This window comes from Pontibacterium sinense (assembly GCF_015209595.1).
GTDB classification, from domain to species: domain Bacteria; phylum Pseudomonadota; class Gammaproteobacteria; order Pseudomonadales; family Balneatricaceae; genus Pontibacterium; species Pontibacterium sinense.
In genome coordinates this window covers 173,015-230,685 of record NZ_JADEYS010000003.1, presented here as the reverse complement: position 1 = coordinate 230,685, position 57,671 = coordinate 173,015, and the positions used below count along the sequence as shown (strand labels likewise).

At 50.4% G+C, this 57,671-nt stretch carries 53 protein-coding genes and 1 other RNA gene (2 of these 54 running past the window's edge); 13 read left to right on the top strand and 41 right to left on the bottom strand.

All coding sequences use genetic code 11. From position 1 onward, the window contains the following. The 13 genes from murC to rsmI all read right to left on the bottom strand — a co-directional run. Window positions 1–1,337: the 5' portion of a UDP-N-acetylmuramate--L-alanine ligase gene (gene murC / locus IOQ59_RS04760; RefSeq protein WP_193952115.1), read on the bottom strand. Its footprint begins 112 nt before the window's first position; only the first 1,337 of its 1,449 coding nucleotides appear in the window; its start codon is at window positions 1,335–1,337; its stop codon lies off the left edge, out of view. Next, on the bottom strand, window positions 1,334–2,419 hold the full coding sequence (gene murG / locus IOQ59_RS04755) for an undecaprenyldiphospho-muramoylpentapeptide beta-N-acetylglucosaminyltransferase (RefSeq protein WP_193952114.1): 1,086 nt from the start codon (window positions 2,417–2,419) through the stop codon (window positions 1,334–1,336). The genes murC and murG overlap by 4 nt, the downstream gene beginning before the upstream one ends. Continuing rightward, window positions 2,412–3,632, bottom strand: coding sequence for a putative lipid II flippase FtsW (gene ftsW / locus IOQ59_RS04750; RefSeq protein ID WP_193952113.1), 1,221 nt, complete (start codon window positions 3,630–3,632; stop codon window positions 2,412–2,414). Before ftsW ends, murG begins: the two co-directional genes overlap by 8 nt. Beyond that, entirely contained in the window at window positions 3,632–4,978 is a 1,347-nt protein-coding gene (gene murD, locus IOQ59_RS04745; protein ID WP_193952112.1) for a UDP-N-acetylmuramoyl-L-alanine--D-glutamate ligase, read from the bottom strand. The genes ftsW and murD overlap by 1 nt, the downstream gene beginning before the upstream one ends. A gap of 10 nt (window positions 4,979–4,988) precedes the next feature. Further along, window positions 4,989–6,071: a phospho-N-acetylmuramoyl-pentapeptide-transferase gene (gene mraY, locus IOQ59_RS04740; RefSeq protein WP_193952111.1), complete on the bottom strand. Its 1,083-nt coding sequence runs from the start codon at window positions 6,069–6,071 to the stop codon at window positions 4,989–4,991. Continuing rightward, entirely contained in the window at window positions 6,072–7,442 is a 1,371-nt protein-coding gene (locus IOQ59_RS04735; protein ID WP_193952110.1) for a UDP-N-acetylmuramoyl-tripeptide--D-alanyl-D-alanine ligase, read from the bottom strand. Beyond that, window positions 7,439–8,908: a UDP-N-acetylmuramoyl-L-alanyl-D-glutamate--2,6-diaminopimelate ligase gene (locus IOQ59_RS04730; protein WP_193952109.1), complete on the bottom strand. Its 1,470-nt coding sequence runs from the start codon at window positions 8,906–8,908 to the stop codon at window positions 7,439–7,441. Before IOQ59_RS04730 ends, IOQ59_RS04735 begins: the two co-directional genes overlap by 4 nt. After that, complete coding sequence (locus IOQ59_RS04725) at window positions 8,908–10,614, bottom strand: peptidoglycan D,D-transpeptidase FtsI family protein (protein ID WP_193952108.1); 1,707 nt, start codon at window positions 10,612–10,614, stop codon at window positions 8,908–8,910. Before IOQ59_RS04725 ends, IOQ59_RS04730 begins: the two co-directional genes overlap by 1 nt. Then, window positions 10,607–10,954, bottom strand: a complete 348-nt coding sequence (gene ftsL, locus IOQ59_RS04720; protein WP_193952107.1) for a cell division protein FtsL — start codon at window positions 10,952–10,954, stop codon at window positions 10,607–10,609. The genes IOQ59_RS04725 and ftsL overlap by 8 nt, the downstream gene beginning before the upstream one ends. Further along, complete coding sequence (rsmH, locus tag IOQ59_RS04715) at window positions 10,955–11,893, bottom strand: 16S rRNA (cytosine(1402)-N(4))-methyltransferase RsmH (protein ID WP_193952106.1); 939 nt, start codon at window positions 11,891–11,893, stop codon at window positions 10,955–10,957. It abuts the gene before it with no gap. Between the two features lie 19 nt (window positions 11,894–11,912). Beyond that, window positions 11,913–12,365: a division/cell wall cluster transcriptional repressor MraZ gene (gene mraZ / locus IOQ59_RS04710; RefSeq protein ID WP_193952105.1), complete on the bottom strand. Its 453-nt coding sequence runs from the start codon at window positions 12,363–12,365 to the stop codon at window positions 11,913–11,915. A 258-nt stretch (window positions 12,366–12,623) separates the two neighbouring features. Then, window positions 12,624–12,978, bottom strand: an RNA gene (rnpB, locus tag IOQ59_RS04705) — RNase P RNA component class A. An 86-nt stretch (window positions 12,979–13,064) separates the two neighbouring features. Then, a complete protein-coding gene (rsmI, locus tag IOQ59_RS04700) occupies window positions 13,065–13,907 on the bottom strand; it encodes a 16S rRNA (cytidine(1402)-2'-O)-methyltransferase (protein ID WP_193952104.1) in 843 nt (280 codons plus the stop codon). 36 nt (window positions 13,908–13,943) lie between these two features. On the opposite strand from rsmI, the gene IOQ59_RS04695 reads away from it, so the two are divergent. From IOQ59_RS04695 to IOQ59_RS04680, 4 genes are read left to right on the top strand one after another with little or no spacing between them, the layout of a single operon-like run. After that, on the top strand, window positions 13,944–15,788 hold the full coding sequence (locus IOQ59_RS04695) for a penicillin-binding protein activator (protein ID WP_193952103.1): 1,845 nt from the start codon (window positions 13,944–13,946) through the stop codon (window positions 15,786–15,788). 24 nt (window positions 15,789–15,812) lie between these two features. Continuing rightward, the gene (locus IOQ59_RS04690; RefSeq protein ID WP_193952102.1) at window positions 15,813–16,172 is read left to right on the top strand and encodes a YraN family protein; all 360 of its coding nucleotides are present in this window, start codon (window positions 15,813–15,815) and stop codon (window positions 16,170–16,172) included. Window positions 16,173–16,194: 22 nt separating this feature from the next. After that, entirely contained in the window at window positions 16,195–16,788 is a 594-nt protein-coding gene (locus IOQ59_RS04685) for an SIS domain-containing protein (protein ID WP_193952101.1), read from the top strand. Further along, on the top strand, window positions 16,788–17,360 hold the full coding sequence (locus IOQ59_RS04680; RefSeq protein WP_193952100.1) for a BON domain-containing protein: 573 nt from the start codon (window positions 16,788–16,790) through the stop codon (window positions 17,358–17,360). The genes IOQ59_RS04685 and IOQ59_RS04680 overlap by 1 nt, the downstream gene beginning before the upstream one ends. A 59-nt stretch (window positions 17,361–17,419) precedes the next feature. Here IOQ59_RS04680 and IOQ59_RS04675 read toward each other — a convergent pair whose 3' ends face one another. From IOQ59_RS04675 to IOQ59_RS04620, 12 genes are all read right to left on the bottom strand, one after another. Beyond that, the gene (locus IOQ59_RS04675; RefSeq protein ID WP_193952099.1) at window positions 17,420–17,827 is read right to left on the bottom strand and encodes a ClpXP protease specificity-enhancing factor; all 408 of its coding nucleotides are present in this window, start codon (window positions 17,825–17,827) and stop codon (window positions 17,420–17,422) included. Between the two features lie 92 nt (window positions 17,828–17,919). Then, window positions 17,920–18,552: a stringent starvation protein SspA gene (gene sspA, locus IOQ59_RS04670; protein ID WP_193952098.1), complete on the bottom strand. Its 633-nt coding sequence runs from the start codon at window positions 18,550–18,552 to the stop codon at window positions 17,920–17,922. Window positions 18,553–18,645: 93 nt separating this feature from the next. Next, the gene (locus IOQ59_RS04665) at window positions 18,646–19,407 is read right to left on the bottom strand and encodes a cytochrome c1 (protein WP_193952097.1); all 762 of its coding nucleotides are present in this window, start codon (window positions 19,405–19,407) and stop codon (window positions 18,646–18,648) included. Beyond that, complete coding sequence (locus IOQ59_RS04660) at window positions 19,407–20,654, bottom strand: cytochrome b (protein WP_228050684.1); 1,248 nt, start codon at window positions 20,652–20,654, stop codon at window positions 19,407–19,409. Before IOQ59_RS04660 ends, IOQ59_RS04665 begins: the two co-directional genes overlap by 1 nt. After that, entirely contained in the window at window positions 20,654–21,250 is a 597-nt protein-coding gene (gene petA, locus IOQ59_RS04655) for a ubiquinol-cytochrome c reductase iron-sulfur subunit (RefSeq protein ID WP_193952096.1), read from the bottom strand. The genes IOQ59_RS04660 and petA overlap by 1 nt, the downstream gene beginning before the upstream one ends. Before the next feature lie 276 nt (window positions 21,251–21,526). Next, a complete protein-coding gene (gene rpsI / locus IOQ59_RS04650) occupies window positions 21,527–21,916 on the bottom strand; it encodes a 30S ribosomal protein S9 (protein WP_193952095.1) in 390 nt (129 codons plus the stop codon). A gap of 13 nt (window positions 21,917–21,929) precedes the next feature. Further along, entirely contained in the window at window positions 21,930–22,358 is a 429-nt protein-coding gene (gene rplM / locus IOQ59_RS04645) for a 50S ribosomal protein L13 (protein ID WP_193952094.1), read from the bottom strand. 220 nt (window positions 22,359–22,578) lie between these two features. Continuing rightward, window positions 22,579–23,685, bottom strand: a complete 1,107-nt coding sequence (gene zapE / locus IOQ59_RS04640; protein ID WP_193952093.1) for a cell division protein ZapE — start codon at window positions 23,683–23,685, stop codon at window positions 22,579–22,581. An 89-nt stretch (window positions 23,686–23,774) separates the two neighbouring features. Next, complete coding sequence (locus tag IOQ59_RS04635) at window positions 23,775–24,485, bottom strand: LrgB family protein (RefSeq protein WP_193952092.1); 711 nt, start codon at window positions 24,483–24,485, stop codon at window positions 23,775–23,777. Then, window positions 24,482–24,853, bottom strand: a complete 372-nt coding sequence (locus IOQ59_RS04630; protein WP_193952091.1) for a CidA/LrgA family protein — start codon at window positions 24,851–24,853, stop codon at window positions 24,482–24,484. Before IOQ59_RS04630 ends, IOQ59_RS04635 begins: the two co-directional genes overlap by 4 nt. Window positions 24,854–24,889: 36 nt before the next feature. Continuing rightward, window positions 24,890–25,486 (bottom strand): TMEM165/GDT1 family protein, encoded by a 597-nt coding sequence (locus IOQ59_RS04625; RefSeq protein WP_193952090.1) that lies wholly within the window; start codon window positions 25,484–25,486, stop codon window positions 24,890–24,892. Between the two features lie 190 nt (window positions 25,487–25,676). Then, window positions 25,677–26,162 (bottom strand): copper chaperone PCu(A)C, encoded by a 486-nt coding sequence (locus IOQ59_RS04620; RefSeq protein WP_193952089.1) that lies wholly within the window; start codon window positions 26,160–26,162, stop codon window positions 25,677–25,679. A gap of 200 nt (window positions 26,163–26,362) precedes the next feature. Between IOQ59_RS04620 and IOQ59_RS04615 the strand changes: the two genes are divergently transcribed. Then, window positions 26,363–26,599: a hypothetical protein gene (locus IOQ59_RS04615; protein WP_193952088.1), complete on the top strand. Its 237-nt coding sequence runs from the start codon at window positions 26,363–26,365 to the stop codon at window positions 26,597–26,599. 70 nt (window positions 26,600–26,669) lie between these two features. Here the strand turns inward: IOQ59_RS04615 and IOQ59_RS04610 are convergent, their stop codons facing one another. The 4 genes from IOQ59_RS04610 to pdhR form a co-directional block, all read right to left on the bottom strand. After that, window positions 26,670–28,721: an ankyrin repeat domain-containing protein gene (locus IOQ59_RS04610; RefSeq protein ID WP_193952087.1), complete on the bottom strand. Its 2,052-nt coding sequence runs from the start codon at window positions 28,719–28,721 to the stop codon at window positions 26,670–26,672. Window positions 28,722–28,949: 228 nt separating this feature from the next. Next, window positions 28,950–30,896, bottom strand: a complete 1,947-nt coding sequence (gene aceF, locus IOQ59_RS04605) for a dihydrolipoyllysine-residue acetyltransferase (RefSeq protein ID WP_193952086.1) — start codon at window positions 30,894–30,896, stop codon at window positions 28,950–28,952. Between the two features lie 39 nt (window positions 30,897–30,935). After that, entirely contained in the window at window positions 30,936–33,593 is a 2,658-nt protein-coding gene (aceE, locus tag IOQ59_RS04600) for a pyruvate dehydrogenase (acetyl-transferring), homodimeric type (protein ID WP_193952085.1), read from the bottom strand. A gap of 193 nt (window positions 33,594–33,786) precedes the next feature. Continuing rightward, entirely contained in the window at window positions 33,787–34,554 is a 768-nt protein-coding gene (gene pdhR / locus IOQ59_RS04595) for a pyruvate dehydrogenase complex transcriptional repressor PdhR (RefSeq protein WP_193952084.1), read from the bottom strand. A 367-nt stretch (window positions 34,555–34,921) separates the two neighbouring features. On the opposite strand from pdhR, the gene IOQ59_RS04590 reads away from it, so the two are divergent. The 7 genes from IOQ59_RS04590 (at window position 34,922) to IOQ59_RS04560 (ending at window position 43,392) form a co-directional block, all read left to right on the top strand. Then, window positions 34,922–35,992 carry a TRAP transporter substrate-binding protein gene (locus IOQ59_RS04590; RefSeq protein ID WP_193952083.1) on the top strand — a complete coding sequence of 357 codons (1,071 nt, stop codon included), beginning with the start codon at window positions 34,922–34,924 and terminating at the stop codon, window positions 35,990–35,992. A 132-nt stretch (window positions 35,993–36,124) separates the two neighbouring features. Further along, on the top strand, window positions 36,125–36,652 hold the full coding sequence (locus IOQ59_RS04585; protein ID WP_193952082.1) for a TRAP transporter small permease subunit: 528 nt from the start codon (window positions 36,125–36,127) through the stop codon (window positions 36,650–36,652). Beyond that, entirely contained in the window at window positions 36,652–38,037 is a 1,386-nt protein-coding gene (locus IOQ59_RS04580; protein ID WP_193952081.1) for a TRAP transporter large permease, read from the top strand. Before IOQ59_RS04585 ends, IOQ59_RS04580 begins: the two co-directional genes overlap by 1 nt. 122 nt (window positions 38,038–38,159) lie before the next feature. Further along, window positions 38,160–41,033: an FAD-binding and (Fe-S)-binding domain-containing protein gene (locus tag IOQ59_RS04575; RefSeq protein ID WP_193952080.1), complete on the top strand. Its 2,874-nt coding sequence runs from the start codon at window positions 38,160–38,162 to the stop codon at window positions 41,031–41,033. A 22-nt stretch (window positions 41,034–41,055) separates the two neighbouring features. Then, window positions 41,056–41,544, top strand: coding sequence for a universal stress protein (locus IOQ59_RS04570; protein ID WP_193952079.1), 489 nt, complete (start codon window positions 41,056–41,058; stop codon window positions 41,542–41,544). Window positions 41,545–41,569: 25 nt separating this feature from the next. Further along, window positions 41,570–42,463: an AEC family transporter gene (locus tag IOQ59_RS04565; protein ID WP_193952078.1), complete on the top strand. Its 894-nt coding sequence runs from the start codon at window positions 41,570–41,572 to the stop codon at window positions 42,461–42,463. Between the two features lie 26 nt (window positions 42,464–42,489). Continuing rightward, the gene (locus IOQ59_RS04560) at window positions 42,490–43,392 is read left to right on the top strand and encodes an ROK family protein (protein WP_193952077.1); all 903 of its coding nucleotides are present in this window, start codon (window positions 42,490–42,492) and stop codon (window positions 43,390–43,392) included. A gap of 3 nt (window positions 43,393–43,395) precedes the next feature. Here IOQ59_RS04560 and IOQ59_RS04555 read toward each other — a convergent pair whose 3' ends face one another. From IOQ59_RS04555 to gyrA, 12 genes are all read right to left on the bottom strand, one after another. Continuing rightward, window positions 43,396–43,698, bottom strand: a complete 303-nt coding sequence (locus IOQ59_RS04555) for a ComEA family DNA-binding protein (protein WP_193952076.1) — start codon at window positions 43,696–43,698, stop codon at window positions 43,396–43,398. A gap of 83 nt (window positions 43,699–43,781) precedes the next feature. Beyond that, entirely contained in the window at window positions 43,782–44,492 is a 711-nt protein-coding gene (gene pyrF / locus IOQ59_RS04550) for an orotidine-5'-phosphate decarboxylase (protein WP_193952075.1), read from the bottom strand. Between the two features lie 23 nt (window positions 44,493–44,515). Then, entirely contained in the window at window positions 44,516–45,718 is a 1,203-nt protein-coding gene (gene lapB, locus IOQ59_RS04545; RefSeq protein WP_193952074.1) for a lipopolysaccharide assembly protein LapB, read from the bottom strand. Next, window positions 45,708–46,013, bottom strand: a complete 306-nt coding sequence (locus IOQ59_RS04540) for a lipopolysaccharide assembly protein LapA domain-containing protein (protein WP_193952073.1) — start codon at window positions 46,011–46,013, stop codon at window positions 45,708–45,710. The genes lapB and IOQ59_RS04540 overlap by 11 nt, the downstream gene beginning before the upstream one ends. 38 nt (window positions 46,014–46,051) lie before the next feature. Then, window positions 46,052–46,348 (bottom strand): integration host factor subunit beta, encoded by a 297-nt coding sequence (locus IOQ59_RS04535; protein ID WP_193952072.1) that lies wholly within the window; start codon window positions 46,346–46,348, stop codon window positions 46,052–46,054. Between the two features lie 101 nt (window positions 46,349–46,449). Continuing rightward, the gene (gene rpsA / locus IOQ59_RS04530) at window positions 46,450–48,135 is read right to left on the bottom strand and encodes a 30S ribosomal protein S1 (protein WP_193952071.1); all 1,686 of its coding nucleotides are present in this window, start codon (window positions 48,133–48,135) and stop codon (window positions 46,450–46,452) included. 30 nt (window positions 48,136–48,165) lie between these two features. Then, window positions 48,166–48,861, bottom strand: coding sequence for a (d)CMP kinase (gene cmk / locus IOQ59_RS04525; RefSeq protein WP_193952070.1), 696 nt, complete (start codon window positions 48,859–48,861; stop codon window positions 48,166–48,168). Beyond that, entirely contained in the window at window positions 48,861–51,074 is a 2,214-nt protein-coding gene (locus tag IOQ59_RS04520) for a bifunctional prephenate dehydrogenase/3-phosphoshikimate 1-carboxyvinyltransferase (RefSeq protein ID WP_193952069.1), read from the bottom strand. The genes cmk and IOQ59_RS04520 overlap by 1 nt, the downstream gene beginning before the upstream one ends. Then, a complete protein-coding gene (hisC, locus tag IOQ59_RS04515; RefSeq protein ID WP_193952068.1) occupies window positions 51,071–52,174 on the bottom strand; it encodes a histidinol-phosphate transaminase in 1,104 nt (367 codons plus the stop codon). Before hisC ends, IOQ59_RS04520 begins: the two co-directional genes overlap by 4 nt. Window positions 52,175–52,186: 12 nt before the next feature. Then, window positions 52,187–53,278, bottom strand: a complete 1,092-nt coding sequence (gene pheA, locus IOQ59_RS04510) for a prephenate dehydratase (RefSeq protein WP_193952067.1) — start codon at window positions 53,276–53,278, stop codon at window positions 52,187–52,189. A gap of 22 nt (window positions 53,279–53,300) precedes the next feature. Next, a complete protein-coding gene (gene serC / locus IOQ59_RS04505) occupies window positions 53,301–54,386 on the bottom strand; it encodes a 3-phosphoserine/phosphohydroxythreonine transaminase (RefSeq protein ID WP_193952066.1) in 1,086 nt (361 codons plus the stop codon). A 62-nt stretch (window positions 54,387–54,448) separates the two neighbouring features. Continuing rightward, a complete protein-coding gene (gene gyrA / locus IOQ59_RS04500) occupies window positions 54,449–57,079 on the bottom strand; it encodes a DNA gyrase subunit A (protein ID WP_193952065.1) in 2,631 nt (876 codons plus the stop codon). A 271-nt stretch (window positions 57,080–57,350) separates the two neighbouring features. Between gyrA and ubiG the strand changes: the two genes are divergently transcribed. Further along, window positions 57,351–57,671 carry the 5' end (the start) of a bifunctional 2-polyprenyl-6-hydroxyphenol methylase/3-demethylubiquinol 3-O-methyltransferase UbiG gene (ubiG, locus tag IOQ59_RS04495; protein WP_193952064.1) on the top strand. The gene runs 408 nt beyond the window's last position, so the window shows 321 of its 729 coding nt (coding positions 1–321); the start codon lies at window positions 57,351–57,353; its stop codon lies off the right edge, out of view.

Genomic DNA, 57,671 nt, shown 5'->3' with positions numbered 1-57,671 from the left:
CGTAATACCGTGTGCACATCATCTGCACTTTGAACAAACAATGGATCGATACGGCCACGCTGACGAATACTGCGGCACATAGACCGGCTATCGGCCCCCGGAATTGGTTCTTCCCCCGCTGCATACACTTCAAGCAACAGTAGCAAGTCCGAATCAGACAGGACCTTAACAAAGTCTTCGTACAGATCACGGGTACGGGTATAGCGATGGGGTTGGTAAATCATCACTAACCGGCGATCAGGCCAGCCTTCACGTACGGCTTTGATGACCGCTTCAACTTCTGTTGGATGGTGACCGTAGTCATCCACCAGTGTAATCTCACCGCCGTCCACCGGCAGCTCACCCAACACCTGAAAACGACGACCGACGCCCTGGAATTTTTTCAGCGCTTCACAGATCGCTTCGCCGTCGAGACCTTCTTCGGTTGCCACCGCAATCGATGCCAGTGCATTTAATACGTTGTGACGGCCCGGCATGGTCAGCGTCACTTCAAGATCATCATGGTTCCCCGGGCGACTCACGCGGAAATGACTGTACATGCCTTCCTGACGCAAATCGGTCGCGCGATAGTCGGCTTCTTCTGAAAATCCGTAGGTCACAATCGCACGGCTGACATCAGGCATCACTTCCCGTACGACAGGATCATCAACACACATCACCGCCAAACCGTAAAACGGGAGGTTATGCAGGAAGTCGATAAAGGTTTTCTTCAGCTTTCCAAAGTCACCGCCATAAGTTTCCATATGGTCGGCGTCGATGTTCGTAACAATCGCGACCATCGGCTGCAGGTGCAGGAAGGACGCATCACTTTCATCGGCTTCGGCAACCAAGTAACGGCTACCACCCAGTTTCGCATTCGTGCCCGCACTGTTCAGGCGCCCACCGATCACGAACGTTGGATCCAGACCACCTTCTGCCAATACCGACGCAACCAGGCTGGTTGTTGTCGTTTTGCCATGCGTACCGGCAACGGCGATACCGTGACGATAGCGCATCAGCTCCGCCAACATCTCTGCACGGCGCACGACAGGAACACGCTTCTCACGTGCGGCTTTCACTTCCGGGTTCTCTTCATTCACCGCAGTGGAAACCACAACAACATCAGCCGCGTCTACATTCTCTTCACGATGACCGATATAGATACGGGCACCGGCTTCAGCCAATCGGTTGGTTGTCGCCGAGTTTTTGATATCGGACCCGGAAATTTCGTAGCCCTGATTCAACAGGACTTCGGCGATGCCACACATACCTACGCCGCCGATACCCACAAAATGGATACCACGGATTCGGCGCATCTCTGGCACCTCGAACAGGCTTGGGTTGCGGATATCGCTCATCGTTTCATTGCCTCCAGGCATACTTCAGCAACTCGCTGCCCCGCTTCAGGTCGTCCCAACGCGCGAGCTTTAGTTGCCATATCAAGCAGCGTTTCACGCTGATTGAATTGTTCTGTTAACAGTTCTTTCAAATAGTCCGCCGTCAGCGTTGGCTGCGGGACCAGTTTCGCGGCATCAAGCTGCGCCAGATAACGGGCGTTCTCAGTCTGGTGGTCATCCACCGCAAATGGAAACGGAACCAAAATCGCGGCAACACCCGCAATCGCCAGCTCACTGACGGTTAAAGCGCCTGACCTACACAACACCAAATCGGCCCAGCCATAGGCTTCATCCATCTGCTCTATAAACGGCACAACACGCGCATCAATACCGAGCTGTTGATAACGCTCCTGCGTTTCCTCAAAGGTGCGTTTTCCCGTCTGATGCCAGACTTCCGGGCGCTGATCTTCAGGCAGATCGGCCAGCACGTGCGGCAACACATCGTTAATTGCTTTGGCCCCAAGACTGCCGCCTACCACCAGCAGGCGAATTCTACCCGAACGTTGCGGATAGCGCTCTCGCGGATCATTCATTCCCAAAATGGGCCCACGGACCGGATTCCCCACGGTTTCAGTCTCTGTCGCACCTGGAAATGCGTCCTCAAAGGCTTCTAACACCCGCCAAGCCATACGCGAGAGAATCTTATTGGTCATGCCCGCAATGGCATTCTGTTCGTGGATAACCAGTGGTTTACCCAGCAACTTAGCGGCCACCCCGCCTGGACCTGAGGCAAATCCCCCCATCCCCAGAACCACATCGGGTTTTACGTTTCGCAATACCGATAAAGCCTGCCAAATTGCCAGCAACACTTTAAACGGCGCAAGTAACAAACTGAGACGCCCTTTACCCCGCAATCCAGCCACATCGATACAGTGCAACTTGATCCCTGCGTCTGGAATCACACGTGCTTCAATCCCTTTCTGGGTACCCAGCCATTCCACATGCACACCTTGCTTTTGCAATTCATGTGCCGTTGCCAACGCAGGAAAAACATGTCCGCCGGTACCACCCGCCATAATTAACGCAACCGGTTGTTTAGCCATATGCTGGCTCCTGCTCTTTTATATCTTTCTTACTGGATTTATCAGCCGACGGAGAATCTCCTGTCAGCTGTTTTTTCTTAAGCTCAAGATCAATGCGTAATATCACCGCTAACATGGCGCAGCTCACCAACAAACTACTGCCCCCGTAACTCACTAGTGGCAGGGTTAGTCCTTTTGTTGGCAGGGCACCTACGTTTACCCCCACATTAATCAATGCTTGTCCCGCAAAGATCACGGTAAAACCGTAGGTGATATAGGCCATGAAAAACTCGTTTAGTTTCTCGGCCTTACGTCCAATCTGAAACAATCGGTACACCATCACGGTGTAGATCACGATTAGTAACACCACACCGATGAATCCAAGCTCTTCCGCCAATACCGAAAAAACGAAATCCGTATGTGCCTCAGGCAGATAAAACAGTTTCTGTACGCTGTTACCCAAGCCAGTGCCAAACCAATCTCCGCGGCCAAATGCAATTTGTGCCTGCGTTAGCTGATACCCGGCACCATAAGGATCATCCCAAGGGTTGAGATAGGTTTGTAATCGGGCCATTCGGTAGGGTTGCGCACCAATCAACGCAACCAACAACGCCAGGGCTCCCGACACGATCAAGATAAACTGAGAGAAACGCATGCCTCCCAGAAAGATCATCACCATGACCGTGCCCATCAATACAACAGCCGCACCAAAGTCAGGTTCCAAATACAGCAATCCGACAAAAATACCCAATGGCAATGCCGGCTTAGCAATCCCACTCCAACTGGTGCGTACTTCGTTGAGACGGCGCACCAGATAGCCGCCCATATAAATCACCATGCAAAATTTGGCGACCTCGGAAGCCTGCAAATTGATCGGACCTACCGGAATCCAACGGCTACTGCCATTCACTTCACGGCCGATACCCGGCACCAGAACAGCCACCAGCAATACAATCGCGCCCAGCATCCACCAATGGCCTGTTCGCTGCCAGAAATCAATAGGGATACGCCAGACAACACAGGCTCCAATGATGGCTAAAACCATAAAGATGCCCTGACGGATCACGTAAAAATAAGGGGTTCCGTTACGCTCCAATGCCACATCCATCGATGCAGAACTGATCATCACAAACCCCATCAGCATCAGCGCACTGGCACAGAGCACCACCCAGGGATCAAACGGCAGGACCCCGGTGTTGACTTTGTTCTCTGATGGCCAGAATGCGGTCAGCATTAAAGCGCCTCCACCGCAGCGATAAAAGCATCACCACGAACATTGAAGTTCTTAAACATGTCGAAGCTGGCGCACGCTGGCGACAACAGCACAATATCTCCCGCCTGTGCTAGCCCTGCTGCTGTGCGAACCGCATCTTCCATATCAGCCGCATCCTGAGCCTCAATACTGCCAACCGCTGCACGGATCCGCGGCGCATCAGTGCCAATTAATACAACCGCACGCCCATATCGTTGTAACGGTGCTTTAAGGTCATTAAATTCAGCCCCTTTTCCTTCACCACCGGCGATTAACACAATACGTGAATCACCCAGAGTCGGGCCCAGACCGTCCAATGCCGCCACGGTGGCACCCACGTTAGTACCCTTAGAATCATTGAAGAAACTGATTGCACCTTTATCTGCAACCCACTGGCAGCGATGTTTCAGGCCCGTAAATTGTTTCAATGCAGCAAGCATCGCTTCCATCGGGATATCTGCTGCCTGCCCTAGCGCGAGAGCTGCTAGAGCATTAGCCACATTGTGTTGACCACGGACTTTGAGTTCAGAGACGCGTAACAGTTTTTCACGCCCCAGCGCCAGCCATTCACCTTCACCATCAGTCATCACACCAAACAGATTCAGATCTGGCTTACCCAGATGAAAAGCGGTGGTTAGGACGGCTTTTGGCAACAACGGACTGGTCAACGCATCATCACGATTGATCACTGCCTGACGACAGCCTCGGAAAATACGGTGCTTCGCCTGATAGTAGGCGGTCATATCCGGGTAACGATCCTGATGATCCGGACTGATGTTCAATACGGTCGCGACTTTAGCACGCAGATCATGGCAGGTTTCCAACTGAAAACTCGACAGCTCCAGTACATACAGTGCCTGCTCTCCCTGAGCGAGCATATCCAGGACCGGCAACCCCAAATTGCCACCGACCCCGACATCGATGCCCGCAGCCGCAGCCATATCGCCCACCAACGTGGTGACACTGCTTTTTGCATTCGAGCCGGTAATCGCGATAACCGGCGCTGTAATCTCACGACAAAACAGATCAATATCACCACAGACATGCACGCCCTGTGCGATAGCTGCCTGAATAGCAGGGTGGCTGATCGCCACACCGGGACTCACGATCAGTTCGGAGGCCTGCACAAGATACTCTGCGTCCAGCTCTCCACAGTGCACATCGACACAGGGAAACTCTACCTTAAACTGGTCTAATCCAGCCGGATTTTCACGAGTATCCACAACGACGAAAGGCACGCCTTTGCGTGCCAGATGGCGGGCGCAGGAAACACCTGTTGCGCCCAGCCCTACTATGATTCGCCTGTTGTCACTGGCGATTAAGCTCATGCAGCGTCTCCTAACGAATTTTCAGACTGGCCAGACCTACCAAAACTAAAACCACCGTGATGATCCAGAAGCGAACAATAACACGTGGTTCAGGCCAGCCCTTGAGCTCAAAATGATGATGAATCGGCGCCATTCGGAATATTCGCCGCCCGGTCAGTTTGTACGAAGCGACTTGCAGGATGACAGACACGGTTTCCATGACAAACACACCGCCCATAATCACCAGCACCAATTCCTGTCGCACGATGACCGCAATCACACCTAAGGTAGCGCCCAACGACAGCGCACCCACATCGCCCATAAATACCTGGGCTGGGTAGGTGTTAAACCAGAGAAAACCAAGGCCCGCTCCAACAATCGCACCACAAATAACAATCAGCTCACCGGCACCCGAGATATACGGGATCAACAAATAATCAGCAAAACGTACGTTACCGGTCAGGTATGCAAACACCCCCAACGCAGCAGCGACCATGACGGTTGGCATAATCGCCAGACCATCCAGCCCATCCGTCAGGTTCACCGCATTGGAACTCCCCACAATCACAAAGTAGGTAAAGACGATAAAGAAGATACCCATATCCACCATCACGCCCTTAAAGAACGGCACGATAAGCTCAGTTTCAGCAGGCGTTTGAGCCGTCAGATATAGAAAAATTGCGGCACCGGCACCTCCCACAGATTGCCACAGGTACTTCCAGCGAGCAGGCAAGCCGCGAGAGTTCTTCTCAATCACCTTGCGATAATCATCGACCCATCCCACCGCACCAAAGATCAGCATCACGGCCACTGTAATCAAAACAAAGCGGTTGGTAATATCTCCCCACAAGAAGGTGCTGATCGCAATGGCAAGAATAATCAGTGCACCACCCATTGTTGGCGTACCGGCCTTACTCAGGTGAGACTGAGGACCATCATCACGTACCGCTTGTCCGATCTGTTTTACACGTAACTTTTTTATCAGCACAGGCCCCAGTAACAACGAGATTACCAGCGCCGTCAGTACTCCAAGAATGCCTCTCAACGTGAGGTACTGAAATACCGCGAAGCCACTGTAAAAATTGGACAAATAATCCGCGAGCAGTAAAAGCATTTAGTGGTTTCCTTCAACCAATCCTGCGACAACTTTTTCCATTCCCGCACTGCGAGACCCTTTAACCAAGATGGTCATTCCGGGTTCCTGCAAGGTACGGACTGCATCTACCAATTGTTCCCTGGTATCAAAATGCCCTCCCTGCATACCGGCAGAGGCATTAAATGCATCCACCGCATGTAACGACAGCGCACCGACCGCCATTAGACGGCCGGTCCCCTTCTGCGCTGCGTAACTCCCAACATCTGCATGCTGCTCGGCTTCATCTTTTCCAAGTTCAGCCATATCGCCCAGCAAGAGCAGATGTTTTCCGGGCAGTGAGGTCAGCAGATCAATTGCCGCCTTCACTGAACCGGGATTTGCGTTATAACTGTCATCAATGACAGTCGAACCATGTGTGCCCGCCATTGGACACATACGGCCTTTAACTGGTGTAAATTTTTTCAAACCTTCTACCGCCAACTCGAGCGGTAAACCGGCGGCTATTATGGCAGCAGTCGCCGCTGTAGCATTTGCGACATTATGCTTACCCATCACGCCCAATGAGAGGGTTACGCTTTGACCTGAATAATTCAGCTGAAAACGATAACAACCGTTCTCCGCAATACTCAGGTGGGTCGCAATAACATCTGCAGCGCTGTTTTCGACACCAAAGGTCAGCCGGTTACGCCCCTCTGTTTTATCAAGCCACGCCTCACAGTGAGGATCATCACGGTTGATAATGGCCCAGCCATCGTCTGACAATCCGTCGAATATCTCACCTTTGGCACGCACCACCCCTTGCAAGGAACCAAAACCTTCGAGGTGAGCCCCCATCGCATTGGTCAGAATCGCCACATCCGGTAGTGACAGTCGAACGGTGTAGTCGATCTCTTTCTCTGCGCTAGCACCTAATTCAATCACGCCGTATTGATGCTGACGTTCAAGGGACAAAAGAGTCAGCGGTGCGCCGATATCATTGTTCAGATTACCCTTAGTCGCCAGCACTTCACCCTGCTGGCTCAGGATGGTGGCCAGCATCTCTTTTACTGTGGTTTTTCCTGCACTACCGGTCACGGTGAATACGGTATTGTCAAAACGCTGACGATTGAGTTTCGCGATCTGACCCAGCGCTGCATGCGTATCACCCACCAACCACTGTGGTATATCATCGCCCTGACGATCACTCACAACGGCTGCAACTGCACCTTTACTCAGTGCCTGCTCTACAAAACGATGACCGTCGAAGTTGGGCCCTTTTAGTGCGAGAAACAGATTCCCCGGCACGATTGTACGGGTATCTGTACTCACGCCATTAAACGACATATCGCCCGTCGGTAGTTCACCACCCAACGCAGCCTGTAGATCGCTCAATCGCCATTCACCAATCATGCCCGCCACTCCTGTAAAGCTGCCTTCGCCACCTGCACGTCATCAAATGGCTGGCGCTGCCCCATTATTTCCTGGTAGTCCTCGTGACCTTTTCCCGCCACCAGCACTACATCATCTTTTCCTGCCACCAACACTGCATCACGAATGGCCTGTTCCCGATCGATCACAGCGGTCACGGGTTTCCCTGCGTCACAGCCTGGCAAGATCATATCGATAATCTGCTGGGGATCTTCGGTCCGCGGATTGTCGCTGGTCACGTATACAACATCAGCCAACCGCGCAGCGATACGTCCCATTTCCGGTCGCTTACCGGTGTCGCGGTCACCCCCACAGCCAAATACACAGATCAAACGACCGGGCGTGTGCTGACGCGACGCATTCAAAGCCTTTTCCAAAGCATCCGGCGTGTGAGCATAGTCAACAACCACCAATGGCTGCGTATCGTCACCCAGACACTGCATGCGCCCCGGCACTGGTGTTAATGCCGTCAATTGTTGTTGGATTTTTTCTGCATCAAACCCCATGACGCCAAGCACTGCCGTCGTTAACAGTAAGTTGGATACGTTAAACTGGCCCACAACCTGTGTATTTAGCGCAATATCACCCCACGGTGTATTAAGCTGCGCTCCAATACCGCTTTTCTGAAGGCATACATTAACAGCGCGTAATTCACCTGCCTCTTCGCCAAACCCCAACACAGAAGCGTCTGCAGCGAACCCTTCCAATAACACCCGACCAAATGCATCGTCCGCGTTAATAACCACATGCGTCGGTGCCAGGTCATGAAACAAACGCGCTTTGGCAGCGCCGTATTCATCCATGGAACCGTGATAATCCAGATGATCACGACTCAAATTAGTAAACGCAGCCACATTAAACGACAGGCCTGCCACACGATACTGGTCCAACGCGTGACTCGATACTTCCATCACCACCGCATCAGCGCCTTGCTGCACAAACTCAGCTAACAAACGCTGCAATCCAACGGCGTCTGGTGTGGTATGAGTTGCACTTTGCAACGCATCTGGAAAGCCATTGCCGACAGTACCGATAATGGCAGTACGCAACCCTAAGTGGTTGAGCGACTGCGCTAAAAAATGACTGCAGGATGTTTTGCCATTGGTGCCAGTGATCCCAACCATCTTTATTGCTGACGACGGTTCACCATAAAAACGTCCCGCAATGCCACTTAATCGCTGTGCTAAGTGTTCTACAGCGATAACAGGTACAGAGCTTGATTCAACCCACTGCTCTGAGCTATCGATCAGTACCGCAGCCGCGCCTTTTTCGACGGCATCTTCAACAAAGTCGATACCTTTATACTGTCCACCAGCGCGTGCGCAGAACAGATCCCCTGCTGCGATTTGCCGACTGTCCTGACTGATACCCGTCACGACACATGCACCGGCTTCCGAATCAACAAGCTCCGGTAACAACTCCACCAATGATCTGCTTCGAATAGTCATTAGCGTTTTACAACCTGCTGCTCAGGACGTAGCAGATTATCCGGTGGGATATTCAGCATACGCAGCGTTCCACCCACCGTGCGGGAAAAAATCGGTGCCGCAACCTCTCCACCGTAGTGCTCCTGTCCTCTCGGATTATCAACCATCACAACGGTAACCACCTCGGGATTACTGGCCGGCGCAATACCCGCAAAAATAGAGATATACTGGTCGTCGATATAACCGTTATTTCCAACTTTGTGCACCGTACCGGTCTTACCTGCAACCCTGTAACCCGGAATGGCCGCCTGGCGACCCGTACCTTTAATACTGATAACCGTTTCCATCATGCCCCTGATCGAGCGCGCGATCGGTGCCGGCATAACACGTACCGGTGGCAACGGTTTTTCGGTACGCAACAAGCTAACGGGCGTCATGACACCGTCATTCGCTAACGGCAGATAAGATTGCGCCAACTGCAGTGGTGTGACAGACAAGCCATAGCCATAAGACAGTGTCGCACGCTGCAAGACTTGGCTATCCGCTAAGTAAGGCAGGCGCCCGGAACGTTCCCCCGGAAAACCGATGCCTGTGGCATGACCGATACCGATGTTCTGCAATAAATTATGTAAGCTACCCGGCTCCAGGCTCAGTGCTAACTTCACCGATCCCACATTGCTCGATTTTGTAATAATGCCGGTAATATCCAGCTCACCATAATTGCGATGATCCCGAATCGTTTTTCCTTTCAGGCGCATATGACCGGGTGTTGTATCAATCACACTGCGCATACCATACTTCCCGCTCATCAGCGCAGCAGCAACGGTCATGGGTTTCATGGTTGAACCGGGTTCAAACAGATCGGTTACCGCCCGATTACGAATGGTGGACGAAACACGATCTGCCGGATTATTCGGGTTATAGGATGGATAATTCGCCATCGCTAATACTTCACCGGTTTTTGCATCCAACATCACCAGCGATGCCGCATCGGCACGATGGGCGGTTACCGCAGCTTTAAGCTCACGATACGCTAGGTACTGCAGTCGCATATCGATGCTCAGCTGAAGTGACTGCCCTTGCTCTGCAGCACTTTCAGAACGGATATGTTTGACGGTACGTCCCAGCAAGTCCTTCAATACCAGTTGCTTACCGGGCTCAGAATGCAGCGCTTTTTCATAGGACAGTTCCAGGCCTTCCTGCCCTTTACCATCACGATTGGTAAAGCCAAGCAGATGACTCGCCACTTCGCCCGACGGGTAAAACCGCTTGTAGTCACGCTCAACATGTATCCCAGGCACTTTTAGCTCTCGAATGCGCTCTGCAACCTGAGGTTCAACCTGACGCTTCAGATACATGAAACGCTTCGAACGTTTAGCTGAAACCTTCTTCACCAAGCGGTCTCGACTCGTACCTAAATGGCGGGCAACTTTGCCTAGCGACACATGCTTGAGGTCAGCCATCTTAGGATCAACCCATACGGTTGCAACCGGCGCACTGACCGCCATCGGCTCCCCGTTGCGATCGGTGATCATGCCACGATGCGCCGGCACCTGAATGACGCGCAAACTCCGGGCATTACCCTGATTTTGCAGAAACTCCTGATCCTCGACATACAACGTGATCAGCTTAAAGCCAATGCCACAGGTAATAGCAGCGAGAATCCCCAGCACAAGTGCCAGCCTCCACCCCTTACCAATCTGACTGCATGTCTGCTCTTCACTCATCGCGCACGAACTCTATCAGCGTTGGATCTGGCACTTTCATATTCAGCTTTTTAATTACCAGAGACTCAACCCGGTTATTTGCAGCCCAGGCACCCTGTTCCAGTAATAGCTGACCCCATTCAACCTGCAATTCGTCGTACTCACGCACGGTTACCTGGTGTTGATGAAACAGCTTTCGGTAATCGTGCGATGCAAAAATCACCATTAATGCTGATCCAACAACCATCAGCACTACGACCGCTAACATCAATGCCGGCTTTATCAGTTCTTCTGCACGATACAACCGTTCAGGTTGTACGTCTGGCTCACGCACTTTGCGGAACCGCTGCAACGCCAACATTTAGGCGATCTTATAAGCTGCACGCATGACGGCACTGCGCGCACGAGGGTTATCAGACACCTCCTGCTTACCCGCCTTCACCGCTTTCCCTAACCCTTTCAGACGCTGGTTCAGCATATCCTGAGTCACAGGAATCCCCGGTGGCAGGTGCTCGTCACCTTTGACGTACTTACGGATAAAGCGTTTTACGATCCGGTCTTCTAACGAGTGGAAACTGATCACCACCAAGCGCCCGCCTTCGGCCAATACTTCAAGCGCCTGATCAAGACAGCGTTCAAGATCTTCCAACTCGCGATTTATATGAATTCTGATCCCCTGAAAGGCACGCGTCGCAGGATGCTTGCCTTTCTCCCAGGCAGGATTGGCCTCAGCAATAATTTTTGCCAATCGCCCTGTTGTCTCGATAGGAGACTCTGCTCTTTCAGCAACAATCGCTTTCGCCATACGACGAGAGAAACGCTCTTCGCCGTACAGATAGATGACATCCGCAATCTCTTTTTCTTCAGCGTGAGCCAACCATTCTGCTGCACTTTCCCCTACCGCCGTATTCATACGCATATCTAACGGGCCATCGTTGGAGAAGCTAAAACCACGATCAGGATCATCCAACTGAGGCGAGGAAACGCCTAAGTCCAGAAGCACGCCATCGACCTTGCCCATCATCCCCTCGTCAGTTACAAACTGTTCCATCTCGGCAAAACTACCGTGCGCGATGGAAAAACGAGGTTCGTCACCAAACCGTTCTTTTGAATGCGCGATCGCCTGAGGGTCTTTATCGATACCCATTACCCGACCACCCTCAGAGAGACGATCCAATACCAGCGCAGTGTGACCGCCGCGGCCAAAAGTACCGTCCACGTAAAAACCGTCGGGATCCTGCACAAGCAGATCGACAGCTTCGTTGAGCAGTACCGTAATATGTTTAAATTCCTGCGCCATGATTCAGCATGATTCCGATTTAAAGTGACAGACTCTGCATCTCTTCCGGCATTTCAGCGCCTTCCGCTACCTGCAGATATTCATCGCGAGTCTCCGCCCAGCGGGACTCACTCCATATTTCAAATTTCCGCCCTTGGCCAAGAAGCACAATCTTCTTGTCGAGCCCCGCGTATTCACGCAACGGCGCAGGCAGCAACAGACGACCATTAGCATCCATATCCAAGTCTGTTGCGTGACCGATCAATAAGCGTTGAAGGCGACGGGCTACCGGATTTAAACTCGGCAGAGCTTCGATTTTCTTCTGAATCTCTTCCCATTCCTGAAGCGGATAAAGCAGTAAGCAGCGATCATCAGGATCAATAGTGGCAACCAGACATCCATCGCAACACCCCGTGATTTGTTCACGGTAGCGCGCTGGGATCGCCATGCGTCCCTTTGCGTCCAGATTGATTGGATTCACGCCACGAAACATCTATTGCCTACTCAGCCACCAAATTTTCCCACTTTTATCCACTTTACCCCACTACACAACACTATAGAAATTAACCCCAGTAAATGCAAGGCGGCCATCGACCGGAAACCCGCGTAAAATCAGGCAATTATTAGATTGTTTAATAGTGGGAGAACAAGTGAAAACGGTGTGAATTTGAAGCCCTTGAAAACTAAGGAGTTAAAAGCACTTCACTGTGCGAACGCACTAAAAAGAGAGATAAAACCTGAATAAAACTAAAGGAGAAGCCCGCCGATAAGCCGGGTTTTGTCGTGGACAGTCATTCATCTAGGGTGTACGTCGCCATACACCTCAAGCGACCTACCCGGATCCGGTATGGGCCATACCTTAAGGATCCCTATTTGGTCTTGCTCCGAGTGGGGTTTACCATCGCCGTGGAATGTTGCCACCCACGCGGTGAGCTCTTACCTCACCTTTTCAACCTTACCGTTATCCGAAGATACTTAGGCGGTATACTTTCTGCTGCACTTTCCGTCGACTTTCGCCGCCCAGACGTTATCTGGCACTTTACCCTATGGAGCCCGGACTTTCCTCCCCCCTGCCAAAGCAAGGCGGCGACTGTCTAGCGGACTTCTCCGGCGCTAAGGATACGCATAACGCCGGTGATTTGCTACTGCAATATGACTATCCACAAAACTCATTCAACAAAGCGTTGCCCGATCAGCTATCCGCCTTCTCTAAAGCCAGCTTGTAAAGCAGGTTTTTCTTAACGCCGGTTATTTTGGACGCCAGCGCAGAAGCCTGCTTGACCGGCAATTCGGCGAGCAACACATCCAGCACATGCTCGACATTGTTATCCACAACCCCCGCCTCGGGTTTCGGTTTACCATGCACCAGCAAAACAAACTCACCTTTTTGCTGATTGTGATCGGCAGCCATCCAGTCAATCAACTCTGCCAATGGGGCTGAATGAATGGTCTCAAATGTCTTAGTCAACTCACGCGCGACCACCACCTGTCGATCAGCACCCATCGCGTCACTCATATCTTTAAGTGATTCCAGCACACGATGCGGCGACTCATAAAAAATCAAAGTACGGCTTTCAGAAGACTGCTCCTGATAGTATTGCTGGCGCGCATTACGCTTCGCTGGCGGAAACCCCTCAAACGCAAAGCGATCTGACGGCAAACCTGCGGCACTCAACGCAGCTACAAATGCAGCACATCCTGGTACAGGCACCACTTTAAAACCGGCTTCACGCACCGCACGCACAACGACGAAACCCGGGTCGGAAATCAACGGCGTACCCGCATCCGAAATCAAGGCAACACTGTTACCTGCACGCAACAAATCCAGAATACTATCAATTCGTTGCCTTTCATTGTGGTCATGTACTGAAATCAAGCGCGTATTAATGTTAAAGTGCGCCATTAAACGGGCACTGTGCCGCGTATCTTCAGCTGCAATAACCTCAGCGTTTTTCAGCACCTCTACGGCACGTTGCGACATATCCTGCAAATTGCCTATGGGTGTGGCAACGACATACAGTGCAGATTCAGACATCAGCTATTCCATCCTAAAAACCGGGGTGAGAAGTATATGACGATTCAATGGCGCCTGTCTTTGGCCGCAGGCATTATCGGCGTGGCTTTAGCAGGCTGTAGCACCAGCCCAGCTCCAGATACCCGCCCAACCACTCAGACTTACAGTTCTGCGGAACAGGCTCGCCTTGCCGTCGAGGATTTACTGCAGCAAGCAGCCAAGTCCCAACCGATTCAGGCAGCCCGCTTGAGAGTTCAAGCCGCTAATATACTGCTACGCATGGACAGAAAGGACGCCGCTCTCGATATCCTGAAAGATGTTGAGTTAGAGCTCCTGCCGCCATCTTTACGCTATGAAGTCGCTCAAAGCCGGGCTCGCGCCGCGCTGGATGCCCAACAGCCTCAGCAAGCATTACGTTATCTGGAATTCCCGTCGGACCAGACCTATCGCCCATCAACTGAACAAGTCACGCGTATTGGCGAACTTCGTGCGGAGGCGTTTCGCCTGCAGAACGATCCGATCAGCGAAGCATTCGCACTGATTGATATCAGCTCTCACGAACCCGATCCTCAGCTACAGCAGCAATACCATGATCAGATATGGTCCGCCCTGCGCTCGCTTTCCCCAACCCAATTGATCGGACTTAGCCAACAGACGGGCAACACATACTATGAACAGGGCTGGTTTGAACTGGCCCTGATCCATAAGCAAGCAACACAACTGGACCAGCTCAGCTACGCAATGAGCGAGTGGAATACCCTATGGGAATCTCACCCGGCACGTGCATTGCCACCACAGGCCGGCGAAGCCGTCAGCTCTGAACCGATCATTGCCCAGCGAATCGCCGTGCTTCTACCTATGCAAGGCAAGCTCACTAAAGCTTCAGCGGCCATTCGTGAAGGCATCATGGCTGCCTACTTCAACGAACAGGCAAACGGCAAACCTGTACCCCAGCTTCAGTTTATAGACTCCACCCAGGTTAGCTCCCCGGATCAGCTAAGATTACTGATCCACGAACAGTCGATTGATATGGTGATCGGCCCGCTTGAAAAACCATATGTGAGTGCGCTGAACAACAGTGAACCGATGTCGATCCCGGTACTCGCACTCAACTACGACAATACTGCTGACTATAGCCAGATTTACCAATTCGGCCTGGCCGCAGAGGACGAAGCCCGCCAAGCTGCACGCAAGGCCTGGCAAGATGGCCACCGCATTATGCTTACATTGGTCCCTCTAACAAACTGGGGGACGCGAGTTCGCACTGCATTTGAAGAAGAATTCTCCGCTTTAGGTGGGCGCGTTGCGGACAGCACCCGATTCGATAAGCAGGAAGATTTTTCTCAGGATGTCAGCACGCTACTGGCAACAGATAAAAGCGAAGCGCGTGCCAAGCAGATCTTCAAGATGAGCAACCAGCGAATCAAGTTTGAGGAACGCCGACGCAAAGACGTAGACGCTATTTTCTTGAGCGCACTTCCTGGCGATGCCCGTCAAATCAAACCCATTCTTGCATTTCACTACGCTGGAAAGCTGCCCATCTACGCGACGTCCCACGTATTTGCAGGCAACCCTGACGACAAACGAGACCGTGATCTAAACGATATTCAGTTTGTCGACATGCCATGGTCACTGGCACCGGCATCCGATACCAAGCGCTTTCTGGCTCAGAAACGCCAAGATACTGACACTCGATTTGGACGACTGTACGCACTTGGCATTGATGCTTTCAAAATTCACCCTTATCTGAATCAGTTAGCCGCCACCGACGGCGCAGCTGTTCAAGGTGAAACCGGTTCACTTACGGTAGATAAGAATAAAAAAGTTGTTCGCAACATGCAGTGGGCCAAATTCCGCAACGGCAGCCCGCAACTACAACAACCAAGGACCGTACAGCAGTAAATCCGATGACAGGAATCTGAATTCATGGATAGAAACAAACTCGGCAAGGATGCCGAACGCTCAGCACGCAAACACCTGGAACGATCAGGCCTCACAACCCTGACCACCAACTACAACTGCCGAGCTGGCGAAATAGACCTGATCATGCAGGAACAACTGACACTGATATTTGTCGAAGTTCGCCTACGCCAACACAAAAGCTTTGGAAGCGCGGCGGAAAGCGTCAACACCAAGAAACAAAAAAAGATCATCCAGGCTGCCCGGCACTTTTTACTGCAAAACCCTCAATATGCAGAACGGGAATGTCGCTTTGATGTGCTCGCCTTTGACTCCACGGAAGCACTATCCACGCCTCTGTGGTATAAAGACGCCTTTAGACTTTGATGTAGCAGTATAAGGAAAAGAAATGGAACTTGAGGACCGTATCGTCAGTCAGTTTCACAACTCGATGGAGGTGAACGCCGTCACCATCGAACAGTACACACCGATGATCGCACACGCCGGTGAATTGCTGCTACATTGCCTGGTAACCGAAGCCAAAGTTTTGACGTGTGGCAACGGCGCATCTGCATCACTGGCCCAGCACTTTTGCAGCCTAATGCTCAACCGCTTCCGCCAGGAACGCCCAGGTTTGCCAGCCATCTGCCTGAATGCAGACGCTCATACACTAAGCGGCATCAGTGAAGACAGCAGCTTTAGCGATGTCTATGCGAAACAAATAAGAGCACTTGGCCAACCGGGAGATCTTTTTCTGGTTCTTTCCCCACATGGCCGCTCCAATAGCATGGTACAGGCGATTCAGGCTGCACATGATCGTGAGATGATCGTCATCGCACTAACCGGCAATGATGGGGGCGATATGACCGCCTTACTCGGCCCCGATGAAGTAGAGATCTGCGTACCTGCAGAAGACCCTATTTTGGTCCACGATGCCCACCTGCTGGTGCTGCATTCGCTGTGTGATCTTGTTGATTTTCAACTTTTTGGAAGTGAACTCTAATGAACACGAAGATTATTATCACCGCGCTGATTTGTGCACTACCTCTTACCGGCTGCTCAAACTTAATCAGCGCAGGCCGGGAAGAACCCATTCAGGAAGACTACGGCTCTCGCACCGTCGGCAGCTATGTTGACGACGAAGTTATTGAAACTAAAGCTAACGTCAATCTATTAGAAGTTCGCGAACAACTGCAGGGCGCCAGCGTGGGCGTTACCAGCTTTAACGGCATCGTATTACTGACCGGACAAGCACCATCAGAAGAGGTCCGCAGCTTCGCCGAGCAAATCGTTGCAAATGTTCGCAAAGTTCGCCGGGTTCACAACGAGATGAATATCTCAGGCTCAAGCTCTACACTCAAAGGAGCCAACGATGTCTGGCTGACACTGAAAACCAAAAGCCAACTTCTGGTTGACGAAGGTGTACCCGGACATCGAATTAAAGTCGTTACCGAAAATGGCACCGTGTACTTGATGGGACTAGTCACCCAGTCCGAAGCTGACGCAGCCGTCAATATTGTGAGCGGGCTAGGCGGCGTAGAGAAGATCGTCAAAATCTTCGAGTATATCGATTAATACAGCATCATCAGCTAAAGCGGAACACCCGCTTTAGCTCTCTTCCAAAACCAAGTTTCTTATTTCACGACCTTCAGCATTGGGCCTTTCTTTTTAGGAGGCTCCGTCACTTCCGGTTCAGGCGGTTGCGGCTCATTCGCATCATACAACTCAGCCCCAGGCTCCATACCAAATCCCATACCTGCAGCATTTTCACGCGCATACACTGCAATAACAGCACCCAATGGAATGTACACATCCATTGGCACACCACCGAACCGAGCATTAAAACTCAAAACATCATCACCAATTATGAAATCACGCACAGCACTCGGGATAATGTTCAATACAATCTGACCATCCTCAACAAACTGAGTGGGTACAACAACATCCTCCCATTCAGCATTCACAACAACATGCGGGGTCAGATCATTATCGAGCATCCACTCATACAACGCCCGCAACAAATAAGGTCTGCTTGGTTTCATACATACTCCAAAAACAAAAAAGGGACGAAGTTTCCTTCATCCCCTTATATTCGTAGCTAACACATCGTTAACCACACAGCATTATCAGCTGATTAATCGCGCATCTCACGCTCGGCTTCGGACAGGCTTGCCTGGAACGATTCACGCTCGAACAGACGCTCCATATACTTAACCAGCGGCTTGCACTGCTCTTCAGGTATATCAATACCCAGCATCGGCAAACGCCATAGAACCGGCGCCAGACAGCAATCAACCAATGAGAACTCTTCACTCATGAAGAAGTCTTTCTCACCGAAGATAGGAGACACCGCAACAAGACTGTCTCGCAGGTCTTTGCGCAATCGCTCACCTTCGTCAAAATCTTCTGGATCAGCAAGGATCTGATCGACCAGCGCACACCAGTCACGCTGAATGCGGTGCATATACAAGCGACTTTCAGCACGTGCTACTGGATAAACAGGCAACAACGGCGGATGAGGGAAACGCTCATCCAGATACTCCATCATTACATTCGGCTCATACAGAACCAGTTCACGATCTACCAATGTTGGCAGACTGTTATAAGGGTTCAAAGAAGCCAGATCTTCCGGCAGATCATTCGCATCACAGTCATGGATCTCTACTGCAACACCCTTTTCAGCAAGCACAATACGCACTCGATGACTGTAGTGATCTTCACCATTGGAATAAAAAGTCATGGAAGAACGCTTTGCCACTACGCCCATCGATTGATCTCCGTATGTTTAGCTTATTCTAGAAACAAATGCGCGGCCCTGACGGGCCGCGCAATAACGTGGGACTATTGTACCACAGAGTTCTTAATGTATATCTCGCCAGTACTCTTTCTTCAGTGCAAATGCGAAGAAGAAGAAGATGAACAGGAAGATAAGTACATAAGTACCGATACGCTGAGAGTCCTGCTTGTACGGCTCACCGATGTACGCCAGGAAGTTAGTCAGGTCATAAATAACCTTGTCAAACTCCTCTGGAGACAGCTCACCTTTTTTAACAGTGGTCATGCAGCTGTTCATGCTCTGACCTGTCAGCGGATCGATTTTGCCGCGCGCTTCATGCAACTCTTCAGGCGTACAGTTGTTCACCTGAACACCCTGCAGATGCTCCAGCACGTTTGGCATACCAACATCTTTGAAGACAACGTTGTTTACGCCGTACGGACGGGACTCATCTTTATAAAAGCTACGCATGTAAGTGTAGATCCAGTCTGGACCACGCAAACGTGCTTCCAGAGACAGATCCGGTGGCGGGTTACCAAACCAGTTACCCGCATCAGCAGGTGACATAGAGATAGTCATCTGCTCACCCACTTTCTGATCACCAAAAATCAGGTGCTCCTGAACCAGATCGTTCGGCATACCTGCATCCATTGCAGTACGCTCGAAACGCTGATATTTAGCAGAGTGACAACCCATGCAGTAGTTCACAAAGGTCTGCATACCACGCTGAATAGAAGCATGATTGGTAGGATCAACTTCAATGTGATCCAGTTGCGCACCACCGCCGGCAGCTGACGCAGTCAGCGGCAGCACTGCCATTACAATAGCAACAAGAAACTTTTTCATTAGCCTGTAACCCTCTCCGGTACCGGTTTAGTGCTTTCCATCTTGGTGTAAATAGGCATCAGGAAGAAGTACGCGAAGTACAGCGCAGTACAGATCTGAGCCATCAACGTACGTACTGGGTTAGAAGCCACAACACCCAAGTAACCCAAAATCACAAAGGACACACAGAACACAACCAGCATTACTTTACTGATCACACCTTTGTAACGAATGGATTTAACCGGGCTACGATCAAGCCACGGCAACACAAACAGGATTGCAATCGCACCACCCATTACCACAACACCCGGGAACTGGGAGCCAGCAATTGGCGGAATAGCACGCAGCATTGCGTAGAATGGCGTGAAGTACCATACAGGTGCGATGTGCTCTGGCGTTTTCAGCGGGTTAGCAGGTTCGAAGTTTGGTGCTTCGATCAGGTAACCGCCACCTTCTGGGAAGAAGAAGATAACCGCACAGAATACAAACAGGAAGACAACAACACCCACGATATCTTTAACAGAGTAGTAAGGGTGGAACGGGATGCCGTCGAGCGGTACACCGTTTTCGTCTTTCTTCTCTTTAATTTCAACACCGTCTGGGTTGTTAGAACCTACTTCGTGCAGCGCGATGATGTGCAGAACAACCAGCGCCAGCAATACGATAGGTAAAGCAATCACGTGCAATGCAAAGAAGCGGTTCAGCGTAATACCGGAGATCAGGTAGTCACCACGAATCCACAGAGCCAGGTCTTCACCAACCCAAGGCACAGCACTGAACAGAGATACGATTACCTGCGCACCCCAGTAAGACATCTGACCCCATGGCAGCAGGTAGCCCATGAATGCTTCAGCCATCAACGCCAGGTAGATGGTCATACCGAAGATCCAAACCAGCTCACGCGGCTTACGGTAGGAACCGTACATCATGCCACGCAGCATGTGCAGATATACAACAACGAAGAATGCAGACGCACCGGTAGAGTGCATATATCGCAGCAACCAACCGTATTCCACGTCACGCATGATGTATTCAATAGATGCGAATGCGCCTTCAGAAGTAGGCGTGTAGCTCATTGTCAGCCAGACACCCGTCAGGATCTGGTTAACCAGCACCAACAGTGCCAAAGAGCCAAAGAAGTACCAAAAGTTAAAGTTCTTTGGTGCATAGTATTTAGACAGATGATCTTCCCACATTGCAGTTGCAGGGAAACGATCATCAATCCAGCCCATCAGACCTGGATTTCCTTTGTTACGGTAACCAGCCATTATGCAGTCTCCTGATCTACACCAACGATGATCACATTATCACTCTCATAGTGATGAGGTGGGATCACCAGGTTACTTGGAGCCGGGGAGCTATTCATTACACGGCCAGACAAATCGAATCGAGAACCGTGACATGGGCAGTAATAACCACCTACCCAATCTGCACCCAGGTCTTCTGGAGCCAATTCTGGACGGTAGGTCGGAGAACAACCCAGGTGAGTACAGATACCCACCAGCACAGCAATATCCTCACGAATCGCGCGCGCCGCTGTTTTTGGAATGTACGCAGGCTGCTGCGCAGCATTCTCAGAATTGGGATCCTGCAGATTGGTCAGCTTGGCCAGACTTTCCAACGCCTCTGGACTACGACGAACAATCCACACTGGCTTACCACGCCATTTAGCGATTGTCTGCTGACCAGGTTCAAGCTTGCTGATGTCCACCTTTACAGGTGCACCCGCAGACTTCGCCTTGGCACTTGGATTCCAAGAAGCTACGAACGGGACAGCCGCTCCTACAGCACCAACCGCACCAACTGCGGATGTAGCACCGAGAAGGAGGCGACGCCGACCCTTATTCACGCCGTCATTGCTCATTTAAGATGTTCTCCCCTACTCGACCTCAAGTATTTTGCAGATGCAAAAACTATTGGCCGCTAAGTATAAAAAGCCACGGAAACATGGATTCTAAAAATGGCCAAGATATTAAAGAAATTACCCCTTTCTTACAAGGTGAATTAGGCTTATGGCCACAATATTAGATTAAAGTATTGACCTGAACACCGCCCCAAAAAACGGGCACAAAAAAACGCCTGGTCCCAAGGGAAGCAGGCGTTTTTTTCTGTTTTCGCGCTGCAATAACAGCGCAGCGAATTAACGCTTGGAGAACTGAGGCTTCTTACGTGCTTTACGCAGACCCACTTTCTTACGTTCTACCATACGAGCATCGCGAGTAACGTAGCCTGCTTCACGCAGTGCTGGGCGCAGAGTCTCATCGTACTCCATCAGTGCACGAGTAATACCGTGACGAATAGCACCCGCCTGACCAGTACCACCACCGCCTTTAACGGTAACGTATACGTCGAATTTGCCCAGGCTATCAGTCAGTTCCAGCGGCTGACGCACGATCATACGTGCAGTTTCGCGACCAAAGAACTGATCCAAAGAACGATCGTTTACAACGATGTTGCCAGTGCCCGGACGCAGGAAAACGCGAGCAGTAGATGTTTTACGACGGCCTGTGCCGTAATACTGAGTAGACATATCAACCTTCCCCTTAGACGTTCAGTTCTACAGGCTGCTGAGCCTGGTGCGGATGTTCGGAGCCAGCGTACACTTTCAATTTGGTGTACATAGCACGACCCAGCGGACCTTTTGGCAGCATGCCTTTAACAGCCAGCTCAATAGTGCGCTCTGGGAAGGTTTCGATCATTTTCTGGAAAGAAGCTTCTTTCAGACCACCTGGGTAGCCAGTGTGACGGTAGTAGATTTTACCGTCGCGCTTGTTACCAGTAACATTTACTTTCTCAGCATTGATTACAACGATGTAGTCACCGGTATCAACGTGAGGAGTATATTCAGCTTTATGCTTGCCGCGCAGACGACGAGCGATTTCAGTAGCCATACGACCCAGAGTTTTACCCTCTGCGTCAATTACAAACCAGTCGCGTTTTACTTCGGCTGGCTTAGCAACGAAAGTTTTCATTGATATTTCGCCTTTACTTAATTTAGGGCTAGTAGCAAAACGCCAGAATATGGGCGTTGCGACCGACCTAACTTATAATTATTGGTTGTTTTCAGTAGCCCTGAAAACAACAATTACCTTTCCCGAAATGAAAGGAGCGCGAATTATAGACAACCCGCGCTCCAATATCGAGAACTTTTTACATCACAGACCAGATTTTAATCCGATTGAGAATCAGCTATTACGCCCGGTGTGCGCGTGCCAAATATTCGTGTGACTGCATCTCCAGCAAACGACTCTGTGTACGCTCAATCTCAAACTCCAGTCGACCTTCCGTATAGATCTCATGAATCGGCTTTTCAGCCGTCAGGATCAACTTCACACCACTATCGTAAAACTCATCGACCATATTGATAAAACGACGTGCAGAGTCATCGTTGGAGCGCCCCAGCTGCGGTACACCGCTCACCAACACCGCGTGGTAAATCTTTGCCAGCTCAATGTAATCATTCTGAGAGCGCGGACCTTCACATAGTTCTGTGAAATCAAACCACACAACATCTTCGCAGCAACGGCGCGACTGGATTCCACGACCGTTTATTTCCACCAATTCACGCTCGACCACCTCTTCCAAGTCTGGAGACAAGCTTTCAAAGCTTGCGTTTAAACTTTCATCCGCTTTGTCATCCAGAGGACAGTGATAGAGTTCAGCCTGCTCCAGAGCGCGCAGACGATAATCAACCCCACCATCCACGTTGAGAATTTCGGTGTATCGATTCAGCATATCGATTGCTGGCAGGAAGCGTGCACGCTGCAGCCCATCTTTATAAAGGCCATCAGGAACAATATTAGAGGTTGCAACCAGAGATACACCGTTTGCAAAGAGCTGTTCCATCAGTCCAGCCAGGATCATGGCATCGGTAATATCGGAAACAAAGAACTCATCGAAGCAGATCACGCGCGCCTCTTCAGAGTACTTCTTACCAATAACAACCAACGGATTTGGCGTACCATCAAGCTCTTTCAGCTCTTTGTGCACACGCTGCATAAACCGGTGAAAGTGGGTACGCATTTTCTGCTCGAATGGCAGACTATCGTAGAAGGTATCCATCAGATACGTTTTACCACGACCAACGCCGCCCCAGAAATAAAGGCCCTTGATCGGCTCAACCGTCTCTTTTTTGAACTTGCCGGATAAACGCTTCATCAGCCCTTGCTTGGGCTGTGGCTTCACTGCAGTCAGATCATCGTACAACCGCTGCAGATTTTTAACCGCCATTTCCTGAGCCGGGTCGTAAGAAAAATCGTCCCGCTCCAGGTCCTTCTTATAACGCTCCAGAGGAGTCATAGCCGCCGTTCCACTTTATCAATTGGTTACCTGTTAAACAGGGGCGCACTTTACCTATCTGATAGCTATTTAGCAAATGCAACAAAAGGCTAGGACAGCCCTAAAAGACGAATCAATGGCGGCAACATAAAGGCGGTAAATGTACCGGTCATACCCATCGCCAAGCCCCCAAATGCCCCCGCGATAGCACCGTACTCAAATGCATATGCCGTACCCATTGCGTGCGCCGCGACACCGAGTGAAAACCCTCGAATGGCGGGATCTTCAACCTTGAGCATTTTGCAGACAAACGGCGACATCAGACATCCTAATGCGCCAGTTATTAACACCAGTCCAGCCGTTAACGACGGATACCCGCCAATCTTATCCGCAACACCTATTGCGATAGGCGTAGTCACCGATTTCGGCGCCAACGACAACAAGGTTTGCATCGATAACTCCAACCAGATACCAACTGCAATTGCAGTTAATGCCGCCACCAACGCACCGACCGTACAGGCAACCAGTAACGGCACAAGCATGGACCGCACACGGGCCAGGTTGTCATACAATGGCACAGCCAGGGCAACAACCGCAGGCCCCAACAGGAAGGAGATAAACTGAGCGCCATCCTTGTAGGTCTCGTAAGACGTATCCGTCAGCTTTAACAATCCGATGATCAACAACAATCCAACAACAACCGGATGTAATAGCGGCGTGCGCCTGGCAATTCGGTTGATCCAGGAAGCCACCATGAACGCAACAACCGTGACAATTATCCACAGCAACGGAGATGCCTGGAATTCCAACCACAGACTCATTCGTTCACCTCCCCCTGCGCATGGGGTTTGTCAGCCGATGAATGCGTCCACTTCAGTAATAACGTCACAATCAGTAACGTCACAAAGGTGCTCACGACCAATGCAGCCAATATCGCCACCCATCCGGCCGCGATCAATTCAAAATGCACCATCAGGCCTACACCTGCTGGCACCAGCATCATCGGTAATATTGACAGCAGGCCTTCTGAGCTTGTACGCAACCCACCGGCAACTTCTCCTCGTAACATCAGCCCTATTAACAGCAAGACCATACCAACCACAGCCCCGGGCACCGGGATATCCAACCCGTAAACGATCAATTCACCCAGTAACTGACAACAAAGAAGAACCAAAAAACCTGCAACCATCCTACCGACCTACATCCGTTTATCTTTATTGTTAATTCAGCGACCAGGAATGACCGCCAGCACGCTCAGCAACTCAACCGCCGCCAACAGCGCAAATAGCAAAAACAACACCCCACCGCCCCGATGAACCCAGTGGATGGGCACACGTCGGAGCATCGCCCTTCCCACCAGCACTCCCATTAACGTTGTCACACTTAGTGCAAGGGTCGACCCAATCCATACACCCAACGCAGACTCAACACCGGCTAATCCCGCGACAGCAATTTGGGTTTTATCACCAAACTCGGCCAGGAAAATCAGTAAAACTACGGAGAACAACAAATGCTTACCTACTCTTTTGGCATTTCCATCCACATCGTCTTCACTATTTTCACGTAGAGATTGAATGCCAAACAATAGAAACAGTAAGCAAACAGCGGCCAGCACCAACCACTCAGGCAACCAACGTGCTGCGACAGCCCCAATCGTCACTCCCAGCAAGTTCAGCAACGAGAATGCAACTATCGCCCCCAGCATTACAGGCAAAGGCCTATATCGAGCCGCCAACGTCATGCAGACTATCTGACTTTTATCACCAAATTCAGCAATAAACACCAACATGAATGATTTGAGTACAGGGGCAAGCAGCTCCATCGGGGACAATCCTAAAACTAATCACGAGAAGCGATGCATTATACGGACAGTCGAACAGACCTGCACAGCCCCGCAGTCAGAGCAAAATACAGGTAAATAGGAAGCAGTTTTTGATCATGACACTGGGATCTCAGAGCGGACATCCCGGAAAGGTGTGCTGGCCAGTTGACTGACCAACACCTTTGAATGATTAGTGCTTATGCTGATGCGCCATCTTGCCCTGCATCGCTTTCACACGAGCGTTCACAGTCAGCACCTGGCCCGTTGTAAATTTAAGTGTCAAAGGAACGGCCTGATCCTTTTTCAGCGGAGACTTTAGCTTAATTAGCATAATATGATAGCCGCCGGGTTTAAGCTGCACATTACCATCTACCGGTACCTGCAGGCCTTTTACTTCAGACATCCGCATCACGCCATCCACCATCGAGGTCTGATGAACTTCAACAACCTCCGCAACTGGACTAGACGCGGATTCCACCTGCAAGATCTCATCCCCGGTATTCTTCAACTCCATATAGGCAGCGGAGTTCTTGGCCACTGGCGGTACCAGACGAACCCAAGCGCCATGCGCCATTACGCCTTTTGCCATTGCATGACCTTCACCTGCCTGCGCAACAATTGAGAAGACCATCCCCATCAATAATGCCGCCACGCTACTCAACAGCTTAAACTTCATATTTCTCTCCCCAGATAGATACGTGTGCATCATAACTGAGCCGTAACAAGCAAAGAAAGCACTCCGATGCGGCAGATTGTCGCGCTACGCAGCCAATACGTACAAACATAGACCCAGAACACAAATCCACATCCACTCATTGCAAATGATAATGATTATCACTAATATCCATATATACCCCCTCACTTATGGAGCTAAATATGGCGTACATCATCGATGCCTGGCTGGACTGCCCACACCCCTATCTGAAAGTCCTGAACAGTATTTCTGGTCGCGAAGTACTCAAATTCGAATCGGGTGAACTTAACAATATGCTGGAAAATGGAGATGTTTGTGTCGACGACCTTCGTACGACCAATCAACAAACACTAGAAGAGGTTGTAAGACAACTCGCACTCTACAGCTGCCGAAAACAGTTGTACCGAGAGCTCTGTTAGCAACATAGCGCAGGACCAAACACTGCAACGAAGAACAATGTTCGCTCCCTTCCATGAAATATCGCACACTTCAGACAGAACTGTTGCGTTTTAGAAGCCGCAACAGTTCCTCCATCCCCATCTGCTGTGCCAATTGCTCGATGGTTAAACCATTCGGAAGCCGGACTGATGGATCTGCTTTAAACTCAAGCAGCAAACGGATCATGTCTTTATTTTCTGTTTGCAATGCAATCAATAACGGAGCATAAAAGCGCCCTTCAAATTCGTACGCACGATTTACGCTTGAACCGGACTGCAATAAAGTGCGCGTCGCGAAAATATGTTGATTAGCAATGCTATACAGCAATGCGGTCATACCCCGCGAATCAGGCCTATCTATTTTCTTTCCATTTGCTAACAGGACGGGAATCAAAGAAGAGGTTTTTGCTGAGATAGCAGCAGCATAAAGTAATACAGCGTCTTCTGGCGCCAGAAGGTCTGCTTTGCGCACAGTCTCTTCCAATTCAAGAGTGTTATTACTTAGCTTACTGAGATTAGCCCAGCGCATATAGTACGCTAACGCTAGCGTTGCCGAATCCCTTTCACAGCCGTACTTCTCTGCTTTCAAGTAAGACCTGATAGCACCACTTACATTGTCAGTGTAATAAAGACGCAATGCCGCTTTATCCTGATAGATGCATTTAAACTCGCGATATTTTTCCGCAAATTCATCATAATGAACTTCCGCTTCACGAATTTTCCCCAGCGCCACCAGCAAACCAAAGAACTCGCTATATTTATACACCCACCGACGAACATAGGTTGTATTTTGGCGAGGAGAAGGGGTTCGTAATACGCTCAGGTACATATCAAGAGCTTCTTGAGCCTGCCCCTGCATCTGATAATTAAGCCCCCAATTAGCGTACAACCAGAGATTATCCGTAGAAAGTCGCTTAGCTTTTTGGTATTCAGCCACAGCAGCGCTAAATCTCTTTTGCTTGGTATAGACATAGCCTAGCAAGACATGAGCATCTGCCAGATCAGGCTTCAGTTCTAATGCTTCGAGCAATAATTTCTCAGCCTTCAGCAATCCTTTCGGCCAATCTGACTTCATATGATAACGCGCCAGCTCAACATACGCGGGAGCATACTTTGGGTTCTTCTGAATTAGCCCATCAAGGATTTTTTTCGCCTCCTTAAGCTTCCATTTATTCGAATTATCTAACAATTCCGCTGCTTTTTTATGCCTAGCATCAAAACTCTCAGACTTGTCTATTTGTTTAAAATTGAGGTAACTATAAAACTCCTGTTCATTGGCCATCCCCTCTCTCAGAGCTATATACGCCTTCCTACCAAGGGCCGGAGGTTTCTTATTTCTCGCTGGCATACTACCAACGTATACAAAGTCATTTGCACCCAAGTCTTCAAGTTTGACCCATTCGACATCACCTAGCTCTTTTATCAGAACAGAAAGCAACTTGCGCTGTGCGGCAAACCCAATTTCTTTTGCTAAAGTGATCGTTTTACGCACAGGAAAGTTTGGTGATGGCTCGTATTTATAGATACGGCTAATTGGAAGGCCGTTCTGCAACAGCACTCGGACAACACCTTCCTCCTCAGGCAAACGGCGATTTAAGTGCAATCTGGTAATGGCACTGAAGTCATACCCTATAGGAACACTGCCTACAATCGACTCTGTTGCATCCTGCGGAGATGGCCAGACAATTTTCAGCCTATAAACTTCGGTATAAAAGGGCTCATTATTAAATAATGAGCCCGCGATGCGACGATTCCCCTTAAAAAACTGAACCAAGACCTCTTTGACTGTGACGCTAAATTCCCGATGCTCAGATCGCGGTATATACACAGTGACTTTATTATTACCCGGAGCGATATCCACCTTGGTCTTCAGTGGGTTAGCGACCTGAGCATCCAAAAGTAAGTAGAAGTATTTGGCCGGATCTTCCTCCTCCTTTTCAGCAAGGAATAGATCAACTTCAAGCTCAGCGCCGAAGTAATCCACATTCAAAACCCGAACAGATCTGACTTCAGTGTCCTGAGCTTTTAGTGTGTTTGACGCAAATAGAAGAAAAGAGATCAAGAGCCCCAAGAGGCTATAAGAAATGACTCGCTGCAATACCATGGTATTTCTCCCGATGAACCACGTCTTTGCTCTGTACTGCGAGCCTAATTAAACATAGCACAACAGCTGATTTCTTTTGGCTGACCGTTCTATATCTTACGCAGCCAGTAGCATCAACTCGGGATAAAAAAGAAAAAGGCGGTTGATAACCGCCTTTTGAGAACAGGATCCGCTCAGCAAAAAAGAAGCCCTCAAACGAGGGCTGAGCCAAGGGATTGGAAAACTGTTTTACAGAACCAAACGACGAATGTCGCTCAGCAGGCTGTTCAGGTAGGTTAAGAATTTACCTGCATCACCACCATTGATTGCGCGATGATCGTAAGACAAACACAACGGCAACATCTTACGTGGTTCAAACTCTTTACCGTTCCAACGCGGTTCGATATCCGCTTTAGAAACACCCAGGATAGCCACTTCAGGCGCATTCACGATTGGGGTAAAGCCTGTACCACCGATTCCGCCCAGGCTGGAGATGGTGAAGCACGCACCCTGCATTTCGTTAGGCTTGAGCTTACGATCCTTCGCCTTACCCGCCAGCTCAATAGCTTCCTTGGACAACTCATAGATGCTCTTCTTATCAGCATCTTTGATCACTGGAACCATCAGTCCATTAGGAGTATCAACGGCCATACCAATGTTCACATACTTCTTGTAAACGATGTGTTCACCGTCTGCATGCAGAGACGCGTTGAACTTCGGATACGTCTTCAAAGCAATCGCAATGGCTTTTAACATAAATGGCAGTGGCGTCAGTTTCACACCAGACTTAGCCGCCTCATCCTTCATGGATTTACGGAACTCTTCCAGCTCGGTGATATCAGCTTTATCAAACTGAGTCACATGTGGAATGTTCAACCAGCAGCGAGACATGTTGTCGCGTGTGACCTTGGCAATCTTGGATAGCTTCTCAACTTCCACTTCACCAAACTTGCTGAAGTCCACTTCAGGGATAGCCGGGATACCAGAACCACCCGTTACTGTCGCAGCCGGCTTTTCTGCCAGTTTTTTCAGCGCAGATTTCACGTAGGCCTGAACGTCTTCTTTCAGGATACGGCCTTTTGGACCTGTACCGCCAACCAGAGACAATTCAACACCAAATTCACGTGCAACCGCACGTACCGCTGGACCTGCGTGTACCGAACGATTCTTCTTCTCCAACGATGCCAGATCAACCGACTTATCAGCTTTTGCTGGCGCAGACGCTTTAGACGGTGCAGCCGCAGGAGCTGACTCAGCTGCCGGAGCAGGAGCCGCCGCTTGAGGAGCCGCTGCAGGAGCACCAGCCACCTCCAGCTTCAGGATCAGGTCACCTTCATTACAGGTACCACCTTCACCAATGATCACTTCTTTAACGACACCGGCTTTTGGTGCAGGCACTTCCATCGATGCCTTATCCGTTTCCAGTGCGATCAGGCCATCACCTTCTTCGATGCTATCACCGGCTTTCACCAGCACTTCTACAACATCAACATCTTCAGAACCGGACAGGTCTGGAACCAGTACATCTTCAACACCGCCAGCAACCGGAGTCGCAACCGGCGCAGGCGCAGCAGATTCAGCGGCCGGAGCCGGAGCTTCAGCAGCAGGGGCTGGCGCTGCGCCACCCACTGAAAGCATCAGGATCAGATCACCTTCGTTGCATGTACCGCCTTCAGTCATAATGACTTCCTGGACGATACCACCCTTAGGAGCAGGCACTTCCATGGAGGCTTTATCGGTTTCCAATGCGATCAGGCTGTCGCCCTCTTCGATGCTGTCACCGGCTTTCACCAGCACTTCAACCACATCCACATCTTCGGAACCGGACAGATCAGGTACACGCACCTCTTCAACAGCAGATGCCGTAGCTGGAGCCGCTGGTGCAGGCGCTGCGGCCGGAGCTGGCGCTGGCGCTTCTTCTACTGCTGCAGGAGCCGGTGCTTCTGCTGCCGCACCGCCAACTTCCAGCTTCAGGATCAGATCACCTTCGTTACAAGTGCTGCCTTCCTGCATAATAATTTCTTTGACTACACCACCTTTAGGTGCAGGCACTTCCATTGATGCCTTGTCAGTTTCCAGCGCTAACAGGCTATCGCCTTCTTCGATGCTATCACCAACATTCACCAGAATTTCAACGACATCTACATCGTCGGAACCGGACAGGTCTGGAACCAGTACGTCTTCAATATTGCTCACTTCGTTATCCTCCAATTAGCCTTTAGAAGTTCAGTCGACTTAAACAGTCCACGGCGCCGGTTTTTCCGGGTTAATGTTGAACTTCTGCATGGCTTTGGCGACGTCAGCAGCCTCAACCTTGCCCTCTTCCTGCAGTGCTTTCAGCGCTGCCAGGACAACGTAGTGACGGTTCACTTCGAAGAATTCACGCAGCTTGCTGCGCGTATCAGAGCGACCAAAACCGTCGGTTCCCAGTACTTTATAGTTACGTGGGATGTATTCACGCAGCTGATCTGCGTACATACGCATATAGTCAGTGGACGCGATAACAGGACCATCACGACCTTCCAGACACTCAGCAACATAAGACGTACGTGGTGCTTCAGTAGGGTGCATCATATTCCAGCGCTCAACTTCCTGTGCTTCGCGGCGCAGTTCGTTGATCGACGTAGTGCTCCAGATATCCGCTTCGATACCGTACTCGTCACGCAGAATCGTTGCTGCTTCGCGTACTTCACGCAAAATGGAACCACAGCCCATCAGCTGAACTTTCTTCTCAGCCGACTTACCTTCTTCCAGCAGGTACATACCTTTGATGATGCCTTCTTCAGCACCGGTTGGCATTGCTGGGTGGGAGTAGTTTTCATTCAGTGTAGTCACATAGTAGAAAACGTTTTCCTGATCCTGATACATACGACGCAGACCATCCTGCACGATAACTGTCAGCTCATAGCCGTAAGTTGGGTCGTAAGATACACAGTTAGGAATCATCTGAGCCATCAGATGGCTGTGACCATCCTGATGCTGCAGACCTTCACCGTTCAGCGTTGTACGGCCGGATGTTGCACCGATCAGGAAACCGCGAGCCTGAGAGTCACCTGCAGCCCAGGTCAGGTCCATCACACGCTGGAAACCAAACATGGAGTAGAAGATGTAGAACGGCACCATCGTGCAGTTGTTGTTGGCATAAGATGTCGCTGCAGCCAACCACGCACAGAATGCACCGGATTCGTTGATACCTTCTTCCAGAATCTGGCCGGTCTTAGATTCTTTGTAGAACATGATCTGATCAGAGTCATGCGGCACATAGCGCTGGCCCGCAGAGGTGTAGATACCCAGCTGACGGAACATACCTTCCATACCGAAGGTACGTGCTTCATCAGGCACGATTGGCACAACACGATCACCCATGTTTTTATCTTTCACCAATGTGCTCAACACACGGTTCAGAGACATCTGGGTCGACATCTCACGCTTACCACTCTCTTTCAGATTGTTAGAGAATGCCTCCAGCGCAGGCGTTTCAAGCTTTTCAAACTCAGTACGACGTACCGGATAGAAACCACCCAGTTTTTCACGACGATCAAGCATGTACTTCATTTCCGGAGAATCCGGAGACGGACGGTAGTACGGTACTTCTTTCAGCTGATCATCAGCCAGCGGAATGTTAAAGCGATCACGGAAGTCTTTCAGATCATCCATCGCCACCTTCTTCATAGAGTGGGTGTCGTTTTTCGCTTCGCCAGACTTACCGGTACCGTAACCCTTAACAGTCTGAGCCAGAATAACGGTAGGCTGACCTTTGTGATTCATTGCCTGCTGGTAAGCGGCATACACTTTGTAAGGATCGTGACCACCACGGTTCAGATTCATGATCTCTTCATCGGACATGTCGCTGACCATTTCCAGCAACTCTGGGTATTTACCGAAGAAGTGCTCACGGGTGTACGCACCGCCGTTAGCTTTATAGTTCTGCAACTCACCGTCACAGACTTCGTCCATGCGTTTCTGCAGCAGACCTTTGTCGTCTTTCTCAAACAGTGGATCCCAGTGACGGCCCCACAGACATTTCACGACATTCCAGCCAGCACCGCGGAATACACCTTCCAGTTCCTGTACGATCTTGCCGTTACCACGAACCGGACCGTCCAGACGCTGCAGGTTACAGTTAACAACGAACACCAGGTTTTCCAGCTGCTCGCGACCTGCCAGCGAGATAGCCCCCAGAGATTCCGGCTCATCACACTCACCATCACCCAAGAACGCCCATACCTTACGGTCAGCACGATTAATCAGGCTACGCGCAGACAAATAACGCATAACGTGTGCCTGATAGATAGCCTGAATCGGGCCCAGACCCATGGATACAGTTGGGAACTGCCAGAAATCAGGCATCAACCAAGGGTGAGGATAAGAAGACAGACCTTTACCATCTACTTCGCGACGGTAGTTATCCATCTGTTCTTCAGTCAAACGACCTTCAAGGTATGCGCGTGAGTAGATACCCGGTGCGATGTGCCCCTGAAAGAACACCATGTCAGCATCCTGACCGCCATCGTTACCACGGAAGAAGTAGTTGAAACCGATATCATAGAGTGTTGCGGAAGAGGAGAAGGAGGAGATGTGACCGCCAAGACCTTCATCATTGTCATTGGCGCGCATAACCATCGCCATCGCATTCCAACGAATAAAGGAACGGATACGACGCTCCATAAACAGATCACCCGGCATACGGGCTTCATCTCTTGGTGCGATCGTGTTGCGGTACGGGGTTGTCAGCGTTGACTGAGAGCCTACTCCCATGTCAGCGGCTTTTTTGCCCAGCTCACTCAGGATGAAACGCGCGCGGTCGTCACCTTCATTCTTGGCAACTGACTCCAGGGCCTCCAGCCACTCTTGCGTTTCTACAGGATCGAGATCTTCGATGAAATCTTGCACTTTGCCTTCTCCACTCGGAATTTACGCAGAAATTCTTAACAGCTCTAATTTGTGCGGCCCAGCCACCATGCTGCACCGCAACAAAGCCATCGTTCTTTTTGTGTCGTTATTATATTTGTAGTAATACTACATAATAGTGACTAAAAAGTCTACAGCAGGTCGGGATCGGACTTTTCTTGTAGTATTTATACAACTATAGCTCAGGTGAGATATTTGCACGTCTCAATGCACGCTCCAAGCGGGTGTTTTCCTTCTGCCCCTCCAACAATGCATCCTCAACATAAGCCAGATGATGATGCGCTGCTTCGCGCGCTTTTTCAGGCTCACCGGAAAGGATCGCATCCATCAGCACTTTGTGCTGGCAATGGATCTTTTCTCGATAATCCGCTTTAGGATAAATATTTTGCAGGTTATCCCAGACGTGCTGGCGCAACAGACTGAATAGCGCCCGCATCATATGCAGCAGTACCATATTGTGTGTGGACTCAGCGATCGCCAGATGGAAGTCCACATCCGCATACACCTCTTTATCGAACTGCTTCGTCTCGTGATAGTGCTCCAAATCTGAATAACACTGCTTAATCGCTTCTTTATCAGCAGGCGTACTTCTCAGTGCAGCGTAGTACGCCGTAACCCCCTCAAGTGCATGACGAAATTCAAGAAGATCGTACTGAGCTTCAGGATGCGTGCGAAATAACTCCAGCAAAGGGTCAGAGAAGGACCCACCCAGATCCTCAGCGACAAACGTGCCTCCCCCCTGGCGACTGATCAACAGCCCCTTCGCAACCAGCTTTTGTACCGCCTCTCGTAAAGAAGGACGAGAAACTTCAAACTGTTTTGCCAATTCCCGCTCTGGCGGCAATCGCTGCCCCGGCTTCAAGCTACCCTCTAAAATCATGGCTTCTAGCTGTTCCATGATTACATCTGAGATTTTAGGTTGCTTAACCCGTTGATATGCCATGCAAAATAACTCCCATAACTGCATTGGTAAGACCAATAGTGTAATCACTTCCACATACAGTTTTCAAAAAATCGACACACACTATTAGTCATCGTTATACACCAATCGCACCACGAATTGGTATTACCAATCCTATTGAATAAACGATATCTGATCAACTTTCAACCAAAACCTCCTGTAATGCACTAATTTCAACAGATAGATCGATAATAGAGAAATTGATTGACAAATGATCACCTAAGAAAATAAAGTACAAAACCATAAGCTGGTAAATTGGTAATACCAATCTAGCAGCAAATAGATAGATTTACAGTATTTCTGTCCAAACGGCTCTAATAAAAACAACTAAACATCTAGAGGATGTGTCATGAAAAAGTTTGCTAAGTCCATGATTTCCGTAGCAATTATGAGTGCAGCTATCGCGAGCGTTTCCGCTCCTGCGCAGGCTGCTGACAAACTGCTGCTGAAAACTCCTATCGCTTTCGGTACTCACCTTCCTGCACTGGGCACACCAATCGCATGGGTAGCAGATCAGCTGAAACTGGTCAGCGATGGCAAAGTAAAAATGAAAGTTTACGAGCCAGGCAAACTGGTCAGCCCTCCTGAAATCCTAGATGCAGTTTCCTCTGGCAAGGTGAACTCCGGTTACTCCACTGCAGGTTACTGGCAGGGCAAGATGCCAGCAGCAGCACTGTTCTCTGCTGTACCTTTTGGCCCGGAAGCAGGCGAATACATGGCATGGCTGTACTACGGTAACGGCATGAGCCTGTATCAAGAGATGTATGACACTGCTGGCTACAACGTAAAAGTCATGCCTTGTGCGATCATCTCTCCAGAAACCTCCGGCTGGTTCTCTAAGCCAATTGAAAAACCTGAAGATCTGAAAGGCCTGAACATGCGCTTCTTCGGTCTGGGTGCTTCCGTCATGGAAAAACTGGGCGTAGGTACTGTTCAGCTGCCAGGTGGTGAAATCTTTGGCGCACTGGAGAAAGGCGCAATCGACGCAACTGAGTTCTCTCAGCCAGCGATCGACCAGCGTCTCGGCCTGCACAAAATTGTTAAGTACAACTACTTCCCTGGCTGGCACCAGCAGGCAACTGTCTTCGAACTGCTGATCAACAAAGATACGTGGGGCAAGATGTCCAAAGGACAGCAGGCGCTGGTAGAAACCACCTGTAAAGCATCCATGACCAATGCGATTGCTGAAGGTGAAGCGATGCAGTTTGAAGTCATGGAAAAAGCAGCAGAAAACGGTGTTGAAATCCGTTACTGGAACCAGACTATGCTGGATACCTTCAAGTCCAAGTGGGATGAAGTTGTCGCTGAGAAAACTGCAGCAGATCCTTTCTTCAACAAAGTATGGACTGATCTGAGCACCTTCCGTAAAGGCTACGACCTGTGGGAAGCAAACGCATTCCTGCCACGCGCTCAGAAGTAAGTTCATATCACTTCTGCAAGGTCACCGCTGAATCTCAGCCGTGACCTTCGCTAGACGGGCCTTCGGGCCCGTCTGCATTCCCAGGGAACGGGCTATAACAACAAAGACTGTGTATAAAGGGTGGGTATTCCTGTGACTGAAATCGAAAAGCTTCCATCAGTGCCGCTGGCCGATGGCATTGATCGCTTTATTCAGCGCATCGGCTTAACCGTTGCCTGGGCTTATGTAGCGCTGGTATTGGTTATTATTCTTCAGGTTGTATTGCGTAAAGGTTTTGCCAGCGGACTGATCGCGTTGGAAGAGCTGCAATGGCATCTCTATGCTGTGGGCGTCATGTTTGGCCTGTCATATGCGCAAACAACTAATTCCCATATTCGTGTTGACCTGTTTTATTCCTCTTTCCGTGCGAAAACTAAGCACGTGATTGAGATCCTCGGCATTTTGATTCTGGTTATGCCGTTTATTGCGATTGTTTTCTTCCATAGTCTCGATTTTGTCGCCGATTCGTGGCGCATTAACGAACACTCCTCCGCACCTTCCGGCTTGGGATGGCGCTGGCTAATCAAGAGCACGATTCCTATCTCTTTTGCTCTGCTTGCCCTAGCGATGGTTTCCCGCCTGATTCGTGACTTTACCCTGCTGATGCGAGGAGATGCTTAATGGACATCAATGAGATTCTTGTTATTGCGATGTTCCTTTCGTTCATCGCTCTGCTGTTTACCGGTATCCCTGTTGCTTGGGTATTAGGCGGTATCGGCGTTATTTTTGCGGGTATCGGCTTTCTCGCAGATATGTATATGGACACGATGACCGGTCTGGATTACACCACACTGGGGCTGGTCGTGAACCGTCTTTGGAAAATCATGGATAACTGGATATTGGTGGCCCTGCCAATGTTCATCTTCATGGGCATCATGCTGGACAAATCCGGCGTGGCTGAACGCCTGATGCAATCCATGCAGGAACTGTTTGGTCGTGTACGTGGTGGTCTGGCGATCACAGTAACGGCTATCGGTATTATCCTGGCGGCATCAACCGGCATTATCGGCGCATCTGTTGTGCTGCTGGCTGTAATGTCTCTGCCATCAATGACCAAGCAAGGTTACGCAATGCCGCTGGCATTGGGTACGATCGCATCTGCCGGTACGCTGGGTATTTTGATCCCACCAAGTATCATGCTGGTGATCATGGCAGACCAACTGGGTCTGTCTGTTGGTGACCTGTTTATGGGTGCTGTATTTCCAGGTCTGATGCTGGGTGGTTTCTACATTCTGTACATTCTGATCACCGGTATTGTTAAGCCTGACGCCGCACCGATCCCACCGGACGCTAAACCGATCACTATGAACGCGTTCATGAACGTTATGAAAGCGGTTCTGCCAACACTGGCACTGATCTTCGTCGTGCTGGGTTCTATCTTCGCAGGTATTGCCACTCCAACCGAGGCTTCCGGTGTCGGTGCGTTTGGTGCCACCATGCTGGCAATGTACAACCGCAAGTTCAACTTCAAGGTACTGAAAGAAGTTGTGGGCGGTACCATGAATACCACCGCCTATATCTTCGCGATCTTTATCGGCGCAACCTGTTTTGCACTGGTATTACGTGAACTGGGCGGTGATGAGCTGATTGAGTCGTTCCTGACCGGTCTGCCATTTGGTCCTTACGGCATCATCTTCTTTATTCTGGGTGTCATCTTCCTGCTGGGCTTCTTCCTTGACTGGATCGAGATCACGCTGATTATTTTGCCTCTACTTGCACCCGTCATATCGGCCCTTGGATTGGATATCGACGGCTACGGCGTTGTGGATAACCCGGAACTGGTGTGGTTCGTCATGCTTGTGGCGATGGCATTACAAACATCGTTCTTAACACCGCCCGTCGGATTCGCGCTGTTCTACCTGAAGGGTGTATGCCCTCCAAACGTACAGCTGCGCGATATCTACAAAGGCGTTATCCCGTTCATCATTCTTCAGCTGATTGGCTTGCTGATTCTGGTTTTCTGGCCACAACTCGTCCTTTGGCTGCCAGCTACGGCTTACGGCTAAACGGCCAAACCTTTGGCCACCCTACTTCCCGCGTAGTGGTGGCCTTTTTTACGACATAAAAATACAACATAAAAATAACTGCTTGTTAAAAAGCAGAAGAGCGTTGGTGAGGTTAATGGGCTATGAAACAGCAGTATCAGGCGTTTCATGATCAACTGAAATCGTTTATTCCAGACACGCGTCTGATCAGCGATCCACTTAGAACTCTGGCATATGGAACTGATGCCAGCTTTTATCGCCTTATTCCGCAGATCGTTGTGCGCGTAGAGTCTGCTGATGAAGTATCCCGTATTGTCACTCTGGCCGCTGATAGCGGTATTCCGGTCACTTTCCGTGCAGCCGGCACGAGTCTATCCGGTCAGGCAATTACCGATTCCGTACTCATCCAGTTAGGAGATGGCTGGAATAACTACGAAATCAGCGATGACGCCAGCACTATCAAGTTGCAACCCGGCGTTATTGGCGGCCACGCAAACAAATATCTGGCGCCGTTTAATAAAAAAATCGGCCCTGATCCGGCATCTATTAATGCCGCTAAAATTGGCGGAATTGCTGCAAACAATGCCAGTGGCATGTGCTGTGGTACGGCACAGAACAGCTATCGAACACTCAAAAGCATGAAACTGGTGCTGGCAGACGGTACACAACTGGATACCGGTTGTGAGCAGTCGCTGGCAGCGTTTCGCACATCACATAAAGGACTTCTGGATGCGCTTGATGCACTCGCGCGCCAGACCCGCCAGAACGACACTTTACGTGAGCGCATCAATCACAAATATCGCCTGAAGAACACCACGGGTTATTCACTCAACGCCTTGGTCGACTACGAAGATCCGATTGAGATTCTTCAGCATCTAATGATCGGTTCCGAAGGTACGCTCGGTTTTATGTCCGAGATTACTTACCAGACCGTCGATGAATTCCCGGATAAAGCGTCAGCACTGATCTTCTTCGACACGGTCCGTACCACCTGTGAAGCCGTTGCAATCCTCAAAAACACACCGGTCTCAGCTGTTGAACTTATTGACCGCGCCGGTTTGCACTCGATTGAGAACAAAGAGGGTATGCCTGCGTTTATCCGTGACCTACCGGAAGATGCTGCTGCTCTACTGGTTGAAACGCGTGCCTCAAAAGCAGAATTACTGGCCGGACAGGTCGAGGAGATCAAAGCATCGATCTCTCACCTGAAGACCTCGAAAGCGGTTGAGTTCACCACCGACCCCGAGGAGTACGCTAAGTACTGGGCGATTCGCAAAGGCTTGTTCCCCGCAGTGGGTGCTGTGCGTATGACCGGAACCACGGTCATCATCGAAGATGTTGCCTTCCCGGTGGAGCAGCTGGCGGATGCGGTACATGACCTACACCAGATTTTTGAAAAATACCATTACGATGAAGCACTGATCTTTGGTCACGCCCTTGAGGGTAACCTGCACTTTGTTTTCACTCAGGCATTTGATAACGAAGAAGAACTTGCGCGTTACGAAGGCCTGATGGATGACGTCGGTAAGATGGTTGTTGGTAAATACGACGGCTCTCTGAAAGCGGAACACGGTACCGGCCGTAACATGGCGCCGTATGTTGAAATGGAATGGGGAGCCGATGCCTACGCTCTCATGTGGGAGCTGAAGGAGCTTCTTGATCCACAGGAGATCCTGAACCCAGGCGTTATCCTCAACCGTAATAAGCAGGTTCATCTGGAAAACCTCAAGCCAATGCCTGCTGCAGATCCAATTGTGGATAAGTGCATTGAATGTGGCTTCTGTGAACCCACGTGCCCGTCGCGTGATCTGACTTTGAGTCCACGTCAGCGAATTGTGATCTGGCGGGAAATTGCCCGACTGGAAGCCAGTAAAGAAGATCCCGAACGCTTGGCTAACTTGCGCAAAGAATATCAGTACCAGGGTACCGATACCTGTGCCGCCTGTGGCTTGTGTTCAACCACTTGCCCGGTTGGCATTAATACCGGCAACCTGACACGTTCAATTCGCAGCCGGGACAATGAGAATCACACCAAACTGGCACAGTGGGTGGCTGATCATTACGGCGGCATCACTACCGCAACTAAAGCCGCCTTTAAAGTCGCCGATGCTACGCATGCCATTTTGGGCACCAAAGCGATGTCTGCAGTGACGGGGTTTGCCCGCAAGGCAACCGGCGGTGCTGTACAGCAATGGACGCCGTCCATGCCAACCGCAGCACCCAAGATCGATACGAAAAAACGGATCTCCAACCCAGATGCACCTAAAGTGGTTTATCTGCCAAGTTGCGCCAGTCGCACCATGGGGCCGGCTCGGGGGGATGAGGATCGTACGTCTCTGGCAGACAAAACCGAAGCCCTGCTGCGCAAAGCCGGTTTCGAGGTGATCTATCCTGACGATATGGATAAGTTGTGCTGCGGTATGCCGTTCCAGTCCAAGGGGATGTTTGACGCTGCGGATTCTAAATCCAACGAAATCGAACAGATTCTGATGCAGGCCACCAACAACGGTGAGATCCCGGTCTACTCCGATACCAGCCCTTGTACCCTGCGACTGCGGGAGAACATCAGTGAACAGATCAAACTCTTCGATACCGTCGATTTTATCGATCAGTTCCTGATGGACCGTCTGCTTTTTGAACCAACCAATGAACCGGTTGCACTGCACATCACCTGTAGCGCAACGCGCATGGGGCAAGCAGAAAAACTGAAGCGCATTATGAATGCCTGCTCTACCGAAGTTGTGATTCCAGACCAGATCACTTGTTGTGGCTTCGCCGGCGATAAAGGTTTTAGTACACCGGAATTGAATACATCAGCGCTGCGCACACTCAAAGACAGTGTCAGCGAATGTAAAACAGGTTATTCCACCAGCCGGACCTGCGAAATTGGCCTCAGCCACCACAGCGGTATCGACTATAAATCCATTGTCTATCTGGTCGATCGGGTGTCTCAGCCCAAGTTGAGCACTACGGCCAGCACCGATGAAAACCAACGTATTCAGGCTGCATCAGCCTGAATACTCAGCAGAGGAATTAACGATGGCACTTCCAGCGATGAACACCATCCTGTACACCACGTCCTTAGGCAAACACACCCGCCCGGTTTTCCGTCACGCGGTAAACCTGGCCAACCAGTTCAACGCTAAAATCGTCATGCTGCATGTGGTTGAGCCTATCGGCGAACTGGGCCATGCACTGATCCAGAACTATCTGGATGAAGACCTGGTTAAGAAAATGCACGATGAAGGTATCAATGCGATTAAAGACCAGATGCGTGAACGTGTTGCCGCATTTTGCGAAGATGAACTGGCAAGCTTACCGACCCCTGTCGAGCTGAACATCGAACACGTTGTCATTGAAGGTAATCACACCGACTCTATCCTGCGTGAAGCAAATATTATCAGCGCAGATATGATCGTAATCGGCTCTGAGAATACCTTTGGTCACCATAGTCATACCTCTCAGCAAGTGGTCAAAAGCGCGAAAGTCCCGGTACTTGTGGTACCTACTGGTAAAAAGTTCGCCTAATTTGATCCCCTGAGGACACACCGTAATGGAAGACACTTCACTAGCACTCGTAGAACGTATCTTTCTCACGGTGTTTCCTCTGGTAGCCATTGTATCGGTTGGCTTTTTTTATGGCCGCGCTCGTAAACCCGATATGGCCGCCGCAAACCAGATCAACATGGATCTGTTTTGCCCGGCTCTGATCTTCTCCGTACTGTCATCTAAGTCATTTGATCTCGCCACCTATCAGAATCTGGCAATTGGTGCGGCTATAGTCGTATTAGGTTCTGGCCTGTTACTTTGGCCGCTGTGCCGCATTATTGGCGTCAAAGCAAAAACGTTTTTGCCACCAATGATGTTCAGTAACAGTGGTAACCTGGGTTTGCCACTGATCGTACTCGCGTTCGGTGAAGAAGCCCTGCCGGTTGCGGTACTGCTTTTCCTCATCGAGAACACCCTGCATTTTTCAGTCGGTGTATACCTGCTTGACCATCGCACCCACCCGGCATCGCTGTTCAAGATCCCAATGATACAAGCATCGATACTCGGCCTGGTTTGGAGTGCATTTGATCTCCCATTACCCGAAGCGGTAAATACCTTCATTAGCATGCTCGGCCAGGTATCAATCCCATTAATGCTCTTTGCGCTGGGTGTGCGCATGATCAGCGTCGATTTCAGCAAATGGCGTATCGGTATCCTCGGTGCACTGCTCTGCCCGATCAGCGGCGTAATCATCGCACTCTGCCTGCAGCCCATCCTGCAACTCACCGAGATACAACTGGGTTATCTTATTCTGTTTGGCGCGCTCCCGCCTGCAGTGCTCAATTACATGGTTGCCGAACGTTACAATCAAGAACCGGAGCAAGTTGCCTCCATCGTATTACTGGGTAATATGGGAAGTCTGATAACGATTCCTTTAACGCTGGCCTTTGTTTTATAGGGCTGCTTTTAGACGGATAACAGACGATGCGTATCGGTATAGATCTGGGTGGCACTAAAATTGAGGCAGTCGCTCTGGATCAACATGGTGATACCCTGTTCCAGAAACGCATAGCAACACCTCAGGGTAATTACCACGCAACACTCAATCAAATCGTTTCGCTGGTGTCTGAAATTGATCAGACATTCGGCACACGCGCTCCGGTCGGGGTTGGTATACCCGGCACCATTTCACCAGCGACCGGGCTGGTCAAAAATGCCAACTCCACCTGTCTGATAGGACAACCTCTGGATAAAGACCTCAGCGCACGTTTGCAACGACCGGTGCGATGCGCCAATGATGCAAACTGCTTTTCCCTATCCGAAGCCTCTGACGGTGCTGCAGCCGGCGCCAGTTCTGTATTCGGTGTGATTTTAGGGACGGGTGTCGGCGGCGGACTGGTGATCAATCAGCAGATCGTTTGCGGACCCAACTCCATCAGCGGAGAATGGGGGCATAACCCGCTACCGTGGCCTAGCAGCAGCGAAGCCGCTATCCCGCCCTGTTACTGCGGTCGACAAGGCTGCATAGAAACCTGGCTGAGTGGTCCGGCCCTAAGCTTGCAATATCAGAAACTGAGTGGTGAAACACTTCGTTCAGAAGAAATCTGGCAACGGGTAAGTACAGGTGATCCTCTGGCACAAGCCCTGAGCCAGCAGTACTACCGCCGCTTAGCGAAAAGCCTGGCGACAGTAATCAACATGATTGATCCGGAGATCATTGTTCTGGGAGGTGGGCTTTCCAAGGTAAGTTCGTTATATGAAGCAGTACCGGCACTGTGGCAACAGTATGTTTTCTCAGATACGGTTGTTACTCGTTTAGTACCTGCCAAATTCGGCGACGCCAGTGGAGTTCGCGGCGCCGCCTGGTTGTGGCCAGACCAGCACTAAACGTTATTGCTTAGGTTGAACCTGCGATTCAACGCCAACCATCATCAGGTGACGGTTTTTGTTGAGTGTTGCCGCACCAATTCCCTTTACCTTAACCAAGTCATCTATCCGAACAAACGGGCCATTCAACGTCCGGTAATCGAGAATCGCTAATGCTTTTTTCATACCGATACCGGATAACGTCGTGGCAATTTCTTTGGCTGACGCCGTATTAAGATCAATTGCGGGCGGAGCCGCAGTCACAGAAAGGGAAAAGCAGAACAACAGGGTCGCGAGCAACGCCCGCAGCGGGTTTAGCAGTGTCATAGGGAAACCTCCATGTAGACACGGGACATGAAAAAGGCCGGTTAATCCATAACCAGCCTTATCTTTTTATCAGAATGCAGCGATCAGAGCAACGGCGCGATCTCGGCTTCTATATCAGCTAATGCCTGTACCGGCTCGCCTGCCTGAGTGATCGGACGACCAATCACCAGATAGGTACTGCCAGCTTCCAGCGCTTGAGACGGCGTCATAATGCGCTTCTGATCACCGACTGCGGCATTTGCCGGACGAATCCCCGGCGTCACCAGTTGGAAATCAGGAGAGATAACATCACGCAGAGGTTTAACCTCTTGCGCAGAGCACACAATACCATGCAGTCCGCTTTCTTCTGTTAGCTTGGCCAGGCGCTTGACCTGATCCAGCGGCTCGATGTCCAAACCAATATCAGCCAGATCCTGACGTTCCATGCTGGTCAACACTGTCACACCGATCAACAACGTATCAGAGCCATTCACCTGCTCTAACTCGTTACGCGCGGCTTCCATCATCCGGCGGCCGCCACTTGCATGCACATTAACCATCCATACGCCCAACTCAGCAGCCGCGCGCACCGCTTTCGCAGTGGTATTAGGAATGTCGTGGAATTTCAGATCAAGGAAGACTTCAAAACCCAGTGCATGCAGAGCCTCGACCACCGCAGGTCCACTTCGGGTAAACAACTCTTTTCCCACTTTTACCCGACAGCGGGCTGGGTCCAGACGTTTCGCCATTGCCAGCGCTTCAGCCTGACTTGGGTAATCGAGCGCAACAATAACGCGCTTGGAATCTTTGATCATTAAAGCTCTCTCAGAATTAACTATTACTCGCCTTCCAGGCCCTGTATGGGTTTCGTTGTACTCCACTTTTTACAGGAGGGGCACTGCCACAACAGGGATTTCCCAGAGAAGCCACAATTATTACAGCGATACACCGGCTTGGATAGTTCTAACTGCCCGGTCAAACCGCGCAACACTCTTAGACTGTCACGTGCGCTTTCCGCCCCATGCTCAATATGCATATCAATCAGGCGATTGAAGCCTTTAACCGATGGACGCTTTTTCAACTCTTCCGTGATAAAGCTTCCCGCAACATAAAGCCCCTGCTCGTCTTTGATCTGCTCGGCCACCGCGAGTGTGACACTGGTAGAGGGCGCGTTCACCATGCATCGTTTCAAATATGCATTGAGTTCCTTTTCCGCCGCCAGATGATCATAGCAACGACGCAAGAGATCCAGCGTTTCCGATACAAATAACGGGTCACGATCGACCGCCAGTTTCAGATGTTTTATTGCAAGCTTCCACTGCGACTGATCCATCGCGATACGTGCGCTAATTAAACAGCTTCTAATACCATTGGGATCATAGATTTCGCTACGACGCAGATACCCCTGAGCCTCCTTGTACTGGTGTCGGGCAATCAATGCCTCAGCCAGCTCGCAACAATAGTGCGCTAATTCCCGACTGAGCAGCTTACGCTCATCCGTCGCTAACTGATCCGCAGCAGTCAGCGCCTTTTCCCATTCCGCTTCTTTTTCATACAGGGAGATTAGCAGTCGCTGCGCTTTCACTAACGTTTCACGCATGGGGCGCTGTCGAATAATCTCCAGCAACAGGTTCTCAGCACGATCCAACAGGCCGATCGCATAATAGTCACGTGCAAGTGCCATTTGTACACGCAAAAACTCACTGCGATCCAAATCCGGACGGGCCAGCAAGTTCTGATGAATCTGAATAGCGCGATCAACATCACCTTTACGGCGAAAGAGTTTCGCTAAGGCTATGTGGGCAGGAATAGTATCAGAATTGACTTCAAGCGCTTTGATGAAGCTTTCGATTGCCTCATCAGTGCGCTCGTTCAGCAAGTAGTCCAGCCCGGTAAAATAATCCCGACTGATATTGCTGTATAACCGTTTACTTTGCTCTTTACTACGCTCTTGTCGCTCACGTCGTCCTAACCACCAACCCACTGCAACCGCTATAAACAGCGGAACAATCAGCAGGTAATTGTCGACTTCAGGCGGCATTCTTTAAGCCAGCTGTTCTCAGCTGGTCCAACTCCTTCTGAGCGTTAGTAACACGACGGCGTTCTGCACGCAGTCGGGTACGCAACAGTAAAACACTCACAACGCTAATCGCCATACCCAGCACACCACCCAAAATAAACGTGGCAACTAACCATAACGACAAACTTGCTTCAGGCAGCTTGAGCAGTACCAGATCGACTGTCACCAGCTGAGTGTTGTTGATCGTGAACATCACGCCCACAAATAAAAACAGCAGACATAGCAATCCAAGGATTGCGCCTTTAATCCAACGCACTTCACTAAACCTCTTTTATGAACAGCATTCGGGAAACGTTATACGCCTTCTTCTAAGCTGGAGTTTACCTGTTCTCTAAGCTCCTTGCCCGGTTTAAAGTGTGGAACATGCTTTGCCTCAAGTTCCACTGACTCGCCCGTCTTTGGGTTCCTTCCAACACGCGGGGCCCGGTAATGTAGACTAAAACTACCGAAACCTCGGATTTCAATCCGATCACCGTGGGACAATGCTTCAGTCATCTGATCAAGCATTGCTTTCACCGCCAATTCTACATCCTTTACCGACAACTGGTCATGTCGATCAACCAAACGTTCTATCAATTCTGATTTGGTCATGGCTAGCCTCTGGATTTTCGCTTCACTTCTCTATGTCGCTATGACGTCCTAGGCAACAGGCCCTATAAATGAAAGAGGAGAGCGATGCTCTCCTCTCAGAATCAGGATTTATCCTTGTTCATCTGCGCCTTGATAAGATCACCAATGGTGGTCGGACCAGACACATCGACAGATTTCTGATTCACGGACTGCATTGCCGCTTTATCTGAATGCATTTCAGCGTGTTTCACTGAAATATTGATCACTCTGTTACGGCGATCAATGCTGGTAATCAGCGCACTCACTTCATCCCCAACGCTATAAGCGCTGGCTATATCGTCAAGACCTTCGCGGCTCGCATCCGATGCTTTTAATATTGCGTCCACACCTTCAGCAAGCTCAACTCGAGCCTGTTTGTTCTCCAGTTCACGGACGATGCCGGTCACTTTACTGCCTTTGCTATTCTGATCCACATATTCAGCAAACGGATCGGATGCCAATTGCTTGAGTCCCAAAGCAATACGTTCCCGCTCAGGATCCACTGAAAGAACCAAAGCATCGACCTCATCGCCTTTGCTAAAGCGCTTAACAGCCACATCGCCAGACTCATCCCATGACAAGTCTGATAGATGCACAAGACCATCAATACCGCCGTCCAACCCAATAAACACACCAAAATCGGTAATCGATTTAATCTTACCGCTGAGGCGATCACCTTTTTTATGCGTCTCAGAAAACTGCAACCATGGGTTAGGCTTACACTGCTTCATACCCAGGGAGATACGACGACGTTCCTGGTCAATATCAAGAATCATGACCTCAACTTCGTCGCCAATCTGTACTACTTTGGACGGATGAACGTTTTTATTGGTCCAGTCCATCTCGGAAACATGAACTAAACCTTCGATACCAGATTCGATTTCGGCGAAACAACCATAATCTGTGAGATTGGTAATTCGCGCAGCAACCCGACTGCCAACGGAGCACGTCTTCTGAAGCTTGGTCCAGGGGTCATCGGCAAGCTGTTTCAGACCAAGAGATACGCGGCTCCGTTCCCGATCGAAACGCAACACCTTAATATCGATCTCTTCACCGATCGTCAGCACTTCACTTGGATGTTTTACGCGTTTCCAGGCGATATCCGTGATATGCAGAAGGCCGTCCACACCACCCAGATCGATGAATGCACCGTAATCGGTCAGGTTTTTCACGATACCTTTGACGACACTGCCTTCTTCAAGCTGCTCAAGTAGTTTTTCACGTTCGATATTGTAAGCGGCTTCCAGAACGGCACGGCGGGAAACGACAATGTTATTCCGCTTGGCATCGAGTTTAACTAACTTAAACTCAAGATCCTGACCGGCCTCAAGATGGGCTGTGTCACGCGTTGGGCGGACATCAACCAATGATCCAGGCAGGAAAGCCTGAATGGTATTTATACTAACTGTGAAACCACCCCGCACCTTGCCGGTGATCGGTCCGGTTACAACCTGATCCTGCTCAAACGCTTTCTCAAGTTCTTTCCAGGCTTCTGCACGTTTGGCTTTTTCGCGGGACAGGACGGTTGATCCAAAACCATCCTCTACCGCTTCCAGTGCTACCTGAACTTCATCACCTTCAGTGATCGTCAGCTCACCCTGGTCGTTCAAAAACTGTGCTTTAGGGATAACTCCTTCAGATTTGAGACTCGCGTTTACAACCACGAAATCACTATCGATAGCGACAACCACGCCGGTCACGATAGAACCGGGAGCCATATCCAGATCCTGTAGGCTCTCCTCGAAAAGTTCTGCAAAACTTTCGTTCATAGCTGTACGATCCTCACTATCTCATCAGGGTTAACGGAGCCCTTTGTGTCGCACCTCTTCCATTACCGCTGCGAGTACTTCATCGATCGTAAGCTTAGTCGAATCAAGCACAATAGCGTCTTGAGCTGGCTTTAGAGGTGCTACAGCACGGTTCATATCACGCGCATCTCGGGCTTTTATATCCTCTAATATAGCTTGAAGACTAGCACCCAGTCCCTTGTTAATCAACTGGTTATAGCGACGGTCAGCGCGTTCCTCTGCACTGGCATCAAGGTAAATTTTCAACGGGGCATCTGGGAAAACAACGGTTCCCATATCTCGTCCGTCGGCAATCAAACCCGGTTCAGTCGCAAACGCCCGCTGACGATTCAACAAGGCTTCACGTACAGCAGGAATTGCGGCAACAACCGACGCATCCCCTCCAACCTTTTCCGTACGGATCGTATCGGTCACTTCCTCACCTTCAAGGACGATACGGATACCATCAGAACCTTCAACCGCATTAAACTGAACATCTAAGTGCTCCGCCAATACCGTTAATGCCTCAGTATCATCCAACTCTACACCGTGATGATCAGCCGCCAGTGCGACTAATCGATACAGCGCACCACTGTCCAGCAAATTCCAGCCTAGCTCTTTCGCCAACAGCTGACACAACGTGCCTTTGCCTGATCCACTAGGGCCATCTACCGTGATGACACTAGCTTGTTCGTGTACAGAGGACATCAGCTGTCTCCCTCATTGACGTTCAAACCAACTTCCTGAGCAAGGTCTACGAATGTAGGGAATGATGTCGCCACATTTGCGCAGTCATTAATTTTAATCTCACCACTGGAACGCAATGCTGCAATGCTGAAGGACATTGCAATACGGTGATCGCCATGCGCAAATACTTCTCCGCCGTGCAACTGACCGCCTCGAATGATCGCACCATCCGGCGTACCTTCGATATCAGCGCCCAGTGCTTTCAGTCCATCAACCATCACCTGAATACGGTCACTTTCTTTGACCCGCAACTCTTCAGCACCGCTTACAACAGTCTCACCTTCAGCACAGCACGCAGCGATAAATAGTGCAGGGAACTCATCAATGGCGAGCGGTACCTGATCTTCAGGAACCTGAATACCTTTCAACGGCGCATAACGGATATGGATGTCAGCAACCGGCTCACCACCCACTTCACGTTCGTTCATCAGCTCCAGGTCTGCGCCCATCAGTTTCAGGATGTTTAACACGCCCACTCGGGTTGGGTTGATGCCCACATGCTCCAGCGTCAGATCAGATCCTGGCGTGATTGCCGCAGCGACCAAGAAGAACGTGGCAGAAGATATATCTGCTGGGACGTCAATCTGGGTGGCGGTCAGAGTGCCACCACTGGTCACGGATACTTTACTACCGTTCTGTGCAACAGCGTACCCAAAGCCTTGCAACATACGCTCCGTATGGTCGCGAGTCGGCGCTGGCTCAGTCACGGAAGTGACACCGTCTGCATACAGTCCAGCCAGCATCAGGCAGGACTTTACCTGCGCACTCGCCATCGGCATTTCGTAGCTGATCGCTTTGAGGTCACTACCACCTTTAATTTTCAGCGGCGGGCGACCACCCTCTCCACTTTCGATCTGAGCGCCCATCAAGCGCAGTGGTTTTGCCACGCGCTCCATCGGTCGCTTACTCAGTGACTCATCGCCACTCAACTCAGTATCAAACTGCTGAGCCGCCAGTAAACCTGACAACAGACGAATGGTTGTACCCGAGTTACCTACATAAATAGGTCCCGGAGGGGCCTGCAATCCGTTCAGACCAACGCCATGGATACGAACCTTGCCTTGATTAGGGCCTTCGATCACAACCCCCATATCACGGAAAGCCTGAAGGGTTGCCAGTGCATCTTCACCTTCTAGGAAACCACTCACCTCTGTAATACCGTCAGCCAGAGACCCCAGCATGATGGAACGATGAGAAATGGATTTGTCGCCCGGTACTCGGATGGTACCGGTAACAGAACCGCCTGGTTGTGCACGGAAAATTACATTTGAAGTATTCATAGTTTGAGATGATGCAGTATCTGAAAGAATTCGGGAAAAATGTTCACGGGCTGCCTGAGCACGGGTGAATGTGCCTAGCATCATGTCGCCGTTGCCCTGTTCGATTGCGCTGCGCAACCGGGCCAGCCCTGCTGTAAATCGGTCCAACTGCCTCAGCAGCGGTTCTTTATTTGCCAAACAGACATCGTGCCACATGGTTGGGTCACTGCCGGCAATACGGGTAAAATCACGGAAACCACCCGCTGCGTAACGAAAAATATCCAGGTTCTCCTCTTCCCGCGCCAGCGTATCAACCAAAGAAAACGCCAGAATATGGGGAAGATGGCTTGTCGCCGCCAACACTTCGTCGTGCCGGGCCACATCCATCATCAATACCTCAGCGCCTGTAAAGCGCCACATCTCTTCAACACGGGCTGTAGCCTCGGCCGAAGAATTCTGCAGGGGCGTCAGTATGACTTTATAACCATTAAAAAGTTGTGAATCTGCTGCGGCCACACCACTCTTTTCTGACCCGGCAATCGGATGTCCGGGTACAAACCCTACAGGCAAGCGCCCAAAAACACGTTCTGCGGCTTCAACCACATTGCCTTTGGTGCTACCGACATCCGTTAAAATCGTTGAAGGCGTCAGGAAAGGCTTGATCTGTTCCAGCACGGCTTCAGTTGCCTTAACCGGAACAGCGAGCACCACCAGATCGGCACTGGAGACCTCTTCCGCTAAGTTTTCGGCCATCGAATCGATCACCCCCAGACGCAGGCCTTCCTGCATCTCACGCTGATCGCGATCAAAACCAACCACATTTGCACAGGCACGTTGCTCGCGTAACGATTTAGCCAGAGAACCACCGATCAACCCTAGCCCAATAACCAGCACTTTATTCAAAAAATGACTCACGCAGATAACACCTTAGCCAGAGCATCCAGACAACGCTGATTCTCTTCCGGCAGCCCGATACTGATTCGCAAATGATTGGGCATTCCGTAATTGGCTACCGGTCTCACAATCACCCCTTGATGCAACAACGCCTGATAATACTCTGCCGCATCTTGCTTCATATCCACCGTCAGGAAGTTACCCGCTGATGGTATCCATTCAAGCTCGAGCGCCGCTAAGCCGCACTCCAGTTGAGCCATTCCCGCGGTATTTAACTGTACAGATCGTTTCAGGTATTCCTGATCAGACAACGCAGCCACCGCAGCACTCAGCGCAATGGAGTTCACATTAAATGGCTGGCGAATACGATTTAGCAGATCGGTGATCGCTTCATTCGCCACCGCAAACCCGACGCGTAACGCGGCCAGACCATACGCTTTGGAGAAAGTACGGGTAACCACGAGATTGGGATACTGAGCCTGCAGCAGCAAGCCATTCGGAAAGTCATCTAACGCGACATATTCGGTATACGCTTCATCCAGCACAACCACGACGTGTGCAGGTACTTTCGCCAGAAAGGTCTGCAGCTCACTGTCGGTCAACCAGGTGCCGGTAGGGTTGTTCGGGTTTGCAATAAAGATCATCCGGGTACGATCAGTAATCGCATCCGCCATCGCATCCAGATCATGCCCCCAGTTTTTTGCGGGTGTGACGACCGCTTTTGCCGCTAGGGCTTGTGTAACCAGCGCATACACCACGAAGCTATATTCGGAATAAATAACTTCATCACCGGGCTGGATAAACGTGCGACCGAGCAGATCCAGAACATCATTGGATCCATTTCCCAATGTAATTCGGGACGACTCTACACCTAGTTCGGTCTCCAGCGCCTGCTTTAACTCAAAGCCATTACTATCCGGATAGCGACTCAAACCAGCGACAGATGCACTGACAGCACGAGTAACGCTTGCACCCGGCCCCCGAGGATTTTCGTTACTTGCAAGCTTTACGATATTGCTGATACCCAGCTCACGCTCGAGCTCTTCTACCGGCTTGCCGGGTAGGTATGGATGCAGCCCTTGAATACCAGGAACAGCTAACTCACGAAAATCACAACTCATAGCGGATACCTTTTAGAGCACGGCACTGGGATAAGAACCCAACAGTTTCAGTTCTTCACTGACAACGGCCAGTTCGTTCAACACTTTCTCTACGTCTGTGTCCGAACTATGCCCTTCAAAATCGATATAGAACATACAACCGCTGTTCATAGAACGGGTTTCAACCCGAGTCAGACTAATCTGATTCCGGTAAAACGGCTCCAGCAACTGATACAGGGCACCCGGCTTGTTTTTACTGGAAACCAGAATAGACGTTTTATCTACACCGCTGCTCTCAACAACCTGATTACCCACGATCAGAAAACGTGTGCGATTGTCCGGTTGATCTTCAATGTTACGCTCTGCAATATCCAGCTCATACAACTCAGCCGCCATATCACCCGCGATGGCGGCTATAGTGCCATCGCTGCCGACCAGCATACGTGCGGCTTCACCGTTTGAGCTAACCGCAACGCGCTCCGCATCCGGCAGGTGGGTGTCAAGCCAGGCGCGACACTGGGCTAGAGATTGATGATGTGCAACGACGCGTTTGACCTCTTTACGATCACCATCCTGCTTCAGCAGAAGGTGCTGATGAACAGGCAGTTCGACCTCTCCACAGATCGTCACATCATAGCGTTTGAAGAGATCTAAAGTGTGATTAACAATGCCTTCTGAAGAGTTTTCAATCGGCACAACACCGTAATGAGCATTGCCAGACTGCACTTCACGAAACACATCGCTGACCGAATTAAGCGGTACGCTTTCAGCAGAGAGGCCAAAATGTTTAAGCGCAGCCTGCTGAGTGAAGGTCCCGGCAGGACCCAGAAAAGCCACCCGCATCGGTTTTTCCAACGCCAGACAAACCGACATTACCTCACGAAACAAGCGAGCAACATCTTTGTCTGGTAGCGGCCCCTCATTACGCTCCATCACGCGGCGCAGTACTTGCGCTTCACGCTCTGGACGATAAAACACAACATCAGAGGCACCCTGATATTTCAGTTTCACCTCTGCCACCTGTTGTGCGCAGGAGGCCCGTTGATTCAGCAGTTCATGGATCTGCTTATCGATGGAGTCGATCTGCTGACGCAGAACGCCAAGTTCCTTTTCCTGATCACTCATATCAAACTCTTCTGTCTTATTTTCAGGCGGTATGTTCTGCGGCAAAACGTTTCATGTATGCGATCAGAGCATCAACTGAGCTTTCCGGTACGGCGTTATAGATGCTGGCACGCATCCCACCAACAGAGCGGTGCCCCTTAAGATTCAGCAAACCAGCATCTTCAGCACCTGCCAAGAAAACTTTGTCCAGACTATCATCTGCCAGAGTGAAAGGAACGTTCATCCAGGAGCGACCATTTTTGGCAACCGGGTTGCTGTAGAAACCGCTATTATCGATGTAATCGTACAGTTTCGCCGCTTTACGCTGATTCAGCGCAGATATGGCATCCAGACCACCCTGTTCTTTCAACCACTTGAATACCAACCCAGCCAGATACCAGCCAAAGGTCGGCGGGGTATTCAACATCGAATCTGCTTCAGCATGTACGGTGTAGTTGCACATCGTCGGCGCACTGTCCGTACATTGACCCAACAGATCTTCGCGGATAATCACAACAACCAAACCGGCAGGGCCAATATTTTTCTGCGCACCGGCATAAATCATCCCAAACTTACTCACATCCAGCGGACGCGATAAAATATTGGAAGAAAAATCGGCAACCAGAGGCACATCACCTGTCTCGGGAATGTAATCGAACTCCAGGCCACCAATCGTTTCATTTGGTGTGTAATGCACATACGCTGCTTCAGGGTCCAGTTTCAGATCCGCTTGCGCAGGTAGCGTCGTAAAGTTGTCTGCTTCAGAGCTGGCAACCACGTTTACATCACAGAACTTCTGGGCTTCTTTGATCGCTTTCTTAGACCAGACACCCGTATTGATGTAATCCGCTTTCGTTTTATCACCCAGCAAATTGAGAGGGATCAGGCCAAACTGCGCTGTCGCGCCGCCTTGCAAGAAAATCACTTTATAATTATCTGGAATCGACAACAGATCACGCAGATCCTGTTCCGCCGTTTCCGCCACAGCGATAAACTCTTTGCTCCGGTGGCTCATTTCCATGATGGAAAGACCGTTACCCTGCCAATCCATCAACTCTTTCTGAGCGACGTCCAGTACAGCTTCCGGCAATGCTGCCGGGCCAGCGCTAAAATTATGCTTACGAGTCATAGTAATTTTGCTTAAACCATCAGTGTACAGATAAAAAGTGCGGCCATAGCCGCACTTTCATTTTATGCGTCGTCAGACGCGTCCGGGGTATCAACAGCCGCTGCAGGTTCAGCAGCAGGCTGTTCAGCATTGCCATCCTCGGCTGCTTCCACCTCGTCTTCGGGTTCATCCGGCTCTTCAATTCGCGCCAGTCCCACAAGGTTTTCATCTTCAGCCACTCGGATCAGGGTAACCCCTTGCGTATTGCGTCCCAGCTCAGAGATCTCTTCGGTACGGGTACGTACCAGCGTACCCTGATCACTGATCAGCATGACATCATCGCCATTGAAGACCTGCACGGCACCCGCCAGATCACCATTACGCTCAGACCACTGTTGAGCGATCACACCCTGGCCACCACGGCCTTTAACCGGGAAGTCGTCAATGTTGGTTTTCTTACCGTAGCCATTCATGGAGGCGGTCAGAATCACACCACCTTCCTGCGGGATAATCAGCGCAATGACACGATTTTCTTCCGCCATACGAATACCGCGAACACCACGGGCAGTTCGACCCATCGGACGCACATCGTTCTCGTCAAAACGCATCGCTTTACCGGCGCTGCTGATCAACATCACATCGTCACTACCATTAGTAATGGCGGCACCGACCAAACGATCCCCTTCATTCAGATCCAGGGCAATCAAACCGGATGTACGCTGACGGGAGAAGGCACTCAGTGTTACTTTCTTAACCGTACCCAGCTCAGTCGCCATAAAGACAAAGCGATCATCGCTGTATTCGTTAACAGGCAGAATTGTCGTAATACGTTCGCCCTCTTCCAAAGGAAGAATATTAACGATTGGACGACCACGCGCAGTACGACTCGCCTGAGGGATCTCATATACCTTCAACCAGTACACTTTACCGCGGCTGGTGAAACACAGAATCGTGTCGTGGGTATTGGCCACCAACAGGTGTTCGATGAAATCTTCGTCTTTAACCGAGGTCGCCGATTTACCTTTACCACCACGGCGCTGAGCCTGGTAGTCCGCAATCGGTTGCGTCTTCGCATAACCACCATGAGAGATGGTCACAACCATATCTTCTTCGGTGATCAGGTCTGCCACGGTCAAATCCTGACGGGATGCCATGATCTCAGTACGACGTTCATCTCCGTACTCTTCCAGAATCGCTTCGAGCTCTTCGCGAATCACTTCCATCAAGCGCTCGTGAGAGCCGAGGATTTTCAGCAGTTCTGCGATTTTCTCTAGCAGTTCCTGATACTCAGCGATCAGTTTTTCGTGCTCGAGGCCAGTCAGGCGGTGCAAGCGCAGGTCCAGAATCGCCTGGGCTTGCGCCGGGGAAAGATTGTAACGACCATCGCGCAGGCCAAACTGGTCTTCCAGCTCTTCAGGACGGCAAGCATCCTCACCAGCACGCTCCAACATAGAAACCACATTCCCCGGTTCCCAAGCCGTTGCGATCAAGCGTTCTTTCGCTTCTGCAGGTGTTGGCGACGTTTTGATCAGTTCGATAATCGGATCAATATTCGCCAGCGCAATGGCCAGACCTTCGAGAAGGTGACCACGCTCACGCGCTTTACGCAGTTCGAATACGGTCCGACGGGTCACAACCTCACGGCGGTGACGGATGAAGTTCTCCAGCAAAGACTTCAGATCCAGTGTACGCGGCTGACCATCAACCAGAGCTACAACGTTGATACCGAACACACTCTCCATCTGGGTCTGTGTGAACAGGTTATTCACAATAACCTCAGGCACTTCACCACGACGGAGTTCGATAACGATGCGCATGCCGTCTTTATCAGACTCATCACGCAGCTCGGTAATACCTTCCAGCTTCTTCTCTTTAACCAGCTCCGCGATCTTTTCGATCAAGCGTGCTTTGTTTAGCTGATAAGGGATTTCAGTAACAATGATCGATGGCTTACCACGTGAATCTTCTTCCACATGATGTTTTGCACGTACGTAGATGCGACCGCGCCCCGTGCGGTACGCCATCAGAATGCCGGCACGACCATTGATAATGCCGCCGGTTGGAAAATCCGGTCCCGGAATGTATTCCATCAACTCGTCAACGGTCAGATCACCGTTTTCGATCAACGCGATACAACCTTTAACCACTTCGGTCAGGTTATGCGGAGGAATATTGGTCGCCATACCTACAGCGATACCCGCAGAGCCATTCACCAGCAAGTTAGGTACGCGGGTAGGCAATACATCCGGAATCTGTTCGGTGCCGTCGTAGTTAGGAACAAAATCGACGGTTTCTTTCTCTAAATCGGCCAACAGCTCATGGGAGATCTTGTCCATTCGGATCTCGGTGTAACGCATCGCCGCAGCGGAATCACCGTCTACCGAACCGAAGTTACCCTGACCATCAACCAAGGTGTAACGCATGGCAAAATTCTGGGCCATACGAACAATAGTGTCATATACCGCACTGTCACCATGAGGGTGGTATTTACCGATTACATCACCAACCACACGTGCAGATTTCTTATACGGTTTGTTCCAGTCATTGTTCAGCTCACTCATCGCGAAAAGTACGCGACGATGCACTGGTTTCAGGCCGTCCCGAACGTCTGGGAGCGCACGGCCCACGATGACACTCATTGCATAATCCAGATAGGACTGCTTGAGCTCATCCTCAATGTTAACTGGCAAAATCTCTTTGGCTAGATCACCCATTCACTATCCTTCGATCAGCTAGTCCGGCGACTGAATGCGCCGGCTCTCTATAACCGGACGAGTATACCACAAAGGAATCACAAATCCTGAAAAATGAAGACATTAGGTAGATATACCTGAACGGACAAAAAACGCTCCTACGGGCTTAGAAAGCGTCTCAGAGCCATTCAACAAATCGAGATCACATCTAACCCTCTTCCATTTTCCGTGCTATGCGCGTCACGAAGCCAATGATAAAATAGCTGCTTACCTATGGAGATTTGCTGTAATCATGAGCACTCAAAGCCACGCCGAACACGTCAACGTTGATCACGATGAAATCGCCAAGTTTGAACAACTGGCCAGTAAATGGTGGGACCGCAACAGCGAGTTCAAACCGCTGCATGACATCAACCCTCTCAGAGTGGGCTTTATCGATCAGATTGCCCGCCTCGTCGATAAGCAAGTACTCGATGTAGGTTGTGGCGGCGGAATTTTGTCTGAATCTATGGCTCAGCGCGGTGCAACCGTTATGGGTATCGATATGGGTGAAGCGCCACTTAAAGTCGCTAAACTCCATGGCCTGGAAAGCGGCGTACAGGTGAACTACAAA

Coding starts and splice junctions, on each gene's coding strand:
- murG (WP_193952114.1), bottom strand. CDS start 2,419: ATGGCTAAACAACCGGTTGCGTTAATTATGGCGGGTGGTACCGGCGGA.
- ftsW (WP_193952113.1), bottom strand. CDS start 3,632: ATGCTGACCGCATTCTGGCCATCAGAGAACAAAGTCAACACCGGGGTC.
- murD (WP_193952112.1), bottom strand. CDS start 4,978: ATGAGCTTAATCGCCAGTGACAACAGGCGAATCATAGTAGGGCTGGGC.
- mraY (WP_193952111.1), bottom strand. CDS start 6,071: ATGCTTTTACTGCTCGCGGATTATTTGTCCAATTTTTACAGTGGCTTC.
- IOQ59_RS04735 (WP_193952110.1), bottom strand. CDS start 7,442: ATGATTGGTGAATGGCGATTGAGCGATCTACAGGCTGCGTTGGGTGGT.
- IOQ59_RS04730 (WP_193952109.1), bottom strand. CDS start 8,908: ATGACTATTCGAAGCAGATCATTGGTGGAGTTGTTACCGGAGCTTGTT.
- IOQ59_RS04725 (WP_193952108.1), bottom strand. CDS start 10,614: ATGAGTGAAGAGCAGACATGCAGTCAGATTGGTAAGGGGTGGAGGCTG.
- ftsL (WP_193952107.1), bottom strand. CDS start 10,954: ATGTTGGCGTTGCAGCGGTTCCGCAAAGTGCGTGAGCCAGACGTACAA.
- rsmH (WP_193952106.1), bottom strand. CDS start 11,893: ATGGCGCAGGAATTTAAACATATTACGGTACTGCTCAACGAAGCTGTC.
- mraZ (WP_193952105.1), bottom strand. CDS start 12,365: ATGTTTCGTGGCGTGAATCCAATCAATCTGGACGCAAAGGGACGCATG.
- rsmI (WP_193952104.1), bottom strand. CDS start 13,907: ATGTCTGAATCTGCACTGTATGTCGTTGCCACACCCATAGGCAATTTG.
- IOQ59_RS04695 (WP_193952103.1), top strand. CDS start 13,944: ATGACGATTCAATGGCGCCTGTCTTTGGCCGCAGGCATTATCGGCGTG.
- IOQ59_RS04690 (WP_193952102.1), top strand. CDS start 15,813: ATGGATAGAAACAAACTCGGCAAGGATGCCGAACGCTCAGCACGCAAA.
- IOQ59_RS04685 (WP_193952101.1), top strand. CDS start 16,195: ATGGAACTTGAGGACCGTATCGTCAGTCAGTTTCACAACTCGATGGAG.
- IOQ59_RS04680 (WP_193952100.1), top strand. CDS start 16,788: ATGAACACGAAGATTATTATCACCGCGCTGATTTGTGCACTACCTCTT.
- IOQ59_RS04675 (WP_193952099.1), bottom strand. CDS start 17,827: ATGAAACCAAGCAGACCTTATTTGTTGCGGGCGTTGTATGAGTGGATG.
- sspA (WP_193952098.1), bottom strand. CDS start 18,552: ATGGGCGTAGTGGCAAAGCGTTCTTCCATGACTTTTTATTCCAATGGT.
- IOQ59_RS04665 (WP_193952097.1), bottom strand. CDS start 19,407: ATGAAAAAGTTTCTTGTTGCTATTGTAATGGCAGTGCTGCCGCTGACT.
- IOQ59_RS04660 (WP_228050684.1), bottom strand. CDS start 20,654: ATGGCTGGTTACCGTAACAAAGGAAATCCAGGTCTGATGGGCTGGATT.
- petA (WP_193952096.1), bottom strand. CDS start 21,250: ATGAGCAATGACGGCGTGAATAAGGGTCGGCGTCGCCTCCTTCTCGGT.
- rpsI (WP_193952095.1), bottom strand. CDS start 21,916: ATGTCTACTCAGTATTACGGCACAGGCCGTCGTAAAACATCTACTGCT.
- rplM (WP_193952094.1), bottom strand. CDS start 22,358: ATGAAAACTTTCGTTGCTAAGCCAGCCGAAGTAAAACGCGACTGGTTT.
- zapE (WP_193952093.1), bottom strand. CDS start 23,685: ATGACTCCTCTGGAGCGTTATAAGAAGGACCTGGAGCGGGACGATTTT.
- IOQ59_RS04635 (WP_193952092.1), bottom strand. CDS start 24,485: ATGAGTCTGTGGTTGGAATTCCAGGCATCTCCGTTGCTGTGGATAATT.
- IOQ59_RS04630 (WP_193952091.1), bottom strand. CDS start 24,853: ATGGTTGCAGGTTTTTTGGTTCTTCTTTGTTGTCAGTTACTGGGTGAA.
- IOQ59_RS04625 (WP_193952090.1), bottom strand. CDS start 25,486: ATGGAGCTGCTTGCCCCTGTACTCAAATCATTCATGTTGGTGTTTATT.
- IOQ59_RS04620 (WP_193952089.1), bottom strand. CDS start 26,162: ATGAAGTTTAAGCTGTTGAGTAGCGTGGCGGCATTATTGATGGGGATG.
- IOQ59_RS04615 (WP_193952088.1), top strand. CDS start 26,363: ATGGCGTACATCATCGATGCCTGGCTGGACTGCCCACACCCCTATCTG.
- IOQ59_RS04610 (WP_193952087.1), bottom strand. CDS start 28,721: ATGGTATTGCAGCGAGTCATTTCTTATAGCCTCTTGGGGCTCTTGATC.
- pdhR (WP_193952084.1), bottom strand. CDS start 34,554: ATGGCATATCAACGGGTTAAGCAACCTAAAATCTCAGATGTAATCATG.
- IOQ59_RS04590 (WP_193952083.1), top strand. CDS start 34,922: ATGAAAAAGTTTGCTAAGTCCATGATTTCCGTAGCAATTATGAGTGCA.
- IOQ59_RS04580 (WP_193952081.1), top strand. CDS start 36,652: ATGGACATCAATGAGATTCTTGTTATTGCGATGTTCCTTTCGTTCATC.
- IOQ59_RS04575 (WP_193952080.1), top strand. CDS start 38,160: ATGAAACAGCAGTATCAGGCGTTTCATGATCAACTGAAATCGTTTATT.
- IOQ59_RS04570 (WP_193952079.1), top strand. CDS start 41,056: ATGGCACTTCCAGCGATGAACACCATCCTGTACACCACGTCCTTAGGC.
- IOQ59_RS04565 (WP_193952078.1), top strand. CDS start 41,570: ATGGAAGACACTTCACTAGCACTCGTAGAACGTATCTTTCTCACGGTG.
- IOQ59_RS04560 (WP_193952077.1), top strand. CDS start 42,490: ATGCGTATCGGTATAGATCTGGGTGGCACTAAAATTGAGGCAGTCGCT.
- IOQ59_RS04555 (WP_193952076.1), bottom strand. CDS start 43,698: ATGACACTGCTAAACCCGCTGCGGGCGTTGCTCGCGACCCTGTTGTTC.
- pyrF (WP_193952075.1), bottom strand. CDS start 44,492: ATGATCAAAGATTCCAAGCGCGTTATTGTTGCGCTCGATTACCCAAGT.
- lapB (WP_193952074.1), bottom strand. CDS start 45,718: ATGCCGCCTGAAGTCGACAATTACCTGCTGATTGTTCCGCTGTTTATA.
- IOQ59_RS04535 (WP_193952072.1), bottom strand. CDS start 46,348: ATGACCAAATCAGAATTGATAGAACGTTTGGTTGATCGACATGACCAG.
- rpsA (WP_193952071.1), bottom strand. CDS start 48,135: ATGAACGAAAGTTTTGCAGAACTTTTCGAGGAGAGCCTACAGGATCTG.
- cmk (WP_193952070.1), bottom strand. CDS start 48,861: ATGTCCTCTGTACACGAACAAGCTAGTGTCATCACGGTAGATGGCCCT.
- hisC (WP_193952068.1), bottom strand. CDS start 52,174: ATGAGTTGTGATTTTCGTGAGTTAGCTGTTCCTGGTATTCAAGGGCTG.
- pheA (WP_193952067.1), bottom strand. CDS start 53,278: ATGAGTGATCAGGAAAAGGAACTTGGCGTTCTGCGTCAGCAGATCGAC.
- serC (WP_193952066.1), bottom strand. CDS start 54,386: ATGACTCGTAAGCATAATTTTAGCGCTGGCCCGGCAGCATTGCCGGAA.
- gyrA (WP_193952065.1), bottom strand. CDS start 57,079: ATGGGTGATCTAGCCAAAGAGATTTTGCCAGTTAACATTGAGGATGAG.